The sequence below is a fragment of the Pseudomonas sp. GW821-FHT07F01 genome, from assembly GCF_059418825.1.
Genome location: NZ_JBWKQO010000007.1, coordinates 323,272 through 380,194, shown reverse-complemented (window position 1 = coordinate 380,194; position 56,923 = coordinate 323,272). Strand labels below are relative to the sequence as shown.

Annotated in this window: 54 protein-coding genes; 30 read left to right on the top strand and 24 right to left on the bottom strand. The window is 62.9% G+C overall.

From position 1 onward, the window contains the following. Positions 1-145 precede the first annotated feature (145 nt). Positions 146-1,171: a 23S rRNA (adenine(1618)-N(6))-methyltransferase RlmF gene (rlmF, locus tag AC07R1_RS26845; protein WP_495111117.1), complete on the top strand. Its 1,026-nt coding sequence runs from the start codon at positions 146-148 to the stop codon at positions 1,169-1,171. 94 nt (positions 1,172-1,265) lie between these two features. On the opposite strand, the gene AC07R1_RS26840 is transcribed toward rlmF, so the two are convergent. Further along, the gene (locus AC07R1_RS26840; RefSeq protein ID WP_003440137.1) at positions 1,266-1,547 is read right to left on the bottom strand and encodes an HU family DNA-binding protein; all 282 of its coding nucleotides are present in this window, start codon (positions 1,545-1,547) and stop codon (positions 1,266-1,268) included. A gap of 394 nt (positions 1,548-1,941) precedes the next feature. Between AC07R1_RS26840 and yejK the strand changes: the two genes are divergently transcribed. Both yejK and AC07R1_RS26830 read left to right on the top strand, forming a co-directional pair. After that, positions 1,942-2,946 (top strand): nucleoid-associated protein YejK, encoded by a 1,005-nt coding sequence (gene yejK, locus AC07R1_RS26835; RefSeq protein WP_015634258.1) that lies wholly within the window; start codon positions 1,942-1,944, stop codon positions 2,944-2,946. Then, complete coding sequence (locus AC07R1_RS26830) at positions 2,946-3,299, top strand: glutaredoxin family protein (RefSeq protein WP_011059410.1); 354 nt, start codon at positions 2,946-2,948, stop codon at positions 3,297-3,299. The genes yejK and AC07R1_RS26830 overlap by 1 nt, the downstream gene beginning before the upstream one ends. Before the next feature lie 79 nt (positions 3,300-3,378). On the opposite strand, the gene AC07R1_RS26825 is transcribed toward AC07R1_RS26830, so the two are convergent. The 6 genes from AC07R1_RS26825 to AC07R1_RS26800 all read right to left on the bottom strand — a co-directional run bounded on the left by AC07R1_RS26825 (position 3,379) and on the right by AC07R1_RS26800 (position 7,461). Beyond that, positions 3,379-4,314 (bottom strand): glutathione S-transferase family protein, encoded by a 936-nt coding sequence (locus AC07R1_RS26825; protein ID WP_495111116.1) that lies wholly within the window; start codon positions 4,312-4,314, stop codon positions 3,379-3,381. Between the two features lie 87 nt (positions 4,315-4,401). After that, positions 4,402-4,722 carry a GIY-YIG nuclease family protein gene (locus AC07R1_RS26820; protein WP_011059408.1) on the bottom strand — a complete coding sequence of 107 codons (321 nt, stop codon included), beginning with the start codon at positions 4,720-4,722 and terminating at the stop codon, positions 4,402-4,404. A gap of 54 nt (positions 4,723-4,776) precedes the next feature. Then, positions 4,777-5,247 carry a nuclear transport factor 2 family protein gene (locus AC07R1_RS26815; RefSeq protein WP_011059407.1) on the bottom strand — a complete coding sequence of 157 codons (471 nt, stop codon included), beginning with the start codon at positions 5,245-5,247 and terminating at the stop codon, positions 4,777-4,779. Between the two features lie 99 nt (positions 5,248-5,346). Continuing rightward, positions 5,347-6,639 (bottom strand): CynX/NimT family MFS transporter, encoded by a 1,293-nt coding sequence (locus AC07R1_RS26810; protein WP_019096059.1) that lies wholly within the window; start codon positions 6,637-6,639, stop codon positions 5,347-5,349. A gap of 13 nt (positions 6,640-6,652) precedes the next feature. Then, entirely contained in the window at positions 6,653-7,312 is a 660-nt protein-coding gene (locus AC07R1_RS26805) for a FadR/GntR family transcriptional regulator (RefSeq protein ID WP_495111115.1), read from the bottom strand. Positions 7,313-7,317: 5 nt separating this feature from the next. After that, complete coding sequence (locus AC07R1_RS26800; protein WP_350404221.1) at positions 7,318-7,461, bottom strand: hypothetical protein; 144 nt, start codon at positions 7,459-7,461, stop codon at positions 7,318-7,320. Positions 7,462-7,477: 16 nt separating this feature from the next. On the opposite strand from AC07R1_RS26800, the gene AC07R1_RS26795 reads away from it, so the two are divergent. After that, complete coding sequence (locus AC07R1_RS26795; protein ID WP_011059404.1) at positions 7,478-7,789, top strand: type II toxin-antitoxin system MqsR family toxin; 312 nt, start codon at positions 7,478-7,480, stop codon at positions 7,787-7,789. Next, positions 7,786-8,268, top strand: coding sequence for a type II toxin-antitoxin system MqsA family antitoxin (locus tag AC07R1_RS26790; RefSeq protein WP_401402626.1), 483 nt, complete (start codon positions 7,786-7,788; stop codon positions 8,266-8,268). The genes AC07R1_RS26795 and AC07R1_RS26790 overlap by 4 nt, the downstream gene beginning before the upstream one ends. Positions 8,269-8,333: 65 nt before the next feature. Here AC07R1_RS26790 and AC07R1_RS26785 read toward each other — a convergent pair whose 3' ends face one another. The 4 genes from AC07R1_RS26785 to AC07R1_RS26770 form a co-directional block, all read right to left on the bottom strand. Beyond that, positions 8,334-9,098, bottom strand: a complete 765-nt coding sequence (locus AC07R1_RS26785; RefSeq protein WP_011059402.1) for an amino acid ABC transporter ATP-binding protein — start codon at positions 9,096-9,098, stop codon at positions 8,334-8,336. Positions 9,099-9,108: 10 nt separating this feature from the next. Then, positions 9,109-10,206: an amino acid ABC transporter permease gene (locus AC07R1_RS26780; protein ID WP_410036457.1), complete on the bottom strand. Its 1,098-nt coding sequence runs from the start codon at positions 10,204-10,206 to the stop codon at positions 9,109-9,111. A gap of 10 nt (positions 10,207-10,216) precedes the next feature. After that, the gene (locus AC07R1_RS26775; RefSeq protein ID WP_011059400.1) at positions 10,217-11,398 is read right to left on the bottom strand and encodes an amino acid ABC transporter permease; all 1,182 of its coding nucleotides are present in this window, start codon (positions 11,396-11,398) and stop codon (positions 10,217-10,219) included. 65 nt (positions 11,399-11,463) lie between these two features. Further along, a complete protein-coding gene (locus AC07R1_RS26770; protein WP_495111114.1) occupies positions 11,464-12,492 on the bottom strand; it encodes an amino acid ABC transporter substrate-binding protein in 1,029 nt (342 codons plus the stop codon). Positions 12,493-12,968: 476 nt separating this feature from the next. Between AC07R1_RS26770 and AC07R1_RS26765 the strand changes: the two genes are divergently transcribed. From AC07R1_RS26765 to AC07R1_RS26745, 5 genes are all read left to right on the top strand, one after another. After that, complete coding sequence (locus tag AC07R1_RS26765; protein ID WP_011059398.1) at positions 12,969-13,625, top strand: alpha/beta hydrolase; 657 nt, start codon at positions 12,969-12,971, stop codon at positions 13,623-13,625. 97 nt (positions 13,626-13,722) lie between these two features. Next, positions 13,723-15,219 (top strand): ATP-dependent RNA helicase RhlB, encoded by a 1,497-nt coding sequence (rhlB, locus tag AC07R1_RS26760; protein ID WP_015634252.1) that lies wholly within the window; start codon positions 13,723-13,725, stop codon positions 15,217-15,219. A gap of 140 nt (positions 15,220-15,359) precedes the next feature. Next, positions 15,360-16,313 carry an ornithine cyclodeaminase family protein gene (locus tag AC07R1_RS26755; RefSeq protein ID WP_495111113.1) on the top strand — a complete coding sequence of 318 codons (954 nt, stop codon included), beginning with the start codon at positions 15,360-15,362 and terminating at the stop codon, positions 16,311-16,313. A gap of 33 nt (positions 16,314-16,346) precedes the next feature. Then, on the top strand, positions 16,347-17,486 hold the full coding sequence (locus AC07R1_RS26750; RefSeq protein WP_019094753.1) for an NAD(P)/FAD-dependent oxidoreductase: 1,140 nt from the start codon (positions 16,347-16,349) through the stop codon (positions 17,484-17,486). Positions 17,487-17,559: 73 nt separating this feature from the next. Next, a complete protein-coding gene (locus AC07R1_RS26745; protein WP_011059395.1) occupies positions 17,560-18,189 on the top strand; it encodes a helix-turn-helix transcriptional regulator in 630 nt (209 codons plus the stop codon). A gap of 94 nt (positions 18,190-18,283) precedes the next feature. On the opposite strand, the gene AC07R1_RS26740 is transcribed toward AC07R1_RS26745, so the two are convergent. The 4 genes from AC07R1_RS26740 to moaC all read right to left on the bottom strand — a co-directional run bounded on the left by AC07R1_RS26740 (position 18,284) and on the right by moaC (position 20,445). Then, positions 18,284-19,060 (bottom strand): ABC transporter substrate-binding protein, encoded by a 777-nt coding sequence (locus tag AC07R1_RS26740; RefSeq protein ID WP_019094752.1) that lies wholly within the window; start codon positions 19,058-19,060, stop codon positions 18,284-18,286. A gap of 218 nt (positions 19,061-19,278) precedes the next feature. Then, on the bottom strand, positions 19,279-19,731 hold the full coding sequence (gene moaE, locus AC07R1_RS26735) for a molybdopterin synthase catalytic subunit MoaE (protein WP_495111112.1): 453 nt from the start codon (positions 19,729-19,731) through the stop codon (positions 19,279-19,281). A 1-nt stretch (position 19,732) separates the two neighbouring features. Next, positions 19,733-19,975: a MoaD/ThiS family protein gene (locus tag AC07R1_RS26730; protein WP_011059392.1), complete on the bottom strand. Its 243-nt coding sequence runs from the start codon at positions 19,973-19,975 to the stop codon at positions 19,733-19,735. Next, positions 19,972-20,445 (bottom strand): cyclic pyranopterin monophosphate synthase MoaC, encoded by a 474-nt coding sequence (moaC, locus tag AC07R1_RS26725; protein ID WP_011059391.1) that lies wholly within the window; start codon positions 20,443-20,445, stop codon positions 19,972-19,974. The genes AC07R1_RS26730 and moaC overlap by 4 nt, the downstream gene beginning before the upstream one ends. 232 nt (positions 20,446-20,677) lie before the next feature. On the opposite strand from moaC, the gene AC07R1_RS26720 reads away from it, so the two are divergent. Further along, on the top strand, positions 20,678-21,124 hold the full coding sequence (locus AC07R1_RS26720) for a DMT family transporter (protein ID WP_220223733.1): 447 nt from the start codon (positions 20,678-20,680) through the stop codon (positions 21,122-21,124). Between the two features lie 249 nt (positions 21,125-21,373). Continuing rightward, positions 21,374-22,015, top strand: a complete 642-nt coding sequence (locus AC07R1_RS26715) for a serine O-acetyltransferase (protein ID WP_220223732.1) — start codon at positions 21,374-21,376, stop codon at positions 22,013-22,015. A gap of 73 nt (positions 22,016-22,088) precedes the next feature. Here AC07R1_RS26715 and AC07R1_RS26710 read toward each other — a convergent pair whose 3' ends face one another. The 3 genes from AC07R1_RS26710 to AC07R1_RS26700 form a co-directional block, all read right to left on the bottom strand. Next, positions 22,089-23,015: a LysR family transcriptional regulator gene (locus AC07R1_RS26710; RefSeq protein ID WP_220223731.1), complete on the bottom strand. Its 927-nt coding sequence runs from the start codon at positions 23,013-23,015 to the stop codon at positions 22,089-22,091. Positions 23,016-23,257: 242 nt separating this feature from the next. Next, positions 23,258-24,652: a PhoH family protein gene (locus AC07R1_RS26705; RefSeq protein ID WP_011059380.1), complete on the bottom strand. Its 1,395-nt coding sequence runs from the start codon at positions 24,650-24,652 to the stop codon at positions 23,258-23,260. Positions 24,653-24,998: 346 nt separating this feature from the next. Next, a complete protein-coding gene (locus AC07R1_RS26700) occupies positions 24,999-26,123 on the bottom strand; it encodes a polysaccharide deacetylase family protein (RefSeq protein ID WP_123430098.1) in 1,125 nt (374 codons plus the stop codon). 211 nt (positions 26,124-26,334) lie between these two features. Between AC07R1_RS26700 and yaaA the strand changes: the two genes are divergently transcribed. The 13 genes from yaaA (at position 26,335) to AC07R1_RS26635 (ending at position 44,727) form a co-directional block, all read left to right on the top strand. Continuing rightward, a complete protein-coding gene (gene yaaA / locus AC07R1_RS26695; RefSeq protein WP_011059378.1) occupies positions 26,335-27,114 on the top strand; it encodes a peroxide stress protein YaaA in 780 nt (259 codons plus the stop codon). A gap of 813 nt (positions 27,115-27,927) precedes the next feature. Continuing rightward, positions 27,928-29,244, top strand: coding sequence for a nucleotide sugar dehydrogenase (locus tag AC07R1_RS26690; protein WP_011059377.1), 1,317 nt, complete (start codon positions 27,928-27,930; stop codon positions 29,242-29,244). 142 nt (positions 29,245-29,386) lie between these two features. Continuing rightward, positions 29,387-30,868, top strand: coding sequence for a mannuronan synthase (alg8, locus tag AC07R1_RS26685; protein WP_072451220.1), 1,482 nt, complete (start codon positions 29,387-29,389; stop codon positions 30,866-30,868). 35 nt (positions 30,869-30,903) lie between these two features. Next, on the top strand, positions 30,904-32,073 hold the full coding sequence (locus tag AC07R1_RS26680) for an alginate biosynthesis protein Alg44 (RefSeq protein WP_011059375.1): 1,170 nt from the start codon (positions 30,904-30,906) through the stop codon (positions 32,071-32,073). 83 nt (positions 32,074-32,156) lie between these two features. Next, positions 32,157-33,596: an alginate biosynthesis TPR repeat lipoprotein AlgK gene (algK, locus tag AC07R1_RS26675; RefSeq protein WP_495111118.1), complete on the top strand. Its 1,440-nt coding sequence runs from the start codon at positions 32,157-32,159 to the stop codon at positions 33,594-33,596. A gap of 161 nt (positions 33,597-33,757) precedes the next feature. Next, positions 33,758-35,215 (top strand): alginate export family protein, encoded by a 1,458-nt coding sequence (locus AC07R1_RS26670; RefSeq protein WP_036996876.1) that lies wholly within the window; start codon positions 33,758-33,760, stop codon positions 35,213-35,215. A 26-nt stretch (positions 35,216-35,241) separates the two neighbouring features. Next, positions 35,242-36,831: a mannuronan 5-epimerase AlgG gene (gene algG, locus AC07R1_RS26665; RefSeq protein WP_123397678.1), complete on the top strand. Its 1,590-nt coding sequence runs from the start codon at positions 35,242-35,244 to the stop codon at positions 36,829-36,831. A gap of 11 nt (positions 36,832-36,842) precedes the next feature. After that, positions 36,843-38,303: an alginate O-acetyltransferase gene (locus tag AC07R1_RS26660; RefSeq protein ID WP_011059371.1), complete on the top strand. Its 1,461-nt coding sequence runs from the start codon at positions 36,843-36,845 to the stop codon at positions 38,301-38,303. An 8-nt stretch (positions 38,304-38,311) separates the two neighbouring features. Beyond that, entirely contained in the window at positions 38,312-39,436 is a 1,125-nt protein-coding gene (locus AC07R1_RS26655; RefSeq protein ID WP_492617710.1) for a mannuronate-specific alginate lyase, read from the top strand. A 210-nt stretch (positions 39,437-39,646) separates the two neighbouring features. Then, positions 39,647-41,212, top strand: coding sequence for an MBOAT family O-acyltransferase (locus AC07R1_RS26650; RefSeq protein WP_053149125.1), 1,566 nt, complete (start codon positions 39,647-39,649; stop codon positions 41,210-41,212). Between the two features lie 11 nt (positions 41,213-41,223). After that, positions 41,224-42,399: an alginate O-acetyltransferase gene (locus AC07R1_RS26645; RefSeq protein WP_220223729.1), complete on the top strand. Its 1,176-nt coding sequence runs from the start codon at positions 41,224-41,226 to the stop codon at positions 42,397-42,399. A gap of 15 nt (positions 42,400-42,414) precedes the next feature. Beyond that, positions 42,415-43,083: an alginate O-acetyltransferase AlgF gene (locus tag AC07R1_RS26640; protein ID WP_011059367.1), complete on the top strand. Its 669-nt coding sequence runs from the start codon at positions 42,415-42,417 to the stop codon at positions 43,081-43,083. A 192-nt stretch (positions 43,084-43,275) separates the two neighbouring features. After that, positions 43,276-44,727, top strand: coding sequence for a mannose-1-phosphate guanylyltransferase/mannose-6-phosphate isomerase (locus AC07R1_RS26635; RefSeq protein WP_015634232.1), 1,452 nt, complete (start codon positions 43,276-43,278; stop codon positions 44,725-44,727). A gap of 280 nt (positions 44,728-45,007) precedes the next feature. On the opposite strand, the gene AC07R1_RS26630 is transcribed toward AC07R1_RS26635, so the two are convergent. Further along, a complete protein-coding gene (locus AC07R1_RS26630) occupies positions 45,008-46,273 on the bottom strand; it encodes a type II toxin-antitoxin system HipA family toxin (protein ID WP_495111111.1) in 1,266 nt (421 codons plus the stop codon). After that, positions 46,270-46,566 (bottom strand): helix-turn-helix domain-containing protein, encoded by a 297-nt coding sequence (locus AC07R1_RS26625; RefSeq protein ID WP_169892765.1) that lies wholly within the window; start codon positions 46,564-46,566, stop codon positions 46,270-46,272. Before AC07R1_RS26625 ends, AC07R1_RS26630 begins: the two co-directional genes overlap by 4 nt. 215 nt (positions 46,567-46,781) lie before the next feature. Here AC07R1_RS26625 and AC07R1_RS26620 point away from each other — a divergent pair, with 215 nt between their 5' ends. From AC07R1_RS26620 to AC07R1_RS26605, 4 genes are all read left to right on the top strand, one after another. After that, positions 46,782-47,246: a hypothetical protein gene (locus tag AC07R1_RS26620; RefSeq protein WP_019094739.1), complete on the top strand. Its 465-nt coding sequence runs from the start codon at positions 46,782-46,784 to the stop codon at positions 47,244-47,246. A 36-nt stretch (positions 47,247-47,282) separates the two neighbouring features. After that, positions 47,283-48,107 carry an SDR family oxidoreductase gene (locus tag AC07R1_RS26615; protein WP_019094738.1) on the top strand — a complete coding sequence of 275 codons (825 nt, stop codon included), beginning with the start codon at positions 47,283-47,285 and terminating at the stop codon, positions 48,105-48,107. A gap of 176 nt (positions 48,108-48,283) precedes the next feature. Continuing rightward, positions 48,284-49,312, top strand: a complete 1,029-nt coding sequence (locus AC07R1_RS26610; protein WP_065364594.1) for an SEL1-like repeat protein — start codon at positions 48,284-48,286, stop codon at positions 49,310-49,312. Between the two features lie 231 nt (positions 49,313-49,543). Further along, positions 49,544-50,569 (top strand): SEL1-like repeat protein, encoded by a 1,026-nt coding sequence (locus tag AC07R1_RS26605; RefSeq protein WP_495111110.1) that lies wholly within the window; start codon positions 49,544-49,546, stop codon positions 50,567-50,569. Positions 50,570-50,782: 213 nt separating this feature from the next. Here the strand turns inward: AC07R1_RS26605 and AC07R1_RS26600 are convergent, their stop codons facing one another. The 4 genes from AC07R1_RS26600 to AC07R1_RS26585 are packed head-to-tail and all read right to left on the bottom strand — an operon-like array spanning position 50,783 to position 55,574. Then, positions 50,783-51,643, bottom strand: a complete 861-nt coding sequence (locus tag AC07R1_RS26600) for an efflux RND transporter periplasmic adaptor subunit (RefSeq protein WP_495111109.1) — start codon at positions 51,641-51,643, stop codon at positions 50,783-50,785. Positions 51,644-51,653: 10 nt separating this feature from the next. Then, positions 51,654-51,854 carry a DUF1656 domain-containing protein gene (locus tag AC07R1_RS26595; protein ID WP_007930063.1) on the bottom strand — a complete coding sequence of 67 codons (201 nt, stop codon included), beginning with the start codon at positions 51,852-51,854 and terminating at the stop codon, positions 51,654-51,656. After that, a complete protein-coding gene (locus AC07R1_RS26590; protein ID WP_495111108.1) occupies positions 51,844-54,051 on the bottom strand; it encodes an FUSC family protein in 2,208 nt (735 codons plus the stop codon). Before AC07R1_RS26590 ends, AC07R1_RS26595 begins: the two co-directional genes overlap by 11 nt. Positions 54,052-54,062: 11 nt before the next feature. Next, entirely contained in the window at positions 54,063-55,574 is a 1,512-nt protein-coding gene (locus AC07R1_RS26585; protein ID WP_077933375.1) for an efflux transporter outer membrane subunit, read from the bottom strand. Between the two features lie 275 nt (positions 55,575-55,849). Here AC07R1_RS26585 and AC07R1_RS26580 point away from each other — a divergent pair, with 275 nt between their 5' ends. Beyond that, positions 55,850-56,818 (top strand): LysR family transcriptional regulator, encoded by a 969-nt coding sequence (locus tag AC07R1_RS26580; RefSeq protein ID WP_011059356.1) that lies wholly within the window; start codon positions 55,850-55,852, stop codon positions 56,816-56,818. Positions 56,819-56,923 lie beyond the last annotated feature (105 nt).

Here is a 56,923-nt window from a genome sequence, read left to right as displayed (position 1 = left end):
GCAGATCGCTTTCGCTGGCAAGCCAGCGAAAGCGTTACGCGGTGGTTTGCCAGGAGCCGGCTTGCCGGCGGCGAAGCCTCCCGCCCCAACGCCGCAAGATATGGGACAATGCCCGCCACTTTGAACCACCCCGAATCGATCCCCCATGACCGCCCCCAGCACACCCAAGCCTGCGCGCAAAAAACCCAAGCCTGCCTCCCCAGCCAAAGCCGCCACGCCCCGGGAAAAGGCCAGCCTGCATCCGCGCAATCGTCACCAGGGGCGTTACGACTTCCCGCAACTGATCAAGAGCACACCGGAGTTGGGGCAGTTCGTGATCCTCAATCCCTATGGCAAGGAAAGCATCGACTTCGCCGACCCGGCCGCCGTGCGGGTATTCAACCGGGCCCTGCTCAAGGCCTTCTACGGCATCGCCCACTGGGATATTCCGGCGGACTTCCTCTGCCCGCCAGTGCCCGGTCGCGCTGACTATGTGCACTTCCTCGCCGATCTGCTGGCCAGCCACAACCAGGGTGAAATCCCTCGTGGCGCGGCCGTGCGGGTCCTGGATGTCGGGGTCGGCGCCAACTGCATCTACCCCCTGATCGGCTACAGCGACTACCGCTGGCAGTTCCTCGGCTCGGACATCGACAGCACCGCCCTGGCCGCGGCCAAGGCGATTGTCCAGGCCAACGGCTTGAACAAGGCCATCAGCCTGCGCCAGCAGGGCAATCCCAAGCAGATCCTCACCGGCCTGCTGGACAGCACCGAGCGTTTCGACCTGACGATGTGCAACCCGCCCTTCCATGCCTCCCTGGACGAAGCCACCCGCGGCAGCCAGCGTAAATGGCGGGCCCTGGGCAAGGCCGACCCCAAGCGCAAATTGCCGGTGCTGAATTTCGGCGGGCAGGCCCGGGAGCTCTGGTGCGAAGGCGGCGAGATCCGCTTTGTCAGCCAGTTGATCAGTGAAAGCGCCAGCGTCGGCCAACAGGTACTGTGGTTCAGCACCCTGGTGTCGAAGGCCTCTAACCTGCCGGCGATTGAAAGCGCGCTGAAAAAGGCCGGAGCCCTGGAAAGCCAGGTGGTGGAAATGTCCCAGGGGCAGAAACAGAGCCGCTTCGTCGCCTGGACCTTCAAGGACAAGGCACAGCAACAGGCCTGGGGTCAGGAACGCTGGGTTAGGAAGAACTAGAGAGGCGGGGAATTCAAAGACGATTCACCTTGCGTGAATCGGTGTCACACAAACCGTGCCCGGAAGACTTCTGAGCACGGTTTCACTGCAAGTATTACTTGTTAACAGCGTCGGTCAGGCCTTTAGCCACAACCAGCTTGATAACTTTCTTGGCAGCGATTTCGATGGCAGCGCCAGTCGATGGGTTACGGCCAGTACGGGCAGGACGCTCGGTCACTTTCAGTTTGCCGATACCTGGCAGAGTGATTTCGCCGCCATTTTCCAATTGATCAGCAACGATCTGAGCCAGTTGGTCCAGGGCGTTACGCGCGGTGGTTTTCGGCGCGTCGATAGCTTCAGCGATATCAGCGATCAGTTGGTCTTTAGTAATAGCCATTGTGGTGTTCCTTCCCTATCAAATTCATTTGGATTGCAGAGTGCAGTGTCAGCCATCGAGCCAGATCTTGTGAATCTGGCACCCCGGTTACAACCACGACAGATCGGGGTTATAGATACCGAAATCAGGGTTTGGTTCGACCCGACAAATGCTGAATGCACGCTTAACGCTGAGACATCGCGTAAGACGGGGCAAAACTAGCACACAGACGGGGAAATATCCGCCTCTACCTAGCCATTTGGTCAGCTTTATTGCTCTAAATCGGTAAAAAAATGCATAAGCCTTACCGAGGAGCCGTTCATCACCCGGCAAACCGCGCCAAAACCAGCGGGTGCGGTACACTGGGCACTTTTTCGGGGAGCCCGCCCTCCCCCTTCAATCAGCCGAGAAGCCCATGCCGATCCGTCATTGCATCGTCCACCTGATCGACAAAAAACCCGACGGCAGCCCAGCAGTCCTGCACGCCCGCGATTCCGAACTGGCAGAGTCCGCGGCCATCGAGAACATGCTCGCCGACCTCAATGAAAGCTATAACGCCAAACAGGGCAAAGCCTGGGGCCTGTTCCACCCCGAGTCCGGTGCGTTCCCCTTCAGCGGCTGGCTGAAGGAGTACCTGGAAGGCGGCCAGGACTTCACCGCGTTCAGCCGGGTGGCGGTGGAGCATCTGCAGAAGCTGATGGAAGAGTCCAACCTGTCGGTGGGCGGCCACGTACTGTTCGCCCACTACCAGCAAGGCATGACCGACTACCTGGCGATCGCCCTGCTGCACCACAGTGAGGGCGTGGCGGTGACCGACCAGCTGGACGTGACGCCGTCCCGTCACCTGGACCTGGGCCAGCTGCATCTGGCGGCGCGGATCAACATCTCCGAATGGCAGAACAACAAGCAGTCCAAGCAGTACATCTCCTTTATCAAGGGCAAGAACGGCAAGAAGGTCTCGGAGTATTTCCGCGACTTCATCGGCTGCCAGGAAGGCGTCGACGGCCCGGGCGAGACCCGCACCCTGCTCAAGGCCTTCAGCGACTTCGTGGAAAGCGAGGACCTGCCGGAAGACTCGGCCCGGGAGAAGACCAAGACCCTGGTGGACTACGCCAGCAGCCAGGCCAAGCTCGGCGAACCCATGGGCCTGGAAGAACTCTCGGAACTGATCGACGAGGATCGCCCCAAGGCCTTCTACGATCACATCCGCAACAAGGACTACGGGCTGTCACCGGAGATCCCCGCGGACAAGCGCACCCTGAACCAGTTCCGCCGCTTCACCGGTCGCGCCGAGGGCCTGTCCATCAGTTTCGAGGCCCATCTGCTGGGTTCGAAGATCGAGTACGACGAAGAAGCCGGGACCCTGATCATCAAGGGCCTGCCAACCCAGCTGACCGACCAGCTCAAGCGCCGTAACTGATGCTCCAGGGGGTATTGAAGAAGTTCCTGCTGATCCTGCTGGTGGTGGTGACCTACCAGCACTGGGGCAAGATCGAACGGCTGTTCAACCCTTCGGCAATGGTCAGCGAAGAGACTCGCGAGCATGCCCGGGTGGTGCTGTACGCCACCGACTGGTGCGGCTACTGCAAGGCCACCCGGCGCTTTCTCGATCAGAAGGGCATTCCCTTCCGGGAATTCGACATCGAGAAAGACGCCGCGGCACGCCAGGCCTACACCGCCCTGGGCGGTGCCGGGATTCCGATCCTGGACGTGAATGGCACCCTGATCCGCACCTACGACCCCGACGCAATCATGGCCGCGCTGAAGCCCTAGGAGCCGTTTCGCTTGGCGGCGAAGGGGGCGGCCGCTCTGGGAACGCCTTCGCAGGCAAGCCAGCTCCTGCAGATATGCATCACTGGGCCTGGATGCGAAAGCCCAGCCGTGGGAAGTGCACGTGGACCACACCGGCACGTGGATCTTCACGGCGCAGGATCAGCTCTTCAGTACCGGCGAACAGCAACTGGCCCGCCACCGGGTCGACACCGTAGTCAGTCGCGGCAATCACCACCTGCTGGCCCGCCTTGAAGCCGTTGGGGTCGATGAACTGTTCATCCGGCAGCGCCGCCGGGGTGGCACTGCGCGAGACCTCGAGGGCCTCTTCGGCGCTCATTTCGGTGAAGGAGCCATGCCCGAAACCCAGGACCCGCGCCAGCCAGCCAGCAACCGCCGGGTAGTCGTCCACCAGCGGCGCGGTCACCGGCGTGCCCTTGAGGAACCACAGCGGGTGAGCCAGGGCAATATCGGCAATCGACGGTTGGCCAAACAGGAAGTCCCCGGGCTCGCGCTGCAACTGCTGCTCCAGGCGCGCCATGAGAGTCGGCCACTGATGCTTGGCCACCTCCAGAGGCAGCCGGCTGGCGCTGCCGCCACTGAACAGCCCGGCACGGTCGGCCATGAAGGCCTTGACCGCTTCCGGCGGCAGCTTGCCGAAACGCACGGCCGCGGATTCAGGCTGGAATACCAGGGTCACCGCGTGCTGGAACACTACCGAATCGACCCAGGCGGCGAAGGCCGCACTGATCATTTCCTGGCCTTCGGGAAACAGCGCAGGCGAGGATTTTTCCTGCTCCAGGCGGCGCGCGATCAAGGCCGTGTCGCAATAGATATCCGCGCCGACCTGCAACACCGGGGTCTTGCGATAGCCACCGGTCAGGGCGGTCAGGTCGGGCTTGGGCATCACCGGGGAAATCTTCACCGAGCGCCAGGACAGACCCTTGAAACCCAGCAGCAAGCGGGCTTTTTCCGCAAAGGGAGAGGTCGGGTAATGGTGGAGAATCAACTCTGACATGCTGGGGTCCGCCGGAAGAGGGAGAGCGCTGAGCTTAGCGCGCAATCCGTGGACGGCCTACAGATCCGGCTGATGAGAACCTATCAGTCAGATTGATGCCGCGGCGGTGGCCGAAGCCACCAGGCATTCCTTGGCACTCTTCCTGAGCTTCTTGATCAGCCGCTCCTGGCGCAAGGCTTCGCCCTTGTCCCGGCAAGCCTCGGTATAGACCAGCGCCACCGCCGGGCTGGAGAGAAAGAAACGCGCGCCCTTGCCGCTCTGGTGCTTGGCGAAGCGCTTCACCGGGTCGTCGCTGATACCGCAGTACAGGGCACCGTTGGCCGCCCGCACCAGATACACGAACCAGGGCTTGGCGTCAGTGGCAGGCTGCGCCGTTTCGGCACTGGAGGATGAAAGAGGGCTGGTCACAAAAGGTATCGAGGCCTGTGGATAACAAGCCGCGATCTTAGCAGAGGATGGCTTTCAGCGACCGCTCTGGAAGGCCTTGAGCCCCTTGCGCGCCTGGGCTCGAACAGCATTCTTGAGCAGCGGCGTCCAGCCCAGCAGCAGGCCCTTGGTGCCCAGGGCCTGGCGCGCCCAACGCCACATGTCGAACTGATCGTGATGCTCGCAGATCTTGCCGTCGCGAAACACGAACCGGGCCTGGATATCGTTGATCACCGTATTGCCGGTCTGGCTGAACAGGTAGGTGGCAACCCAGTGCGCGCCGCCGGAATTCGAGTCGGCACGCACCTGATCGAAAGTCAGGGAAAAGTCCTTGGCACGGGAGGTGAGCATGCGCCACATATCGCCGGCATCACGCCCGCGCAACTCGCCGAACGCCGGGTCACTGAACAGCACATCCTCGGTGTAGCAGGCGCTCATGGCCTCGGCATCCAGGCGCTGGAAAGCCTGATAGAACTCGGTGATCAGGGCGCGATGGGCATCACTCATGAACGGACTCCGAAAGGGCAAGGGGGATGCAGCACAATAATCCGCAACCCCGGCGAACACTATCGGCATTTACCGGGCAAATAGCGCAAGCAAGGCCCGTCAGATTCTCTCGCTCTGCACCTGCACATGCAGCGAACGACCGGCGCCCAGCCCGGCAATGATCGCACCGCAGCCCAACACCGCGAAAATCCAGCCCACAGCGTTCCAGCCCCCGGTCCAGTCGTGCACCAGGCCCACCGCAAACGGCCCCATGGAAGCCAGGGTGTAGCCGATGCCCTGGGCCATGCTCGACAGGTTGGCCGCCACATGGGGGTCCCGGGAGCGCAGCACGATCAGGGTCAGGGCCAGGCTGAAGGTGCCGCCCTGCCCCAGGCCCAGCAGGACCGCCCAGCCCCACAGGCCCTCGATGGGCGCGTACAGGCAACCGAACAGGCCGCCCAGGGTCATCAGCATGACAATCACGATGGCCAGGCGCTGGTCCTTGCCCCGGGTCGCCAGCCAGGGCGCCGCCAGAGAACTGGCCAATTGCACGATCACCGAACCGGACAGCACCAGCCCGGCCTGGGTCGGGGTCAGCCCACGGCCGATCAGGATCGACGGCAACCAGCCAAACACGATGTATGCCAGGGAGGATTGCAGGCCCATGTACAGGGTTACCTGCCAGGCCAGGCGGTCCCGCAACAGGCCGCGCACGCGAAAGGCCACATGGTGAGCACCGTGCTTGTGCCCGACCTGAGGCAACCAGAACAGGGCCGCCACCAGCGCCGGCACCACCCAGAAGCCCAGCCCCATGGCCCAACTGCCCCCGAAATGCTGGCTCAGAGGTACCGTGGCCCCCGCCGCCATCGCCGCGCCCAGGCACAGGGCCATGGTGTAGACCCCGGTCATGGTGCCCGCGTGCCGGGCGAAGTCACGCTTGACGATACCCGGCAGCAGCACCCCGATCACGCCGATGCTGGCGCCGGCCAGGATGCTCCCGGCAAACACTCCGACCTCACCGAAGGAACTGCGCAGCACAATGCCCAGGGCCAGGGTCATGAGGATGCCCAGCACCACCCGCTCGGCGCCGAAGCGCCGGGCCAGCAGCGGCGCCAAAGGCGCGAACAGCCCCAGGCACAGCACCGGCAAGGTAGTCAGCAGCCCGGCCTTGGCGGCCGATAGCCCCAGGTGCTGCGACACATCACTGAGCAGTGGCGCCATGCTCGACAGCGCCGGACGCAGGTTCAGCGCCACCAGGATCAGCCCCAGCAGCAACAGCCAGGGGCGCTGCAGAGGCGGTGGAGCCTGCTGCACCTCCTCATCATCAGCCTCGGCGTCGATCAGCAGCTCTTCGAGCTCGGCGGAACGCCGAGGCGAGGACGGGGTATTCGCAGGTACCGTTTGATTGGACATGGAGGTCTCGGACTCAGGATTCGTTGATCAGCTGGCGGGAAATGTTCTTGGCTCGTTCGGGGTCGCGTTGCTCGATGGCATCCAGCAGGTGCTGGTGCCGATCGAAGACTTCCTGACGCCTGGGGGTCACGGTCAGGGTCTGGCGCAACTGGGCGCCGACCACGCTGGAGAAATAGCGATACAGCTGGCTGAGGGTCGGGTTGTGGGCGGCGTCCACCAGGCGCTGGTGAAACACCAGGTCGCAGGCGATGTAGCTTTCCAGGTCGCCATGAAAGTGCCCGCCGCTGACGGCCAGCGCATCGCTCAGGGCGTGCAGGTCCTCGTCGGTGCGGCGCAGGGCGGCCAGGCCGACGGCCTCAACTTCCAGAATGTGGCGGGTTTCCCGGGCCTGCTCCAGGGAGCACTGGGACAGTGCCTGGAGCATGTCCAAGGGATCGGCCACCGCCCGCAGGTAACTGCCGTCACCCTGGCGGATCTCGATCAGCCCGGAAAACGCCAGTACCCGCAGGGCCTCGCGCACCGTGTTGCGGCTGATGCCCAGCTCACTGGCCAGTTCCGGTTCGGTGGGCAGGCGCTGGTCCACGACCCAGGCGCCATTGGTGATGCGCAGGCGCAGTTGCTCCAGGGCCTGGTCGACCAGGGAACGTTTGATCAGGGGGGATATTTCGCTCATTGAACTCACTCTTTCATCCAATCATCGGACGAATTGCCTGGCATGGTATTCAGACCTTTCCCAGAGTTCAACGTTTTAGGCTGGAGCAGGCACTTTCGCCATTTCAGCCAGGCCTTGACAAAAAACCCTATAAGGGTAATTTCAATCAAGCCTCAAGGGTGTCTCATGGAAAAGAAAACACCTCATTACGACCTGTCGCTGATCAAGGCACAGGTCGTTCGGCAAGGGGCACAAGCCTTCACTCGAAGCGCGTTGCTCTGCGGCAAGGAACTCGGATTGTCCTTGGCGGCCATGCAACGAGTGATAGCCGGACTCCAGGGCAGCATGTTCTACAAATCGATGACCACCTATCACGATCACCGGGTGTGGCAGGACGTGTATTACACCGGCATCGATAACCGGACGCTCTACATCAAGATCACCCAGCGCCCCGGCATAGGGCCTCCAGTGATCTCCTTCAAGGAGGCACAAGCATGAAACGACAACAGTGCTACAGCTGCGGCGCTCCCACCGGCATGCTGGCGTTCGAGCAGCGCAGCGAGCTCATCGACTACCGGCATCTGCAGCGTCACCTCCATGGCCTGGCGGGTTGGGAATGCCAGGAATGCGGTGAAATCGAATTCGACGCACCGAGCGCAGAACGTTACGCCGCCGAGGGCGACCAATTGCTGGAGGATTACCGGCAGAGCGTCGCCGCCGACATGAAGCGCATCCGCCGCAAGCTGCACCTCTCGCAGAAGGAAGCGGTCAAACTGCTGTCCGGCGGCGGGCACAATGCCTTTTCCCGTTACGAGCGCGGCGAAGTCGGTGCCCCTCAACCGCTGTACATGCTGATGCGCCTGCTGGATCGCCACCCGCAGTTGATGAAGGACGTACTGGAGCTCAGCGAACCGCAACTGGCGCCCTCAGCCTTGAGCGACCAACCCGAACCACAGCTCGGCGCTGTCGGCAGTTGAACGCCGGGCAAAAATAAACCCGGAGCCAGTCCGGGTTTATCGTCAGCGCAGGCCCCGCTGCAGCATCAATGCAGGATCTGGCTCAGGAACAGCTTGGTACGGTCGTTCTGCGGGTTGTCGAAGAAATCGTTGGGCGCCGCCTGCTCGACGATCTCGCCCTTGTCCATGAAGATCACCCGGTTGGCCACGGTGCGGGCAAAGCCCATTTCGTGGGTCACGCAGAGCATGGTCATGCCGTCTTCGGCCAGGCCGATCATGGTGTCCAGCACCTCCTTGACCATCTCCGGGTCGAGGGCCGAGGTGGGCTCGTCAAAGAGCATGATCTTGGGCTTCATGCACAACGCCCGGGCAATCGCCACCCGTTGCTGCTGGCCACCGGAAAGCTGGCCCGGGTACTTGTTGGCCTGCTCCGGAATGCGCACTCGCTCCAGGTAATGCATGGCGATTTCCTCGGCCTTGCGCTTGGGCATCTTGCGTACCCACATCGGCGCCAACGTGCAGTTCTGCAAAATGGTCAGGTGCGGGAACAGGTTGAAGTGCTGGAACACCATGCCCACTTCCCGGCGAATGGCCTCGATCTGCTTGAGGTCGTTGGTCAGTTCCACGCCGTCCACCACGATGCGCCCCTGCTGGTGTTCTTCCAGGCGGTTGAGGCAGCGGATGGTGGTGGATTTGCCCGACCCCGAAGGCCCGCACAGGACAATGCGCTCGCCTTGGCGGACGTTGAGGTTGATGTCCTTCAACACGTGGAACTGGCCGTACCACTTGTTCACACCCTGCATCTGAATAATGCCTTCAGGGCCCACAGGCTTTTTGCTCGCTTGACTCATGGAGATACTCCTAACGCTTGTGGCCTGTGTCCAACTTACGCTCCAGGTGCATGGAGTAGCGGGACATACCAAAACAGAAAATCCAGAACACCAGGGCCGCGAAGACATAGCCTTCGGTGGCCATGCCCAGCCATTTGGGGTCGGCGGCGGCTTGCTTGACGCTGTTGAGCAGGTCGAACAGGCCGATGATGATCACCAGGCTCGTGTCCTTGAACAGGGCGATGAAGGTGTTGACGATGCCGGGAATCACCAGCTTCAGGGCCTGCGGCAGAATCACCAGCCCCATGGCGCGCCAGTAGCCCAGGCCCATGGCCGCAGCCGCTTCGTACTGGCCCTTGGGAATGGCCTGCAAGCCACCCCGCACCACCTCGGCCACATAGGCCGACTGGAACAGGATCACCCCGATCAGCGCACGCAACAGCTTGTCGAAGTTCATGCCTTCGGGCAGGAACAGCGGCAGCATCACCGAGGACATGAACAGCACGGTGATCAGCGGCACGCCGCGCCAGAACTCGATGAAGGTCACGCAGACCACGCGGATCGCCGGCAGGTTGGAGCGCCTTCCCAATGCCAGCAGGATTCCCAGCGGCAGTGCCCCGGCGATGCCCACGGTGGCAATCACCAGGGTCAGCATCAGACCACCCCACTGGCTGGTGGCCACCGTGCTCAGGCCCAGGTAACCGCCGTGCAACAGGCTGTAGGCAATGATCGGGTAACCCACCAGGAAGCACAGCCCGTAGATCGCCTTGCGCGGGAAGCGCGAGATGAACAACGGTGCGGCACCGATCACCGCCAGCCACACGCTCAGGTCCACTCGCCAGCGCAGTTCCACCGGGTAGTAGCCGTACATGAACTGGCCGAAGCGCTGCTGGATGAACACCCAGCAGGCGCCACCCCTGGTGCAGTCGGCGCGAGAGGTACCGACCCAGTTGGCGTCGAGAATCGCCCAATGCAGCAGCGGCGGCACCACCAGGTAGATCAGGTAGAAGGCAAACAGGGTCAACAGGGTATTGAGCCAGTTGGAGAACATGTTGGCGCGCATCCACGCCAGCACGCCGATACTGCGGCGGGGCGGCGGCATATCGGGCTTGAAGGTATGAGTCGTCATGGGCGCTTCCTCACCGCTCGATCAGCGCAATGCGCTTGTTGTACCAGTTCATCAGCAGGGAAATGCTGATGCTGATCGCCAGGTACACGCTCATGGTGATGGCAATGACTTCAATGGCCTGGCCGGTCTGGTTGAGCACCGTGCCGGCGAACAGCGAAACCATTTCCGGGTAGCCGATACCCGCGGCCAGGGAAGAGTTCTTCGCCAGGTTCAGGTATTGGCTGGTCAGCGGCGGAATGATCACCCGCAGGGCCTGGGGAATGATCACCTTGCGCAGGGTCGGGCCGTTGCGCAGCCCCAGGGAGCGGGCCGCCTCGGTCTGGCCGTGGCTCACCGACTTGATCCCGGACCGCACGATCTCGGCGATGAACGCCGCGGTGTAGACAGTCAGGGCCAGGGTCAGGGCCAGCAGCTCGGGAATCAGTACCCAGCCGCCGACGAAATTGAACCCCGCCAGCTTCGGCATCTCCCAGTGCACCGGCGAGCCGAAGATCAGCGTGCACAACGCGGGAATCACCAACAGCAGGCCCAGGCCGCTCCAGAACTTGTGAAAAGGCACGCCGGTGGCCTCAAAGCGCCGGTTGGCCCAGCGGCACATCAGCGCGATGGCGCCGATGGCCAGGACCAGGCTTGCGACAAACGCCCAGAAACCGGGGGCCATCTGCGCCGCCGGCATGTTCAGGCCGCGGCTGCTGACAAAGAACATATCGCCAAAGTTGTGGCTGTTGCGCGGCCCCGGCATGGTCAGGAATACCGCGAAGTACCAGAACAGGATCTGCAGCAGCGGCGGAATGTTGCGGAACACTTCCACATACACCGTCGCCAGCTTGCTGATGATCCAGTTCGGCGACAGCCGCGCCACACCGATGATGAACCCCAGCAGGGTTGCGAGGATCACCCCGATAAAGGTCACCAGCAGGGTGTTGAGCAGGCCGATGACGAACACCCGGGCATAACTGTCCGCTTCGGTGTAGGCAATCAGGTGTTGCGCGATGCCGAACCCGGCGCTGCGCTCGAGAAAGTCGAAACCCGAGGTGATCCCTCGGTGCTGGAGGTTGGTTTGCGTGTTGTCGAACAGAAACCAGCCCAGCGAAACCACCGCCACCAGGGTGATGATCTGGAACAGCCAGGCGCGCACACGGGGATCGCTGAGGCTGAGCCTCTGCTTGGGTGCGCCGATTGTATTTTGCATGAAGTGCCCCAGGAATAATGGAACAGAACATCACCCGGCGGTTGGCCCGCCGGGTGATAGAACCATCAGCGCACAGGTGGTGCGTATTGGATGCCGCCGTTGTTCCACAGCGCGTTCAGGCCGCGGTCGATGGCCAGTGGCGTGCTCTTGCCGAGGTTTTTCTCGAACACTTCACCGTAGTTACCTACTTGCTTGACGATCTGCACCACCCAGTCCTTCGGCAGTTTCAGGTCTTTGCCGTATTCACCGTCCGCGCCCAGCAGACGTGCAACATCAGGGTTCTTGGTGGATTTGGCTTCAGCCTCGACGTTCTTCGAGGTGACGCCCGCCTCTTCGGCGTTGAGCATGGCGAACAGGGTCCACTTGACGATGCTGAACCACTCTTCGTCGCCCTTGCGCACCACCGGGCCCAGGGGCTCCTTGGAGATGGTTTCCGGCAGAACGACATAGTCGGTAGGGGTTGCCAGCTTGCTGCGCTGTGCGTAGAGCTGGGATTTGTCGGAGGTCAGTACGTCGCAACGCCCGGACTCCAGGGACTTGGCGCTTTCGTCAGAGGTATCGAAAGTGATCGGGGTGTATTTCAGACCATTGCCGCGGAAGTAGTCCGACACGTTCAGTTCGGTAGTAGTACCGGCTTGAATACAGATAGTCGCACCGTCCAGCTCTTTGGCGCTTTTTACGCCCAGCTTGTTGTTCACCAGGAAACCGATGCCGTCGTAATAGGTGACGCCGGCGAACACCAGGCCCATGCCCGCATCGCGGGAACTGGTCCAGGTGGTGTTGCGCGACAGCACGTCGATCTCGCCGGACTGCAGCGCAGTGAAGCGCTCCTTGGCGTTCAACTGGCTGAACTTGACCTTGGTCGCATCGCCGAACACCGCAGCCGCCACCGCGCGGCAGACGTCGGCATCGATGCCGAGGATCTTGCCGGTGGCATTCGGTACCGAGAAGCCCGGCAAACCGTCACTGACGCCGCATTGCACGAATCCTTTCTTCTGTACTGCATCGAGGGTCGCACCCGCCTGTGCGAAACCGCTCATACCCAGCACCGTTGCTGCCGTGACGGCAGCCAGGGTGGATTTCAACATCTTCATTCAAACCTCCAATTTTGCTCTTGTTGTGTCGGAGCTTGAGTCCTGCCGCACCCTCATGAGGCGCTGTTGACCCGTGTCGGCTTTTTTATGGGGTCAAGCGGCGTAAGACCTTAGCTATGAGTCTAGTAGGAGAAATCCACGTAATAGGGGGCCTACATCTCACCAATCGGCCGAACGGGCTGTAGCCCTTCGCAGTTCGCAAAGCCCGTAGCGGCCAGTGGCGAACCTTCATCAGAGGAGGCTGGCTATCCCATCGCCTGCGGTAGCCTGTTAGTGTTACCGCCGGCGGACAGGGCTTTCACCTGGACTCCTCTTTCTGAGCCATAGCAAAGCCCGTACCACAGTCCCGGCTAAAGCGTTTCAGCCAGTGGTCAACAGTAAAACGTTCAACCGTGCGACATCTTCTTCACCGATCAACCGGGCGCGCCCTTCACTCACGCACTCAATCAGCGCGCACGCACACAAATGGAGCAGCCATGACCGAGCCCTTGATTCTTCAGCCCAGCAAGCCCGCAGATGCCTGTGTGATCTGGCTTCACGGCCTGGGAGCGGACCGTTACGACTTCCTGCCGGTAGCCGAGATGCTGCAGGAAACCCTGCTGAGCACGCGCTTCGTATTGCCCCAGGCGCCGACCCGGGCAGTGACCATCAATGGCGGATATGCCATGCCCAGCTGGTACGACATTCTGGCCATGAACCCGGCCCGCGCCATCAGCCGTGAACAGCTCGAGGAATCGTCTGACGAGGTCATCAGACTGATCGAAGAACAACGCACCAGCGGAATAGACGCATCGCGAATTTTCCTCGCCGGTTTCTCCCAGGGTGGCGCCGTTGTACTGCACACCGCCTTCCTCAAATGGCAGGGTCCATTGGGTGGCGTACTTGCCCTGTCCACCTATGCCCCGACCTTCAGCGATGAACTGCAACTATCGGCCAGCCAACAGCGGATTCCGGTGCTTTGCCTGCACGGCCAGTACGACGAAGTGGTGCAGAACGCCATGGGCCGTACCGCTTATGAGTACCTGAAGCAGCATGGTGTCACCGTGACATGGCAGGAATACCCAATGGAACACGAGGTGTTACCAGAGGAAATCCGCGACATCGGCACCTGGCTGAGCGAGCGTTTGCGCTAGAAAATCCGCGCGCCGTGCCCCCGGCGAGCAACAGACTACGCCGCGCCCGCTTCTTGCATTACACTGGCCGGCGTACATTCCTTAACCAATTGATGAGATGACCGTGCTCAAAGCACTCAAGAAAATCTTCGGTAAAAGCGAGGCTGAGCCGCTCGCGCCAAGCCCCAGTGCCCCCTCCCCCAGTTCCAGCAGCCGTCATGACGGCCGTCAGCCGGAACGGAGCGCACCCGCTACCGCAGCTAAAAAAGAACCGGTGAACACACCGGCTACCCCTTCCGCTCCCAAAGCCCCACGCCAAGAGAAGCCCAAGGCCGAGCAACCCAAAGCTGAGCAGCCGCGTCGCCCGCGCGCGCCGAAACCGCCGGTCAGCACCTGGAAACTCGAAGACTTCGTGGTCGAACCCCAGGAAGGCAAGACCCGCTTCCACGACTTCAAGCTCGCTCCGGAACTGATGCACGCCATCCAGGACCTGGGCTTTCCCTATTGCACGCCAATCCAGGCCCAGGTGCTGGGCTATACCCTGGCGGGCAAGGACGCCATCGGCCGGGCCCAGACCGGTACCGGCAAGACCGCCGCATTCCTGGTGTCGATCATCACCCAGCTGCTGCAGACCCCGCCGCCCAAGGAGCGCTACATGGGCGAACCACGGGCGCTGATCATCGCTCCGACCCGGGAGCTGGTGGTACAGATCGCCAAGGACGCCGCGGCGCTGACCAAGTACACCGGCCTCAACGTCATGACCTTCGTTGGCGGCATGGATTTCGACAAGCAGCTCAAGCACCTGGAAGCGCGCCACTGCGACATCCTGGTCGCCACCCCGGGCCGCCTGCTGGACTTCAACCAGCGCGGCGACGTGCACCTGGACATGGTCGAAGTGATGGTGCTGGACGAAGCCGACCGCATGCTCGACATGGGCTTCATCCCGCAGGTACGGCAGATCATTCGCCAGACGCCCCCCAAGAGCGAGCGCCAGACCCTGCTGTTCTCCGCCACCTTCACCGAAGACGTGATGAACCTGGCCAAGCAATGGACCACCGACCCGGCCATCGTCGAGATCGAAGCCGAGAACGTCGCCAACGCCAACGTCGAACAGCACATCTATGCCGTGGCCGGCGCCGACAAGTACAAGCTGCTGTACAACCTGGTCACCGACAACGGCTGGGAACGGGTGATGGTCTTCGCCAACCGCAAGGATGAAGTGCGACGCATCGAGGAACGCCTGGTACGCGATGGGGTGAACGCCGCCCAGCTGTCCGGCGACGTGCCGCAGCACAAGCGGATCAAGACCCTGGAAGGCTTCCGCGAAGGCAAGATCCGGGTCCTGGTGGCCACCGACGTGGCCGGCCGCGGCATCCACATCGACGGCATCAGCCACGTGATCAACTTCACCCTGCCGGAAGTGCCGGACGACTACGTGCACCGCATCGGCCGGACCGGTCGCGCCGGTGCCGACGGCGTATCCATCAGCTTCGCCGGCGAAGACGACTCCTACCAGCTGCCATCGATCGAAGCCCTGCTGGGCCGCAAGATCAGCTGCGAGATGCCGCCCGCCGAACTGCTGCGCCCGGTGGAGCGCAAGCGCCCGCAAGCCTGACGGCCGGCGCACCCGCAGCGCCCCGGCAACCTGAAGAAACGCAGCCCGACCACAGGCTGCGTTTTTTTTCGCCTGGATATTGCCCACCAAAACTAAAAGTCCATAATAGACAAATTAGTTTAAATCCTGGGAGCCCTTGCATGTCCAGCACGCCTTACGTGATTGCCCGCCCCGAGGCCCGTCAATTGCTCGAACGCATCGACGTGCCGCAGATCCTGCGCAAACTGTTCCGCGACCTGGCTGCCGGGCTCGCTGTGCAACCGGCGCAACAACTGGTGGAGTTTCCCCAGGGGGCCGGCGACTTCATCAATTACCTGGGGGTGCTGGCCGAAGACCGGGTGTACGGGGTCAAGACCTCGCCCTACATCGTCCGTACCCAAGGTGCGCTGGTCACCGCCTGGACGTTGCTGATGTCCATGGACAGCGGCCAGCCGTTGCTGCTGTGCGACGCCGCCGAACTGACCACCGCCCGTACCGCGGCCACCACAGCGGTCGCGGTCGACGCCCTGGCGCCCCCCACAACCCGGCACCTGGCGATCATCGGTAGCGGCGCGGTGGCCCAGGCGCACTTGCGCTATGTGCAGCACCTGCGCCCCTGGCAGAGCATCCGCCTCTACTCCCCGAGCCTGGCGAGCAAGCCCGCCGCGGAGCTTGCCCGCCTGCAAGCCCTCGACCCGCGCTTGCAACTGGTGGCCCGGCTTGAGGACGCCACCGAGGGCGCCGACGTGATCATGCTCTGCACCTCGTCCGCCGGACCCGTGCTGGATCCGAGCAGCCTCGGCAAGCCGGCGCTGATCACCTCCATCAGCACCAATGCGCCACGGGCCCACGAAGTGCCGCCCGCGGCCCTGGCACAGATGCAGGTCTACTGCGACTACCGGCGCACCACACCGGGCTGCGCCGGTGAAATGCTGATCGCCGGCGAACAGCACGGCTGGGACAGTGCGGCGATTCTCGGCGACCTGCCGGAGCTGCTCAGCGAACAGGCCCCGCTCCCGGATGCCGAACGCCCGGTGTTCTTCCGTTCCATCGGCCTGGGCCTGGAAGACATCGCCCTGGCCAATGCCCTGTACCACCTGCGGCGCCCGCAGTAACCACTGCTGCTCGCCCCTATTGCGGAGCTTCGAATGATCCAGGCAGATTTCATCATCATTGGCGGCGGTATCGCCGGCGCGTCCACCGGCTACTGGCTGTCGCCCCATGGCCGAGTGGTTGTGCTGGAACGTGAATCCCATCCCGCCTATCACTCCACCGGCCGCTCCGCGGCGCTCTATACCGCCGCCTACGGCACCGCCCAGGTGCGCGCCCTGACCCTGGCCAGCCGGGCCTTCTTCGACCACCCGCCGCAGGGTTTCTGCGAGCACCCGCTGCTGACTCCGCGGGGTGAAATGACCGTGGACTTCAACGGTGATCCGGCCGAACTGAACAACCAGTACCTGAGCGCCAGGGCCACGGTGCCGGAGATGCAACTGCTGAGCGCCGACGAAGCCTGCGCGCGCCTGCCGATCCTGCGCCGGGAAAAGGTCCATGGCGCGCTCTACGACCCCAGCGCCAGCGATATCGACACCGACGCCCTGCACCAGGGCTACCTGCGGGGCATCCGCCGCAACCAGGGCCAGGTCTGCACCGACCATGAGGTGCTGGGAATCGAGCGCGACAGCCAAGGGCAGTGGCAGGTGCGAACGGCCGCTCAGGCGTTCAGTGCGCCGGTGTTGATCAATGCCGCCGGGGCCTGGGCCGACCACATCGGCACAATGGCCGGAGCCCGCGCCCTGGGCCTGCAGCCCAAGCGCCGCGCGGCTTTCATCTTCGCCGCCGCCGAAGGCCTGGACTTTCACCACTGGCCAATGCTGGTGAGCCTGGATGAATCCTTCTACATGAAGCCCGACGCCGGCATGTTCCTCGGCTCACCGGCCAATGCCGATCCGGTTGAACCCCACGATGTGCAACCCGAAGAACTGGACATTGCCCTGGGTATCCACCAGATCGAAGAAGCCACCACCCTGAGCATCCGTCGTCCGACCCGGACCTGGGCCGGGCTGCGCAGCTTTGTCAGCGACGGCGATCTGCTGGCCGGTTTCGACCTGCAGGTTCCGGGGCTGTTCTGGGTTGCAGGCCAGGGCGGCTACGGTATCCAGACCTCGCCGGCCATGGGCCAGGCCAGCGCCGCCCTGGTGCGAGGTGCCCCCTTGCCGGAACACCTGACCCGCTTCGGCCTCACGCCTGCCATGCTCTCCCCGGCCCGCCTCGACCGAACCACCGGTTGAGGCGCCCCCAACGATTGCGGCACACTCCCAGCGCCCGCTGCCGGCGGGCGCTGAAGCTGCCTGGAGTACGACCATGACCTCACCTGCAAAGGACCCTGCCCTGGACAATTTCCGGGCGATTGCCGATGCCATTGCCACCCTGTTCTTCCCCCATGCCGAGGTGGTGCTCCACGACCTGCGTACACAGAAGATCGACTACATCGCCAACAACCTGTCCAAACGCGAAGTGGGCGACGACGCAGCCCTGGAAGACCTGCTCAGCGGCGACCGCGACGAACGCAACATCGGCCCCTATGAAAAGCTCAACTGGGACGGACAGAAGATCCGCAGCCTCAGCAGCGTGCTGCGCGACAGCCAGGGCCAGCCCCAGGCGGTGCTGTGCATCAACCTGAACATCTCGCTGTTCGAAAACGCCAAGGCGGCGCTGGACCTGTTTCTGTCGCCGAGCAAACTGATTCCCCAGCCCGACTCGCTGTTTCGCGATGACTGGCAGGAGCGGATCAACACCTTCCTGCACAACTGGCTGCGCGAGCGCCAGCTGGGGCTGAACCTGCTGACCCGCGATCACAAGCGCGAACTGGTGCTGGCGCTGCACGCCGAGGGCGCCTTCAAGGGCAAGAGCGCCTCCAACTACGTGGCCAACGTGCTGAACATGGGCCGGGCGACGGTATACAAGCACCTGAAGGAATTGAAGGGACAATAAAGGTTCACGAGCAAGCTCGCTCCTACGCGGAGTTGCACAACACCTGTAGGAGCGAGCTCGCTCGCGAAGGCGTCCTCAAGAACGCCACAATGTCTCAATCCCCATAGATATCCGACTTGAAGTACTTGGCCTGGATCTTCTGATATTCACCATTGGCCCGAATATCATCGATGGCCTTGTTCAACTCGCCCACCAGTTCACTGTTGCCCTTGCGCACGGCAATCCCGGCGCCCTCGCCGACGTACTTCGGATCTTTGAGCTCAGGCCCGACAAAGGCGTAGTCGGCCCCCCGGGGCATCGACAGAAAGTCGGCCAGCGGAATGCTGTCGGCAAAGATCGCGTCCAGGCGCCCGGCCGCCAGGTCCATGTAGATCTCTTCGTTGTTGCTGTAGCGCACCACCTTGATGCCCTTGGGCTCGAACACCTCCGTGGCATAGCGGTCGGTGGTGGTGGAGCGCTGCACGCCCACGGTCTTGCCCTTGAGGCTGGCGTACTGGTCGTCCACCTCGGCGCCCTTCTTCATCACCAGGCGCGACGACGTGAAGTAGTACTTGTGGGTGAAATCCACGGATTTGCGGCGCTCGGCGGTAATGGTCATGGAGGACAGCGCAGCGTCGATCTTCTTCACCTTCAGCGAAGGAATCAGGCCGTCGAACTCGCCCTCGATCCACTCGCACTTGACCTGCATCTGCGCGCACAGGGCATTGCCGATGTCGTAGTCGAAACCACCGATCTTGCCCTCGGCGGTCTTGAAGGCAAATGGCGGGTACGCCGCCTCGATGCCCAGGCGCAGGGTCTTTTCGGCCGCGAACAGGCTGCTGCACGCCAACAGGCTCAAGGCCAGGCCACTGATCAGGGGGAGTTTTTTCATGTTCGTTCTCTCGCGGGTTGTTGTTGGTTTGGCAAGACAGAAAGAAGAGGAGAAACAGGCGACGCTTTATTTGTACTTGTTAATCCATACTGGACTTTTACGTACACATCGTCAACGGCGCGCGCAACGACTTATCCCCAGCGGTCGGCGGGAACAGTCGCAGTCGATTGCAGGTTGGATTGCGGCGGGCTCAGGTGCCGCCGGCAAGTATCAGGGGATCAGTCTTTCCAGCGCGCGGCCGCCGCATGGTCGCTGTCGCGACCTTCGACCCAGCGCGGGCCGTCGGCGGTGTTTTCCTTCTTCCAGAAAGGCGCCCGGGTCTTCAGGTAATCCATGACAAAGGCACAGGCATCGAACGCAGCCTGGCGATGGGCACTGGCCGCACCGACAAACACAATGGGCTCGCCCGGCTCCAGGGCGCCGATGCGGTGCAGCACTTCCAGTTGCAACAGCGGCCAGCGCTGCTCGGCTTCGGCGGCGATCTTGCCCAGGGCCTTTTCGGTCATGCCCGGGTAGTGCTCAAGAAACATGCCGTGGACCTCCTGCCCATCATTGAAATCGCGCACGTAGCCGACAAAGCTGACCACCGCACCCACCCCGGTATCCGCGGCGTGCATGGCGTTGACTTCAGCCCCGGGATCGAACGCTGCTGACTGCACTCGAATCGCCATCTCAACCTCCGGTCACCGTGGGGAAAAACGCCACTTCGTCGCCGTCTTCCAGGGGTTCGTCCAGCTGGCACAGCTCTTCATTGCGAGCGCACATCAGGTTCTGCTCGGCCAATACCTCGGCCCCGTCCCGGGACAGCAACGCCTGGCGCACATCCTCGACCTGCTGGAACACGCCTTCGATCTCCAGCCCGTCAATGCCCAGGGCCTCGCGGTAGCGAGCGAAAAACTTCACCGAGATCTTCATGCCTGATCCGCCTGGTAATGGCCGCTCTTGCCGCCGAGCTTCTCCAGCACCCGAACGCTGTCGATGGTCATGCCCCGGTCCACCGCCTTGCACATGTCATAGATGGTCAGCGCGGCGACGCTGGCGGCGGTCAGCGCCTCCATTTCCACCCCGGTCTGCCCCGATAGCTTGCAACGCGCAACGATGTGCACGCAGTCCTCGCCTTCGGCACTGAGCTCGACCTTGACACTGGTGAGCATCAACGGATGGCACAGGGGAATCAGGTCACTGGTTTTCTTTGCCGCCTGGATCCCGGCGATGCGCGCCACGGCGAATACATCGCCCTTGGGATGACCGCCGCTGACGATCATCTGCAGGGTTTGCGGGAGCATGCGTACCCGCGCTTCGGCCACCGCCTCGCGAAAGGTCACGGCCTTGTCGGTGACGTCGACCATATTGGCGCGCCCCTGGGAATCGAGATGAGTCAGCACGGCGTTACTCCTGATCTGGTGGCGGCGATTGTAAACCCGCGGGTCAGTTTTCCGCACCCTGCACCAACGCCACCCGCTGACAGAAAGAACCCTGCCCGGATCCTGCCATAAAACCCTCTGGCACCAGGTGCGGACAAGGTAATCACTGTGGCGAATACTCTGCATAAGAATAAAGAATTGGCGAACTTATATTAATAAAAGTACAAAGCCAAAAAAATCTGAGCATAAATACATGGCACTCCTTATATCAATCCTCTTGAGTCTTTTGGCCGGCTTCGCAGTTCCACTTCAGGCAGGAAGCAACTCAAAACTTGGCAACTTGTTGGGCCATCCATTATGGGCCACGGGCGTCTCACTAGTTGTCAGCCTGCTGGCACTTGCCATCGTAATCATCTTCATCAAGGTTCCTCGCCCCAACTTCGTCGCGGCCCAAGGTGGTCCTTGGTGGATCTGGCTGGGCGGCATCGCCGGGGTTTTCTACATCACCGTCGCCCTGCTGATGGCACCGCGCCTTGGCGCTGTCAATTTCATCATGGCGGTGATCGTCGGCCAGTTGATCATATCCCTGCTTATCGACCACTTCGGTCTGGTCGGCCTGCCTCGCCAGGAAATAAGCCTACAAAAGATAATAGGAGCACTGGTTGTCGCTGGCGGATTCGTAATTACCGTTCGTGGATAACCAAAACCAACTTCCAGCAGCGCATATAAATATATTTCCTCACCCCCCCTTTGCAAAGCCATACATAAACAACAGGCCTGGCAAGAGCAGGACGAGTTGTCGAGTATCGTTTGTAAATTCATCGAAGATTTCAGCCGCAGCCAATTGAGCTCTTGGTTAAACCAAAGGAAAGAGTGAAGGAAGCTGCATAGAGCCTGGTTACATAACCGAAAACTGCCAATGGAGGGCCTCGATCGAGGCTTGATTGACATGCAAGGATTGCAAGATGAGTTGCTCATCCATATCTCCAACGCCCTGGTCGCCGAAGACTTTTTGGCACTCGAACCGAAACTGCCGGCCTTGATCGAGGCAACGACTCAGAAAATCATCGAAGATCTGGCAGCATTCGCCAGCCGTGATCCTGCTACCCAGGGGCGACTTGAACTGATCCTGCAGAACCGCTGCTCGTTCAAAGCCGTGATGTATTACCGGCTAGCGCACTGGATCTGGCAATTGCCACCGGAAGCAGGTCACGACTATCGGCTGATTGCCGAGAGAGTGAGCCACCAGGGCAAACTCATCAGCGGAGCGCATATCCATCCGGCGGCACAGATTGGCCAACGCTTTGTCCTCGAACATGGCTACGGCACAATCATCGGTCCAACCTGCAGAATCGGCGACGATTGCCACCTTCTGTGTGCAGTCATCCTAGACACTCAACTGGCGGCCCATGATCCTGAAGGCCACCGCCACCCGAGGCTGGGCAACAATGTCGAGATCGGCGCCGGCGCCAGGCTGATTGGCTACGTGACAGTCGATGACAACGTGCTGGTCAGTCCGGCCTGCGTCATTACCCACACTCTGCCCACTGGCACGTGGCTCAAAGTCGTCAGCTCGACCGAAGCGCAATGAGCCATCGCGCACCAACTGCCGGCTGCCGGAGTTCGCCCCGCTCGAAGTCCGGGGGAAATGGGCCTGATCGCTCTCAGGCGGTGGTCGGCGCCTGATCGACTACCTGCCTGATTTGTTCACGCAGCCAGGCATGCGCAGGCTCATCCTTGAATCGCCGATGCCAGATCTGCACAAAAGGAAAGGCTGGAATCGGCAACGGCGGCTTCACCCGCGCCAGGTTCTGATCGAGCCGGGCATCGTCCAGGGTACGGGTGGCCACGGTAAGGATCAGGTCGGTGTTGTGAATCATGCTGGGAGCGGTCCCCCAGTGGGGCACGTTGACGGCAATTCGCCGTTGCAGGCCATGATCGCGCAACAGGCTGTCGACCTCGCCATTGGCCGAGCCATCCACAGACACCAGAAGATGCGGCCGTGCCAGGTAGCTGTGCAAATCGAGCACGCCATTGGCCGGCAGAGTACGACGATCGAGCAGGCAGGAGAAGGTTTCCTCGAACAGCACCTCGGTGGCGAGATCTTCCGTGAATTTGGGAAACACCCCCAGCGCCAGGTCGATCTTGCCCTGGGCCACCTGCTCGAACATCCCGTGCCGGCTGTCCTGGGTCACCAGCAGGGTGGTGTTCGGTGCATCCCGACGCAGGCGCACCAACAGTCCAGGCAGGATGATCGCCGCCCCGTAGTCGGACATCGCCAGGGTGAAGACACGCTGGGAGCTGGCCGGATCAAAATCGATCGACTTGCCGAACAACGTCTCGATCTGCCCGAGGATTTCCCGCAGCGGCTCCTGAAGATTCTGTGCCAGGGAACTGAGCACCAACTCACCGCCACGACGAATCAGGATCGGGTCGTCGAGCAATCCACGCAACTTGTTCAATGAATGACTGATCGCCGGCTGGCTCAGATGCAGACGCAGGGCCGTACGGGTGACATGCTTCTCCGTCAGCAAGGCATCCAGCACCACCAGCAGGTTCAAATCGATATTACGCAGTAAAGCAGTGACCATCCTGTTATTTCCAACCTGGGGGACCAGCCTCGCAAAAGCCCCGCGACCTGTATCGACACCAAGGGACCCTTGTTGGCTGAACACTCTCGAAATCGCCGGGAAATTCTATTCGACCGTGAAGCGCCGGTCGAATCCACGACGCTCCTGGCACTCGCTGGGCCCAGCCGGCACAGTCCCGGTGAGACGTACCACGCAAACACAACGGGCGGCCCAAGGGCCGCCCGTTGTGTTCCAGGGTGAGGTTACAAGTGGCTTTCGGCGTATTCCGCCAGGATCGAGCGCGGCACCCCTTGCAGGGTGATGTGCACGCCGTTGGGGAAGTCCTTGAAACGTTCGGTGAGGTAGGTCAGGCCAGAACTGGTGGCCGACAGGTAGGGGGTATCGATCTGTGCCAGGTTGCCCAGGCACACCACTTTGGAACCGGCGCCGGCACGGGTGATGATGGTCTTCATCTGGTGCGGGGTGAGGTTCTGGCATTCGTCGATCAGGATCAGGCTCTGCTGGAAGCTGCGGCCGCGGATGTAGTTCAGGGATTTGAACTGCAACGGCACCTTGCTGAGGATGTAGTCGACGCTGCCGTGGGTGTTCTCGTCATCCATGTGCAGGGCTTCGAGGTTGTCGGTGATGGCGCCCAGCCAGGGTTCCATCTTCTCCGCCTCGGTGCCGGGCAGGAAGCCGATCTCCTGGTCCAGCCCCTGCACGCTGCGGGTGGCGATGATGCGCCGGTAGCGCTTGCTGACCATGGTCTGCTCGATAGCGGCGGCCAGGGCCAGGATGGTCTTGCCCGAGCCCGCGGCGCCGGACAGGTTGACCAGGTGGATATCCGGATCGAGCAGCGCGTACAGCGCCAGGCCCTGGTAGATGTCCCGCGGTTTCAGGCCCCAGGCCTCCTGGTGCAACAGGGGCTCCTGATGCAGGTCGAGGATCAGCAGCACATCGGCGCGGATTTCCTTGATCCAGCCGACAAAGCCCTGTTCGTCGATGATGAATTCATTGATGTGCACCGCCGGCAGGTTGTCGATCAACTGCACCTGGTGCCAGGTACGGCCATGGTCCTGGCGGGTTTCCACCTTGCTTACGCGGTCCCAGAACGAGCCGCTCATGTTGTGGAAACCATTGGGCAGCAGGGAAACATCGTCCACCAGCTGGTCGGTGCTGTAGTCCTCGGCGGCGATCCCGCAGGCCCGCGCCTTGAGGCGCATGTTGATGTCTTTGGTCACCAGCACCACGGGCAGGTCCTTGTTGCGCGCGTGCAGGTCGATCAGCTGGTTGATGATGATGTTGTCGTTGAGGTTGTCCGGCAACAGGCTGGTGGGCTCGTTGCGCTTGCTCATGAGGATCGACAGCAAGCCCTTGGGCCCGCTCTTGCCACGCTGGATCGGTACGCCCAGCTCGACGTCCTCGGGTGAGGCTTCACCCAGGGTCTTGTCGATCAGGCGGATGGCCTGGCGGCATTCGGCGGCCACGCTGTGATGCCCGCTCTTGAGCTTGTCCAGCTCTTCGAGGACGGTCATGGGGATGGCGACGTGGTGTTCTTCGAAATTCAGTAAGGCGTTTGGATCGTGAATCAATACATTGGTATCGAGTACATAAAGGATTGGCTGGTTGGAAGAAGAGCTACGTCCGTGGTCATCCATACTCGGTCACCTTATGTGGGAGCCAGTCGACGCAATACCATGGGGTATCGCGCCTCGAAGGGCCACCGAATTCACCCGCGGGGGTTCAGGTGACCTGCACACACAAGGAGTCTTGGGAGACGCCACCTGTGTCGCAGGTTTCGGCGGTCTGAGTTCGTAATACTCCAAAAACCGTGACAGGAAAAAGCACTTTGACGCTTTTTTGATGTTTATTTTGCAGAGTGACGAATAGCCCTTGGCGAGTGGCCCGGGCACCGTTAAAGTCGGAAGTCCGCCTGCCTCGAAATCCCGCTATTTTTCCCCTCTTCAGCCGCCATTTCTCCCTGTTTGCGCAGGCTGTTTCGTTTCAGCGAAATGCATCCTGGCAGTCTTCCCAACCGATGCCGCTCTGCGCGGTCTGGGCCAGCAACCAGGGCAGGCTGCTCTTGACCCCATCCTGCTTGGCATTGAAGGCGATCACCCCGCGTCGCCACAGCAGCATCAAGGTCAACACTCTTTGCCCGCTGTCCTCGGCCTTGAGCTTGCCGGCGCCGTCCTGGGCGTCGATGTCCCATAGCGCCACCTGCATGCCCTGGGCATTGAAGAAGCCCTGGGCGTCGGCGCGACGCTGGCCATAGGGCGGGCGGAACAGCGGCACGTAGTTTTCCGGCAGCTTGCTTTTCACCAGGTCGGCGCTGCGCTGGATCGAGTACTGCCAGTCCTGCCAATGGCTGTGGGAACGGAATTCCCACCCCTGGACCCCAACGCACTGCCGGGAATACAGGGATTGCAGGCTGGCCACCGACGCCTTGTCGAGACGGTTCTGGATATCGTTGCCAAGAACGAAGAAGGTGCCGCTGAGGTTGGCCTTGCGCAGGTAGTTGGTGAGCCAGGGCGTGTTGTCCGGCGCCAGGTTGGCGGCGCTGTCGAAGGTCAGCAGAAACAGCCGGTCATTGAGCTCGTCGCCATTGCGCTCGTAGTCGCCAAAGCGCAGCACTTCGCTGCTGGTCTGCGGTGACAGCGCGGCCTTGCGCAGCAATTCGTCCAGGTACTGCTCGTGGAAGGTCCGGCTCGGCTCGCCCCAGCGCGCGTAGTAGGAGTCCTGCGCCAGATGGAACTTGCCGGCCTGCTTGCGCAACTGCTGCATGTTTTCCACCAGGTAACAGAAGGACGCGTCCTGGTCGCAGCTCTGCTGGGCGAAGTTGTAGTTATCCAGCAGGCGCTGCCACAGATGCTCGCGCAGCTCAGAGATCGCCTCCATGTTGATCATCCGCAGGCCCAGGCGCTGCTTCATCGAGGCCTCGTCCCAGGCTTCGCTGATCAGCAAGGCGCGAGCGAAGGAGAGGATCTCGGCCCGCGAGGCGACGTCGAACAGGGTCGGATTGTCGAGCTTTTCCGGCCAGGTGCTGCGGTCCAGGGTCGCCACATCATTGGGCGCTGCCAGCACGCTGAAACTCAGAAGCCAGGCCGAGAAGAGAAACGCGATACGCAAAAGGGATGCCTCCAGAACAAAACCCGCGCCGCACTATAGCCGATCTGTGCCAGGAATCAGGGCCCCTTCGCCGGCAAGCCGGCTCCTACAGGCTCGTGCGGGAGCCGGCTTGCCGGCGAACCGCGATCAGCGGTCATGACTATCGCCATCATAGGTGGAGTCCGGGCGCCCGAGCCCCTAGAATCCCCCGACGCCAAAAGGAGACGACCCCATGCTGATGGTGATTTCACCCGCCAAGACCCTCGATTACGAAACACCGCCGGTTACCCAGCGCTTCACCCAGCCGCAATACCTCGACCACTCCCAGGAACTGATCCAGCAACTGCGGGAACTGACCCCGGCGCAGATCAGCGAGCTGATGCACGTATCCGACAAGATCGGCGGGCTCAACGCCGCGCGCTTCGGTAGCTGGACCCCGGCCTTCACTCCAGACAACGCCAAGCAGGCGCTGCTGGCGTTCAAGGGCGACGTCTATACCGGGCTCAACGCCGAAACCCTCAGCGAGGCGGATTTCGACTACGCCCAGCAGCACCTGCGCATGCTTTCCGGCCTGTACGGCCTGCTGCGCCCCCTGGACCTGATGCAGCCCTATCGCCTGGAAATGGGCACCAAGCTGGCCAACGCCCGGGGCAAGGACCTGTACGCCTTCTGGGGCACCCGCATCAGCGAATGGCTCAACGAGGCTCTGGCCGAGCAAGGTGACGACCTGCTGCTGAACCTGGCTTCCAACGAGTACTTCTCGGCGGTCAAGCGCACGGCCCTGAACGCGCGGATCATCAATACCGAGTTCAAGGACCTGAAGAACGGCCAGTACAAGATCATCAGTTTCTATGCCAAGAAAGCCCGTGGCCTGATGAGCCGCTTCGTCATCCAGGAGCGCATCAACGACCCCGCTCAGCTCAAGCAATTCGACGTCCAGGGCTACCGCTTCAGCGCGGAGCAGTCCAAAGCCGACAACCTGGTATTCCTGCGCGACCACGCACCGGAATAAAGCGTTCCCCTGCCGCGCTCGCTTCCAACCGGCGAGCGCGCCAGAATGTGATCATCCGCACATTCCCCGCCTTTAATAAGCCAATTTTCTGGCGCCATAGAACTTTCAGCGTTTTGCCTAACTTTTATTTCACTCGACAGCCCTGATTTTTTTCAGTAGTGGCACCACTTTTTTTATTCGGTAGTGGCACAAAAATATCCCCTCGCTTCAACTCCCCATAACTAAAGGCTCAAACCGTTAGTGCTATCAGTTTGAGAGCAGTGCCATCTTTCTCAATATTTCAAGAAATTTCGAAAAACAGGATGAGCGGGCAGGAACTATGCCTTCAGACACCGCTCATACCACCGGTAACGATTCTCAACGAGGTTGTAGGAGATGACTTACACGGACTCACGAGGAACTAATCAAGTTGCAACATTGATTTGACCAACGAGTCACAAACTTGAACTAAAGGGTAAACAAACGGAGATAAGGCACCTCAACTATCCCCTAACGAGCCAAGGAACAGCTGGCCTTCAAGGCCCCCGAAAACAACTGGAGAGCCCGTACTACGTGGCATCCAGCCATCCACAGGAACGCGGATGGTTTTTCTCGAGGGACCTGCAGCAGGAGCCGCCGGCAACATTCAAGGGCAAGTCAAAACAACATGGATCGGTTGCGCACAACTTGAGTGCATTTATTTAGTCACTCGGAACTTAGTCTGCCTGCACACGGTACTACAGCGTACTTCGCTGGACTTCCGAGTGCGCAACAACAGCTGGCAAACATTAACTCCGGCCATCTAATGGCGTGAATAACACAGAGGTAAATGCGATGCGCATCAGCATATTTGGTTTGGGTTACGTCGGTGCAGTATGTGCCGGTTGCCTGTCCGCACGGGGCCATGAAGTGGTTGGCGTAGATATCTCCAAAGACAAGATCGACCTGATCAACGCCGGCAAGTCGCCGATCGTCGAACCGGGCCTGGGCGAACTTCTGGCGCAAGGAATCCAGACCGCTCGTCTGCGTGGCACCACCAACTTCGCCGAGGCCATTCGCGATACCGACCTGTCGATGATCTGCGTCGGTACCCCGAGCAAGAAGAACGGCGACCTGGAACTGGACTACATCGAATCGGTGTGCCGCGAGATCGGTTTCGTCCTGCGCGACAAGGCCACCCGCCACACCATCGTGGTGCGCAGCACCGTGCTGCCGGGCACCGTGAAGAACGTGGTGATCCCGATCCTCGAAGACTGCTCGGGCAAGAAGGCCGGGGTGGATTTCGGCGTCGCGGTGAACCCCGAGTTCCTGCGTGAAAGCACCGCGATCAAGGACTACGACTTCCCGCCCATGACCGTGATCGGCCAGTTCGACCAGGCCTCCGGTGATGTGCTGCAAGCGCTGTACGAAGAGCTCGATGCACCGATCATCCGCAAGGACATCGAAGTCGCCGAGATGATCAAGTACACCTGCAACGTCTGGCACGCCACCAAGGTCACCTTCGCCAACGAGATCGGCAACATCGCCAAGGCGGTGGGCGTGGACGGCCGTGAAGTGATGGACGTGGTCTGCCAGGACAAGACCCTCAACCTGTCCCAGTACTACATGCGCCCGGGCTTCGCCTTCGGCGGATCGTGCCTGCCCAAGGACGTGCGCGCCCTGACCTACCGCGCCGGCTCCCTGGACATTGAGGCGCCCCTGCTCAACTCGCTGATGCGCAGCAATGAATCCCAGGTGCAGAACGCCTTCGACATCGTTTCCAGCCATGACAAGCGCAAGGTCGCCCTGCTGGGCCTGAGCTTCAAGGCCGGCACCGACGACCTGCGCGAGAGCCCGCTGGTGGAACTGGCGGAAATGCTCATCGGCAAGGGCTTCGACCTGAGCATCTACGACAGCAACGTCGAGTACGCCCGGGTTCACGGCGCCAACAAGGACTACATCGAGTCGAAGATCCCCCACGTTTCGTCCCTGCTCAACTCGGACTTCGACGCGGTAATCGGCAACTCCGACGTGATCATTCTCGGCAACCGCGACGAGAAGTTCCGCGCCCTGGCCGAAGACGTGCCCCACGGCAAGCAGGTCATCGACCTGGTGGGCTTCATGTCCAAGGCTACCTGCAGCAAAGGCCGTACCGAAGGGATCTGCTGGTAAGGGTTCGCCAGCCAGCCGGCTCCTACCCCATCCCCGTAGGAGCTGGCTGGCCAGCGATCTGGCCCTCCCAGATCTCCATGCCTGCCTTAACCCCCCTCGGGCCACCCCACAGGCTCGCCCGAGACCTTGATGGACGCAGATTATGCACAGGCTAAAGCACGGCCTGCTTCAGGCCGCCGGTTGGCTGTTCTACTTGAGTTTGCTGATGGGCATGGCCTTGTTGCTGCCCGCCTCGACCTTCGACTCACAGTCCAAGGACTTCATTTTCCTGATTGGCGCCGTGGGCATCTGGCGCTACTCGATGGGTGCCACGCACTTCGTGCGCGGCATGCTGTTTCTCTACGTGGTCTACCCGCACCTGCGGCGCAAGGTGCGCAAGCTCGGCAGCGCGGCGGACCCGTCCCATGTGTACCTGATGGTCACCAGCTTCCGGATCGACGCGCTGACCACCGCCCAGGTCTACGGCTCGGTCATCCGTGAAGCCATCGACTGCGGCTTCCCCACCACCGTGGTCTGCTCGATCGTGGAAATGTCCGACGAGCTGTTGGTGAAAAGCCTGTGGGCGCGGATGAACCCGCCGGAGCGGGTCAAGCTGGACTTCGTGCGCATCCCCGGCACCGGCAAGCGTGATGGCCTGGCCTTCGGCTTTCGTGCCATCTCCCGCCACCTGCCGGACAGCCGCGCCGTGGTAGCGGTGATCGACGGTGACACCGTGCTCGGCGAAGGCGTGGTACGCAAGACCGTGCCCTGGTTCCAGCTGTTCGGCAATGTCGGCGGCCTGACCACCAACGAATTCTGCGAAGTGCGCGGCGGCTACATCATGAGCGAATGGCACAAGCTGCGCTTCGCCCAGCGCCACATCAACATGTGCTCCATGGCCCTGTCCAAGCGCGTGCTGACCATGACCGGGCGCATGTCGGTGTTTCGCGCCACCGTGGTCACCGACCCGGACTTCATCGCCGACGTGGAAAGCGACTCCCTGCAGCACTGGCGCCTGGGCCGCTTCAAGTTCCTTACCGGCGACGACAAGTCCAGCTGGTTCAGCCTGATGCGCCTGGGCTACGACACCTTCTACGTGCCTGACGCGGCAATCAACACCGTGGAGCACCCGCCGGAGAAGAGCTTCATCAAGGCCAGCCGCAAGCTGATGTTCCGCTGGTACGGCAACAACCTGCGGCAGAACTCCCGGGCCCTCGGCCTGGGCATGAAACGCCTGGGGCTGTTCACCAGCGTGGTGCTGTTCGACCAGCGCGTATCGATGTGGACCTCGCTGCTGGGCCTGACCGTGGCGATCATCGCCAGCTTCAAGTACGGCACTGCCTTCATCCTGGCCTACCTGCTGTGGATCGGCATTACCCGCCTGATCCTGACCCTGCTGCTGTCCTGCTCGGGGCACCGCATCGGCCCGGCCTACCCCTTGATTCTCTATTACAACCAGATCGTCGGCGCGCTGGTGAAGATCTACGTGTTCTTCCGCCTCGACCAGCAATCCTGGACCCGCCAGGACACCAAGCTGACCCGCGACCTGGCCAGTTTTCAACGTTGGTTCAACACCTGGTCGTCTCGGACCATGACCTTCTCGGCCGGCAGCGTGTTCGTCGCTGTCCTGCTGCTGATGGTCTGAACCGCCTTGCCTGAATTAACTAGGAAATCGACTCTATGAACACCGCCGTGAACGTCAATGTAGTGCATGAATCCGAAGCCCAACGCCAGCACGCCCGGGTCAAGATCCCGGCCAAGCTGCGCTTCTTCGGAACCGAGGCCAAGCCTCTTGAAGTGCGGGTCCACGACCTCTCCGCCGGCGGCCTGAGCTTCAACGCCGGGCAGCAGATGCTGACCGTGGGCGAAGTGCACAAGGGCCGCCTGCAATTTGTCATCGACAACCTCGGCCTGGCCATGGACGTCGAGCTGCAGGTCCGCTCCTTCGATCGCCAGAGCGGCCGCGTCGGTTGCCAGTTCCAGAACCTCGAACCCCAGGACATCTCCACCCTGCGCCACCTGATCACCTCGCACCTGGCCGGCGACATCGTCAGCATGGGCGACGTGCTCGCCACCCTGCAGCGGGACAACTTCACCAAGGCGCGCAAGAACAAGGACAGCGGCAGCGGCATGACTCCGCTGGGGCGCCTGCGGGCGGTGACCTTCAGCGCCGGGATCTTCATCGTCGGCCTTGCCGCCTTCGGTTTCATCCTCAAGTCGGTGTACGGCATGTACTTCGTCAGCCACGCCGAGGCCGGCCTGGTCAACGTTCCGGGGATGAACGTCACCATGCCGCGCGACGGCACCGTGCAGAGCCTGGTGCAGACCGATGGCAGCGTTGCCAAAGGCGCGCCCCTGGCCAGCTTCAGCACCAGCATGCTGGACGTGCTCAAGGGCCACCTGGACGAGAACCAGCTGCAACCGGCCAAGGTCGAGGAACTGTTCGGCAAGCAGATGACCGGCACCCTGACCTCCCCCTGCGACTGCACCGTGGCCCAGCAACTGGTGGCCGACGGGCAGTACGCCAGCAAGGGCGACGTGATCTTCCAGCTGGTGCCGCGCAATAGCCTGGCCAATGTCGAGGCGCGGTTCTCCTACCGCCAGTTCGGCGACGTGCGCCCGGGCACCAAGGTCAACTTCCAGATCGCCGGCGAGGATGAAGTGCGCACCGGCACCATCGTCAGCAGCGCCAGCCTCAACAGCAACGACCTGTCCTCCGACATCCGCGTACAGATCAAGCCCGACGCGCCCCTGAGCAGCGCCTTCGCCGGCCGCCCGGTGGAAGTCAGCAGCGACCGTGGCCCGTCGATGAACTGGCTGATCGACAAAGCCATGGCTGCGGGTCTGTAACCATGAGAGTGCCTACCCAGCTCCCTGTAGCCGCTGCCGCAGGCTGCGCCCGGCCGCGCAGCGGACGCCATCCGGCCGACTCGATGCTCCCCGACAACCAGCACGAGCGCTTCGCGCTCGATCGCAGCCTGCGGCAGCGGCTACAGGGTTCGGTATTGCCTTTGGTCGCGGCGCTGGCCCTGGCCGGTTGCGCCGGCCTGCCGGACCAGCGCCTGGCCAACGAGGCCCTGAAGCGCGGCGACACCGCCCTGGCCCAGCAGAACTACCGCCAACTGGCAGACCTGGGCTACAGCGAAGCGCAAGTGGGCCTGGCCGACATTCAGGTGGAAAGCCGCGACCCGGCGCAGATCAAGCAGGCCGAGGCCACCTACCGCGCCGCGGCCGACACCTCGCCCCGTGCCCAGGCGCGCCTGGGGCGCCTGCTGGTGGCCAAGCCCGGCTCCAGCGAGGCCGAGCAGCACGAAGCCGAAGGCCTGCTGAAGAAAGCCTTCGCCAATGGCGAAGGCAACACCCTGATCCCCCTGGCGATGCTGTACCTGCAATACCCCCACAGCTTCCCCAACGTCGACGCCCAGCAGCAGATCAGCCAATGGCGCGCCGCCGGCTATCCGGAAGCCGGTCTGGCCCAGGTCCTGCTGTACCGCACCCAGGGCACCTACGACCAGCACCTGGACCAGGTGGAAAGCATCTGCAAGGCCGCCCTCGACAGCACCGACATCTGCTACGTCGAGCTGGCCACCGTCTACCAGAAACGCGGCCAGCCAGAACAGCAGGCCGAGCTGATCAAGCGACTGCAGGCCGGCTACAGCCGTGGCACGGTCAGTGCCCAGCGAGTCGACAGCGTGGCCCGCGTGCTGGGCGATGCCAGTCTTGGCAAGCCGGACGAAAAGACCGCCCAGGCCTTGCTGGAGCAGGTCGCCCCCGGCTACCCGGCCTCCTGGGTCAGCCTGGCGCAACTGCTCTACGACTTCCCCGAGCTGGGTGACGTCGACAAGATGATGGAATACCTGGAGAACGGCCGCGCCGCCGACCAGCCCCGGGCCGAACTGCTGCTGGGCAAGCTCTACTACGAAGGCAAGTGGGTGCCGGCGGACGCCAAGGTGGCCGAGGCGCACTTCCAGAAAGCCGTGGGCCGCGAAGTCGCCGCCGACTACTACCTGGGGCAGATCTACCGCCGTGGCTATCTGGGCCAGGTGTACCCGCAAAAAGCCCTGGACCACCTACTGACGGCTGCCCGCAACGGCCAGAACAGCGCCGACTTCGCCATTGCCCAGCTGTTTTCCCAGGGCCGCGGCACCGCGCCCAACCCGGTCAACGCCTACGTCTTCAGCCAGCTGGCCAAGGCCCAGGACACCCCACAGGCCAACGAACTGGCCCAGCAGCTGGATCAACAACTGCCCCCCGGCCAGCGCGCCGAAGCCCAGCGCCTGCTGCAACAGGAGCAGGCGGCGCGCGGTGCCCTGACCCAGAACACGCTGCAACTGCACGCGCTGCAGGAAGAAGACGGCGAGGAATCCCTATGAAGTCCATCCCATTCAACACCGCCCCTGTAGCCGCTGCCGCAGGCTGCGACCAAGCGCGAAGCGCTCGCCACACCGGCCCTCGCGAATCGCGGCCGCTGCGCGAACGGGCACACCCCGCCTTCACCACCACAGGCAAGCGCTTGTGCCTGTCGAAACTGGGCATGGCCCTGGGTTTTGCCATGATCTGGTCCAACCCGACCCTGGCGGCCATCACCGACACCAAGAACTTCGGCCTGGAAGTGAAGATCACCGGCCAGTCCGAGGACGATCGCGACCTGGGCACCCAGGGCGGTGGCGACGTCAACGGCATCGGCCTCGACCTGCGGCCCTGGGTCTATGGCGAAAGCGGCAACTGGAGCGCCTACGCCATGGGCCAGGCAGTGACCGCAAGCGACGTGATCGAAACCGACACCCTGCAACAGTCCGGCGACGACGCCAGCCAGCAGTCCAGCAACGATGACCGCAAGACCAAGAAGAACTACCTGGCCATGCGCGAGTTCTGGGTCGGCTACAGCGGCTTCACCGCCTACCCCGGCGAGCAGTTGAAGTTCGGCCGCCAGCGCCTGCGCAACGATGACGGGCAATGGCGCGACACCAACATCGAGGCGCTGAACTGGACCTTCGACACCACCCTGCTGCGGGCCAACCTGGGGGCCGCCGAGCGCTTCAGCGAATACCGCACCGACCTCAAGGAGCTGGCGCCCAAGGACAAGGACCGCCTGCACCTGTACGCCGACGCCGCCTACCAGTGGACGCCCGGCCAGTGGGTGGGCATCCGCGCCCACCATACCCACGACGACGGCAAGCTCGACTATGCCCAGCCCGGCGTGGCCAGCGACCCGCTGGACAAGAAGGAAAACGGCGACCTGACCTGGCTCGGCCTGGAAGCCAACAGCGACGCCTTTAACTGGCGCAACACCAATACCGTCAACTACTGGGCCAGCCTCACCGGCATGCGCGGCGACCGCGATACGGTCAACCCGCTGAACGCCGATGGCAGCCGCCCGACCCAAGCCAAGCGCGGGGACAACCTCAACGGCTGGGCCACCGACCTGGGCGTGCGCCTGCGCCTTGACCCGAACTGGCAAGTGGGCGCGGCCTATGCCCGGGCCAGCGCCGAGTACGAACAGAACGGCCTGCAAAGCAACCGCTCCAACTACACCGGTACTCGCTCCCGGGTGCACCGCTTCGGCGAAGCCTTCCGGGGCGAAATGAACAACACCCAGAGCGCCACCCTGTTCGGTTCCTGGCAACTGCGCGAGGACTACGACGCCAGCCTGGTCTACCACAAGTTCTGGCGTGTGGACGGCAACAAACCGGTGGGCAGCAACGGCATCAACGCAGTGGACAACAACTACGACGACACCACCGGCGCCCTGCTCAGCAGCACCTCGCTGCCGCTCATGGATGGCAAGAAGGACCTCGGCCAGGAGATGGACCTAGTGGTCACCAAGTACTTCAAGCAAGGCCTGTTGCCCGCGGCCCTGAGCCAGTCGATCGATGAACCTTCGGCCCTGGTGCGTTTGCGCGGTGGCGTGTTCAAGCCCGGCGACGCCTACGGCAAAGAGGTCGACTCCTACATGCACCGCGCCTTTATCGACGTGATCTGGCGCTTCTGATGCAAGCCGCTAAAGGAGTGCCCGACATGCCTACTCAAACTCTCCAGAGCCCGTTGTCCAGAGGCTCCCTGAGCCTCCTGGCCGGCGCCCTGCTGCTGGCCAGCAGCAGCGCCTTCGCCACTGCCGAGACGGCCAAGGCGCCGATCATCGCCAAGGAGCTGCAACAGGCCAAGACCTACACCGTCAGCAGTGCTCCCACCGAGCCCCTGGCCCTGGCCAAGCCGACCCTGCCCGACCTCTCCGGCTACACCGCCGAGGCGGCCGCGGCGAAGATCGTGCGCAGCAAGCCGGGCAAGATCAGCGTGCGCCGGATGATGCAGGAAAACGCCCTGAAGGACTTTATCGGCGGTGACAACAAGATGGCCGAATGGGTGGTGCGCCAGCACGGCATACCCCAGGCGATCTTCATCGACGACGGCTACGTCAACCTCAAGGAACTGGTGGGCAAGCTGCCCAAGCAGTACATCAGCGAAACCGCGCCCGGGGTCTACCTGGCCCGCCTGCCCATCGTCGTCGGCCGCCACGGCATCCTGGAAATCGACAAACAGACCCAGGAGCTGCGCCTGTCCCAGGAAGGCGGCTCGTTCCTGGTCAACGATGGCCAGCTGTTCGTGCGTGACACCAAGGTCACGGGCTGGCGCGAGAAGGACAACGGCCCGGCGACCTTCCGGTCGCCCAAGGAATTCCGCCCGTTCCTGCTGGCCTGGGGCGGCACCGAGACTTACATCGTCAACAGCACGATGGCCAGCTTCGGCTACGCCAACTCCAAGTCCTACGGGGTGAGTATTTCCCAGTACACGCCGAACATGGCCAAGGTCCTCAAGCGCCCCGAGCCCACCGGCTGGATCGTCGGCTCGACGTTCTCGGACATGTGGTACGGCTTCTACTGCTACGAGACCCGGGACTTCGTGCTCAAGGGCAACACCTACAAGGACAACATCGTCTACGGCATCGACCCCCACGACCGTTCCCATGGCCTGATCATTGCCGACAACACCGTCCACGGCACCAAGAAGAAGCACGGCATCATCATTTCCCGGGAAGTGAACGACAGCTTCATCTTCAACAACCGCAGCTACGACAACCACCTCTCCGGGCTGGTGATCGACCGTAACAGCGTCAACAACCTGATCGCCTACAACGAGATCTACCGCAACCACACCGACGGCATCACCCTCTACGAGAGTGCCGACAACCTGATCTACGGCAACAAGGTGATCAGCAACCGCCGCCACGGCATCCGCATTCGCAACAGCGTGAACATCCGCCTGTACGAAAACATCGCCATGGCCAACGGCCTGACCGGGGTCTACGGCCACATCAAGGACCTTTCCGACACCGACCGCGACATCAAGCTCGACCCGTTCGACGCCCAGGTCTCGCTGATCGTGGTCGGCGGCGAGCTGGCCGCCAACGGCAGCGGGCCGATGTCCATCGACTCCCCCTTGAGCGTGGAGCTGTACCGGGTCTCCATGCTGGCGCCGACCAAAAGCAGCGGCATCAGCTTCTCCGGGGTCCTGGGCGACCGCCAGGATGAAATTCTCGACCTGCTGGTGCGCCAGCAGAAAGCCGTGTTGATCGACCCCGTCGAACGCCAGACCGAATTGCGGGATTGAGGATGACTTTCATGCACCCACACTGGATCAAACTCCTGGGCCTGTCGGCCCTGACCGCGGGGATTCTCGCCGCCAGCGCCGGCGCCCGTGCCGACGAAACCAGCGCCACGAGCGCCGCGCCGAACTTCAAGGCCGAGCCGTGCTGCAACCTGTGCCCGGCCGCCCACGACGCAAAGAACTACGTGACCCGCTACCAGCAGAACTTCACCACCCTGGTGCAAGCCCAGGGCGACTGGTTGTTCCGTACCCAGGAAGATTTGCGCACCGAGTTCAACACCACTCCCGAAGGCTACCGCCGCCTCAAGCAGTTGCACGAAGCCTTCAAGAGCAAGGGCGTGGAACTGGTGGTGGTCTATCAGCCGACCCGCGGCCTGGTGAACCGCAACAAGCTCAACCCGGCGGAGAAAGCCCGTTTCGACTATGACAAGGCGCTGAGCAACTACAAGGCCATGCTCGGACGCTTCGCGCAGATGGGCTACGTGGTGCCGGACCTCTCGCCGCTGACCAACGAACAACTGCCCGATACCCTGCCGGCCCACGACTTCTACTTCCGCGGCGACCAGCACTGGACCCCTTATGGCGCCCAGCGCACGGCGAAGATCGTCGCCGACAAGGTCAAGCAGTTGCCGGCCTTTGCCGACATTCCACGGCGTGAATTCGAAACCCACAAGTCCGGGCGCATGGGCAAGACCGGCACCCTGCACAACATGGCCGGCCAGTTGTGCGGCACCAGCTACGCCATCCAGTACATGGACCAGTTCACCACCGAGCCCAAGGGCGAGGCTGGCGACGGCGACCTGTTCGGCGACTCCGGCAACCCGCAGATCACCCTCGTGGGCACCAGCCACAGTGGCAAGAACTACAACTTCGCCGGCTTCCTGGAAGAGGCCATCGGTGCCGACATCCTCAACGTCGCCTTCCCCGGCGGCGGCCTGGAAGGCTCGATGCTGCAGTACCTGGGCAGCGACGAGTTCCAGAAGAGCCCGCCGAAGATCCTCATCTGGGAATTCTCGCCGTTGTACCGCCTGGACCAGGAAACCATCTACCGGCAGATGATGGCCCTGTTGGACAACGGCTGCGAGGGCAAGGACGCGCAGATGACCGGCAGCACCACCCTCAAGCCCGGCAAGAACGAATTGCTGGTCAACAGCAAGAACATGGACCTGCGCAACAGCGGTCATCAGGTCGACATCCGCTTCGCCGACACCTCGGTGAAAACCCTGCAAGCCACCCTCTGGTACATGAACGGGCGCCACGAGGACATCAAGATCGAAAAACCGGAAACGTCCGACACCGACGGGCGCTTCGCCTTCGAACTGCGCACCGACGAAGACTGGGCCTCGCAGAACCTGCTGGCGGTCGAGATCCAGGGCCCGGAAGCGGGCACTGCGGGGCAGAAGGTCGAAGCGAAAATTTGCAAACGCAACGTATTCCCGAGCGCCGAGCAACGCACCGCGCAGATCGGGCAATGAGGTTACCTATGCAAAGCACAGACTTGAAACGCTTGTTGATACCCAGCCTGCTGGGGCTGGCCATCGTCACCGGCAGCGCCCAGGCCGCCGCGCCGCTGCGCCCGCCCCAGGGCTATTACGCCCCGGTGGACAAGTTCAAGAGCGGCGACAACAGCGAGGGCTGCGACGCCATGCCGGCGCCCTACACCGGCGCCCTGCAGTTTCGCAGCAAGTACGAAGGCTCGGACAAGGCCCGGGCGACCCTCAACGTGCAGTCCGAACAGGCCTTTCGCGACACCACCGCGGACATCACCAAGATCGAGCGCGGTACCAGCAAGCGGGTCATGCAGTTCATGCGCGACGGCCGCCCTGAACAGCTGGACTGCACCCTCGCCTGGCTCAGCGCCTGGGCCCAGGCCGATGCGCTGATGTCCAAGGACTTCAACCACACCGGCAAGTCCATGCGCAAATGGGCCCTGGGCAGCATGGCCTCGGCCTACCTGCGGCTGAAGTTCTCCGACTCCCACCCCCTGGCCACCCACCAGGAACAGGCACAGAAGATCGAGGCCTGGTTCAGCAAGATGGCCGACCAGGTGGTCAGCGACTGGGACAACCTGCCCCTGGACAAGACCAACAACCACTCCTACTGGGCCGCCTGGTCGGTGATGGCCACCGCCGTGGCCACCAACCGCCGCGACCTGTTCGACTGGGCGGTCAAGGAATACAAGGTCGGCGCCAACCAGGTCGATGCCGACGGCTTCTTGCCCAACGAACTCAAGCGCCAGCAGCGGGCCCTGGCCTACCACAACTACGCCCTGCCGCCGCTGGCAATGATCGCCAGCTTCGCCCAGGTCAACGGCGTCGACCTGCGCCAGGAGAACAACAGCGCCCTCAAGCGCCTGGGCGAGCGGGTGCTGGCCGGGGTCAAGAACCCGGACACCTTCGAGAAGAAAAACGGCAAGCAGCAGGACATGACCGACCTCAAGGTCGACTCGAAATTCGCCTGGCTGGAACCCTACTGCAGCCTCTACACCTGCGCCCCGGAGACATTGGAGCGCAAGCACAAGATGCAGCCGTTCAAGACTTTCCGCCTGGGTGGCGACCTGACCAAGGTCTACGACCCGGCCCATGAAAAGGGCAGCACAAACCCGTAGCACCTGAACCTGTAGCCGCTGCCGAGGTACGAGGCTGCGACGCGGTCCGCAGGACCGCCCCCAGGGGCCGCTTCGCAGCCCATCGCAGCCTCGTGCCTCGGCAGCGGCTACAGAGAGCGTCATGAATGCAGTACGCCTCCCACGTTTTTTCAGTGGGGGGTTTGGGGGGGCTCCGGCCTCTGACTATTGGTTAAACATGGAGAGATCGGGATGGTTTTCTCATCCAATGTGTTCCTGTTCCTGTTCCTGCCGATCTTTCTCGGCTTGTACTACTTGAGCGGGCAACGCTATCGCAACTTGCTGCTGCTGATCGCCAGCTATGTGTTCTATGCCTGGTGGCGCGTGGACTTCCTGGCGCTGTTCGCCGGGGTCACCCTGTGGAACTACTGGATCGGCCTGAAAGTCGGCGCCGCCGGTGTCAGGACCAAACCCGCCCAGCGCTGGCTGCTGCTGGGGGTGGCGGTGGACCTGTGCATCCTCGGCTACTTCAAGTACGCCAACTTCGGCGTCGACAGCATCAACGCCATCATGACCTCCATGGGGCTTGAGCCGTTCATCCTGACCCACGTGCTGCTGCCGATCGGCATCTCGTTCTACATCTTCGAGTCCATCAGCTACATCATCGACGTCTACCGCGGCGACACCCCGGCCACCCGCAACCTGATCGACTTCGCGGCGTTCGTGGCGATCTTCCCGCACCTGATCGCCGGCCCCGTGCTGCGCTTTCGTGACCTGGCGGACCAGTTCAACAACCGCACCCACACCCTGGACAAGTTCTCCGAAGGCTGCACGCGGTTCATGCAGGGCTTCATCAAGAAAGTGTTCATCGCCGACACCCTGGCGGTGGTCGCCGACCACTGCTTCGCCCTGCACAACCCCACCACGGGCGATGCCTGGCTCGGCGCCCTGGCCTACACCGCGCAGCTGTACTTCGACTTCTCCGGCTACAGCGACATGGCCATCGGCCTGGGCTTGATGATGGGTTTTCGCTTCATGGAAAACTTCAAGCAGCCCTACATCAGCCAGTCGATCACCGAGTTCTGGCGGCGCTGGCACATCAGCCTCTCTACCTGGCTGCGCGACTACCTGTACATCACCCTGGGCGGCAACCGCAAAGGCACCCTGATCACCTACCGCAACCTGTTCCTGACCATGCTCCTGGGCGGCCTGTGGCACGGCGCCAACTTCACCTACATCGTCTGGGGCGCCTGGCACGGCATGTGGCTGGCCATCGAAAAGGCCCTGGGCATCAATACCACGCCGCGCAGCCTGAACCCGGTGCGCTGGGCCCTGACCTTCCTGCTGGTGGTGATGGGCTGGGTGATCTTCCGCGCCGAGAACCTGCACGTAGCAGGCCGCATGTACGGCGCGATGTTCAGCTTTGGCGACTGGTCGCTGTCGGAACTCAACCGCGCCAGCCTCACCGGCCTGCAAGTGGCGACCCTGATCCTGGCCTACGCCACCCTGGCGTTCTTCGGCCTGCGTGACCTGTACCGCAACCCGGCGCCGGTCAAGGCCAAGCCCGAGGTCACTACCGCCGCCGACGGCCCGGCCAGCGCCCAGCCCGGCCTGATCAAGGCGGTGCCCGGGGACAACCCCGGCAGCATTCACCAGCCGGGCTACATCGTCGGCACCGAGGCCCAGGTACAGCCGGCCTACTGGACTGCCGACTGGTCGCGCTACGCCATGCGCGCCCTGGTGCTGCTGCTGTTCATTGCCTCGATTCTCAAACTCTCGGCGCAAAGCTTCTCGCCGTTCCTTTACTTCCAGTTCTGAGGGATCTGCCCATGACCCGCTCATTACGTGTGTTCTACATCGCCCTGTTCCTGCTGACCCTGCTGGTGCTGGGGGTGTGGTCGGCGCGCAGCTTCTTCGGTTTCAGTACCAACAACGACGCCACCGTGCTCAACGGGCGCTGGGCCAAGGCGGTGGAAACCCACTACGACGACCAGTTCCCGATCAAGCGCCTGGGCACCAACCTCTGGGCCGCCCTGGACTTCAAGCTGTTCAACGAAGGGCGCCCGGGGGTGGTGCTGGGCCGTGACCAGTGGCTGTACAGCGATGAAGAGTTCAACCCCGTGGTCAACGAGGAGCTCAATCTGCAGGGCAACTACGCCCTGGTGGAAGGCGTGCGCCAGACCCTCAAGGAGCACGGGGTGAAACTGGTGATGGCGATCGTTCCGGCCAAGGTGCGCCTGTACCCGGAACACATGGACGAAGTGCGCCCGGCGCGCATCCACGCCAACCTCTACCAGGACTTCCACGCCCGGGTCGCTGCCGACAAGATCCTTGCCCCCGACCTGCTTGGCCCCCTGCAACAGGCCAAGCAACAGGGCCAGCAAGTGTTCCTGCGCACCGACACCCACTGGACCCCCGCCGGCGCCGAGATCGTCGCCCGGCAACTGGCCCTGACCATCGCCGCCAAGACCCCGCTCAGCGGTCAGCCACAGCGCTTCGTCACCGAGACCGAAGAGACCGTGGAACACAAGGGCGACCTGCGCCGCTTCCTGCCCCTGGACCCGCTGTTCGAAAACCTGATGCCGGCCGAAGAGCCCCTGCAAAAGCGCGTGACCCGGGCCAGCGATGAACAGCCGGCCGCCGACGACGCGCTGTTCGCCGACCGCGAAGTGCCGGTGACCCTGGTGGGCACCAGCTACAGCGCCAACCCCAGCTGGAACTTCGTCGGCGCCCTGAAACAGGCCCTGCACAGCGACGTGCTGAGCTACGCCGAAGACGGCCACGGCCCGATCCTGCCGATGCTCAGCTACCTGAAAAGCGACGACTTCAAGAACAACCCGCCCCAGGTGCTGATCTGGGAATTCCCTGAACGCTATCTGCCTGTGAACAACGAAATCGGCGACGCCGACCCGCAGTGGGTCGCAGAGCTCAAGCAAGCCGGTGCTCGCCAACAGAACGTAGCTGCACTCAACAAATCCGAGACGCCCGACCGGGCGCAAAACTGAAAAGAGGTAACACTCATGACTTTCACTACTACTCCTCGTCGTCTCGCTGCCAAATCCCTGAAAGCTGCCGTATTGGCCGCGGGCCTGGGCCTGCTATCAGCTCCGGTATTCGCCGGTGGCGATGCCGCCCTGTACGGCCCCACCGCGCCCAAGGGCTCGACCTTCGTGCGCCTGTACAACGCCAGCAACAGCGAAGTCAGCGCCACGGTGGGCAGCACCAACGTCAATGACGTCGCGCCCCTGGCCAGCAGCGACTTCAGCTTCATGCCCGGCGGCGACTACACCGCCAAGGTGGGCAGCCAGAGCGTACCGGTAAAACTGGCCGCCGATCACTATTACACCCTGGTCAACAACGCCAGCGGCCAGCCGCAACTGATCGAAGAACCGCCGTTCAAGAACAAGCAGAAATCCCTGGTGCGGGTGCAGAACCTCAGCGACCAGGCCCTGACCCTGAAGACCGCCGACGGCAAGACCGATGTGGTCAAGGCCGTGGCCGCCAAGGGCCGCGGCGAGCGCGAAATCAACCCGGTGAAGGTCAGCTTCGCCCTGTATGACGGCGAGAAAAAGGTCAGCGACCTCAAGCCCGTGGCCCTGGAGCGCGGCGAAGCAGCGGTGCTCTACGTCACCGGCAACGGCAGCAACCTGTCGCCGGTCTGGGTCAAGCGCCCGGTTTCCACCCGCTAATGAATTTCCGGAAGGCTGCTCCCCGTCTCTCGTAGGAGCTGGCTTGCCAGCGAAGGCGTCCTCACGGGCCCCTTCGCCGGCAAGCCGGCTCCTACAGAAGGTGGGCAGCGCATCCGGTCACGCAACAAAAACAAGAGTGAAACGACAGAACGCAGTAGCTCTAACCCATACGATGTTTGAAGGAGTAACAACATGATTCCGGTGATCTTGTCAGGTGGTAGCGGCTCACGTCTTTGGCCGCTTTCGCGCAAGCAATTCCCCAAGCAGTTCCTCGCCCTGACCGGCGAACACACTTTGTTCCAGCAGACCCTGGAGCGCCTGGTGTTCGAAGGCATGGATACCCCCATCGTGGTCTGCAACAAGGACCACCGCTTTATCGTCAACGAGCAACTGGCGGCCCGTAAGCTCGAATCCCAACGCATCCTCATGGAGCCCTTCGGCCGCAACACCGCCCCGGCCGTGGCCCTGACCGCGATGATGCTGGTCAACGAAGGCCGTGACGAGCTGATGCTGGTACTGCCCGCCGACCACGTCCTGGACGACCAGAAAGCCCTGCAACGGGCCCTGGCCCTGGCCACCGTGGCCGCCGAGCGTGGCGAAATGGTGCTGTTCGGGGTCCCGGCAACCAAGCCGGAAACCGGCTACGGCTACATCAAGTCCACCAACGATGCGCTGCTCCCGGAGGGGGTCAGCCGGGTCTCGCACTTCGTCGAAAAGCCCGACGAAAAACGCGCCACCGAGTTTGTCCAGGCTGGCGGCTATTTCTGGAACAGCGGCATGTTCCTGTTCCGCGCCAGCCGCTTCCTCGAAGAGCTGAAGAAACACGACCCGGACATCTACGACACCTGCCTCTTGACCCTGGAGCGCAGCCAGCAGGACCCGGACACCGTGACCATCGACGAAGCCACCTTCGCCTGCTGCCCGGACAACTCCATCGACTACGCGGTGATGGAGAAGACCCAGCGCGCCTGCGTGGTGCCCCTGACCGCTGGCTGGAGCGATGTCGGCTGCTGGTCGTCGCTGTGGGACGTGCATGAAAAAGACGCCAACGGCAACGTCAGCAAGGGCGATGTGGTGATCCAGGACAGCCGCAACTGCATGATCCACGGCAACGGCAAGCTGGTGTCGGTGATCGGCCTTGAAAACATCGTCGTGGTGGAAACCAAGGACGCCATGATGATCGCCCACAAGGACAAGGTCCAAGGGGTGAAACAGATGGTCAATACCCTCAACGAACAGGGCCGCAGCGAGACCCAGAACCACTGCGAGGTCTACCGTCCGTGGGGCTCCTACGACTCGGTGGACATGGGCGGGCGTTTCCAGGTCAAGCACATCTCGGTCAAGCCGGGGGCCTGCCTGTCGCTACAGATGCACCACCACCGCGCCGAACACTGGATCGTGGTCAGCGGCACCGCCGAAGTCACCTGTGACGAGAACGTGTTCCTGCTCACCGAGAACCAGTCCACCTACATCCCGATTGCCTCGGTGCACCGCCTGCGCAACCCGGGCAAGATCCCGCTGGAGATCATCGAAGTGCAATCGGGCAGCTACCTGGGCGAAGACGATATCGAGCGGTTTGAAGATATCTACGGCCGCTCCACCCCGGTGGAACGTGGCGTCTCGGTGAAGACCATCGCCCAGTAACAGCGACAGGCTTCAAGCGGCAAGCTGCGAGCAAAGGCAGAGCGCCGTTATCAGCGAGTCCTTTCAACCCCCTTCCAGGCGCCTGCGTCCCCTATCCGCAGGCGCCTGGACAGGGGGATTTTTTTGTAGCCGCTGCCGCAGGCTGCGAAAAGGGCCGAAGGACCTTCAGCGGTCTTGAGCCCCCTGCGTCCGCTGCGCGGGCGTTCGCAGCCTGCGGCAGCGGCTACAAGGAGCTGACCTGTGTATCGTTGCTAGATCCATTTCAGCCCTGGTCGCGGCGCTAAAGATTGGCATGAACATCTTCAAGCGTTTCAAAGATCTCCTGCCCATCGGCCTGCAGAATACCCAGTTCGGCAAACAGCGTTTTCCAACTGCCCAGCGTCTCCAGCGTCTGGTCGATGTAGTCATCCGGCTTGAGAAACTTGTAGTCCGCGCACAAGCGCCTGATTGCCTTGCGGGACGGACGCCCCTGGCCGTCGAACGCGGTGGTGTGCTCGCCCATGCCGGTGGAGAAGGTCAGGTCATAGGCGGGTGCGAGAACCCACTGCCCCTCCAGGCCGCCCTGCCCCTCTTCGTAGAGAAAAGCGAAGTTCTTCGCGTGATCGTCGTAGTTGTGCGCCAGGCCGTTGAACACCATGAGCCGGGCCATTTTCTCCACTTCCTTGGCGCTCTTGGTCAGCGCAAAGGTCAGGCGCAGCAAGTCCTTGTAGTCCAGGCCTGGAACTCTGAAGTCCGCATGCAGAATCCCGGCAGCGGTCATCATGTGGACTTTCTCGTTGTGCTGGCGATCAAAGCGCCGGGAGGCAAAGAAGCGCTCGTTCCATCCCTGCTCCGAGGGCACGGTGATCAGCTCGCAATGGGCCATATCGACCCCGGCGGCACGGGCCATGCGGGCGTAGGCATATTCAATCGCGCCCATGGACCAGGGTTCCTGCAGGGCCCTGAATTTCACGATCCAGTGCGCGTAGCCCTCCGGCAAGGGTTCAAAGGCCGAAACCACATGGGACAGGTCCGGCGAAAGGGCAACGGCTGCCTTGGGCCTGGCGCCACCTGGCGAGCCACCGGCAATCCGCAGTGCCTTCAGGACTTCAACCGTTTCCCCCACCTGGACCTGGACCGAAGCCTGGTACAGCAGTGAAAGGCTGATGGGTTCGCGCTGCACTTTTTCCGCCATGGGGTAGTACTCCAAGGCGCCCATCCCACGGTTGCCAATGTAGGCAAGCCGATCGAGTTGAGTCAGGCCATTGGCGACCCGCGCCCCATACTCCGCCGTGAAAAAACGCTTCATCAGCAGCAAGCCCCAACCATCGGGAAGGGAATCGGCGAAGGCTCCATGAATGCCCAGGAACACTTGGCTATCGGGTTGCTGCGGCTTCTCGTCGAAGGTCAGTTGCGGCGACAGATTGAAGCCCCGGCTCAACCAGTCCCTGGCGTAGGTGAAGTAGCAGCCCTGGCGATTCCAGCTCAGCACCCCCACCTGCCGCCCATGCATGAAGACGCCCAATTCCTCGATCGGCTGGTATTTCCTCGTGCCTCGTCCAGTCATCGGGTGCCCCTCTGGCGTTTTGAGTTTTGCAGCTCAAACAGCGTGTTTGGCGCAGGTGGCTTGAACAACTTGAGCAACGGATCGAGTTCATCCAAAGCCGCCGCAATCAGCACCATCGACTCAAGGGAGATGGCCCCCTGCAGCTCGAAACGCTTGATGGTCGAGGCAGGCACCCCGGATTTTTCGGCCAGGGTTTTGCGCGACAGGTTTTTTGACAACCTGAGGGCCTGTGCGTTTTTTCCGATCTCGGCCGTGATCTCGGACGGGGTGTACATGAAACGAGTAAGGGACATGACGCTGCGTCTGCCTCCGGCCTGTTGATTACTTCGTAAAACTATGGACAACATAGGGTCCATTATAGTTAAAAAATGCCAATAACAGACCTTATATTGCCCACAATAATTTTACGTCCAGAACGTTGGGCTAAAACACACCCTGGCCACCCTCCATCGCCAACCCCACCTACGCTTAGGTAGGATGTCCCCTCCTTTTCCCCGAGGCTCGCGTCATGTTCATCGGCGTTCTGCTGGTCATTACCTGGCTGATCCTGCTTCTGCGCTACCCCGCCAAAGCCCTTCCCGTGTCCCTGGCTGCAGCTTTCGGCCTGGCCCTGGTGGCCTGCTGGGTGGTCTGGCTGGACAACCGCGAAGCCCAGCAACTGGCGCGCCTGGAGTTGCGCCTGACCTACGCGCCGGAGCACTGCCCCGCCGACCGTCCATTGCAGGTCAAGCTGAACAACGGCAACAAGGTGCCCCTGGTGGAATTGCGCTGGCGGGTCGCCGCCTATGCCCCGGGGGATACGGTCAACCTCGCCGACAACCAGTACAGTGCCCCGCGCTACCGTGGCCCCGGCGAGTTGCAGGCCGGCGCCAACTGGCAGGACTGCTTGCCCCTGCCGCCGCTGCGCCCCGGCTATCGCCCGCAAACCCTGGAGTTTCGCGCCGAGCGTTTACAGGGTAGTTTCTCCGACTGATTCACCCCCTCCCTCACCCAGCACAAGGACCGCGCCATGCCCGTAGCGTTGATCACCGGTTGTTCCAGCGGCATCGGCCGCGCCCTGGCGGACACCTTCAAGGGCGCCGGTTTCACCGTGCTCGCCACCGCCCGCAAGGCCGAGGACGTCTCTGCCCTGCAAGCGGCCGGTTTCAAGGCCGTGCAACTGGACGTCAATGACGGCCCGGCCCTGGGCGCCCTGGGCGAGGAGATCAACCAGCAGTACGGCGGCCTCGATGTGCTGATCAACAACGCCGGCTACGGCGCCATGGGCCCGTTGCTGGACGGCGGCGTGCAAGCCATGCAGCGCCAGTTCGAAACCAATGTGTTCTCGGTGGTCGGGGTGACCCGGGCGATGTTCCCGGTGCTGCGCCGCTGCCGCGGCCTGGTGGTGAACATCGGCAGTGTGTCCGGGGTGCTGGTGACGCCTTTTGCCGGTGCCTACTGCGCCTCGAAAGCCGCAGTGCACGCCTTGAGCGATGCCCTGCGCATGGAGCTGGCGCCGTTCGGCATCCGCGTCATGGAAGTGCAGCCCGGGGCCATTGCTTCAAGCTTCGCCAAGAATGCCGGGCATGAAGCCGAACAGCTGCTCAACGAGCAATCGCCCTGGTGGCCGCTGCGCGAGGGCATCCGCTCCCGGGCCAAGGCCTCCCAGGACAAGCCGACCCCGGCCAGCGAATTCGCCGCCGGCTTGCTCAAGGCGGTGCAGCAGGACAATCCGCCACGCCTGGTACGGCTGGGCAATGGCAGCCGCGCCCTGCCGCTGCTGGCCAACCTGCTGCCCAAGGGTCTGCTGGAGAAGGGACTGATGAAGCGCTTCGGCCTGAGCGCCAGGCTCTGACCCCTACGCACGCAAGCCATCCAGGGTGTACCGCGTGCCTCCCGTAGGAGCCGGCTTGCCGGCGAAGAGGCCCGCGAGCCAAGTGCAAATCTTGCGACCACCTTCGCTGGCAAGCCAGCTCCTACCGCGGTGGCGCAGTGCGCCTTTGTTCATTCGCCAATCAAGGATCTGCCCCATTGAAATATCGTAGTGCGCTGACGTTGACCCTGTTCGCCTTGCTGCTGGGCTGCCATGCCTCGTCACCGGACGAAAAACTCAATGCCACCCTGCCGGAGCTGAGCCTGGAACAGATCCTGCCCAAGGTCGAGGCCAACCCGTACTGCTCGCCGGAGATGGACAGCGAACGGCTGGTCGGCCTCGGCATCCGCCTGATGAATGAGGACGAGGTGCTGCATGGCGCAAGCCGTACCTTGCTGGCGAGCAAGGCCATACAAATGGCCCGCGGCTGCCTGATCATGGCCGCCCCCCGCGATACCATGAGCCTGTGCATCCTGGGCGGGATTGTCGGCTCCAGGCAGAAGGACTATGACAAAAGCGAAGCCTTCAACTACATCGCTTACGCCGCCCAGCACAATGAATCCTGCGCGGAAGCGGGCCTGTACGACATCTACAACCTTGGCAAGTTGGACCAGCCGGCGAACAAGGCATTGGCCATGGCCTGGCTGGAACGCGCCGCTCGGCACGGCGACGAGGACTCGCAACAAGAGATGCTGCGCAGCAGCGAACAGGACAATTTGCCACTGGCCTACGCCTGGGCCCGAACCCTCGATGACGCCCAAAGGCTCGAAGCGCTGAAACGCAAGATGAGCCCTCAGCAAACAGCTGAAGGCGAACAGCACTACACCCGGCTACTCAGCCAGCTCCCCTCCAAACAGGATCTTGAGCAGGCGCTGCGCCAGAACGTCATCCTCCTGGGCACAGGGGATATCTACTACGACTACCCGGAAGTGTTCGCGGGCATGTCCGCTGAGCAACAGCATGCTTTCGTCGCCCAGTTGGTGGACATGCAGGACCGCTACCCGAAGTTCCACACCCGCGGCCAACTGGTGGCCTACGCCTTGATTTCCCGCCTGGTGCAAAGCACCGGGCCGGCCGTGGACCTGTGGCAAGACCCGGCGCTGCAGGCCGTGCTGGAGGACGATGACCTGAGCGTGGAAGACAGCGTGGCCAAGGCCAAAATCCTCCTGGCCAAGCGCACGCCATAACTGGAGCGGCAGGCGCAACTGCTTTTGCAGCCGCAGCCAGACAGCTGCTGCGGTTTCGGTTGTGCGTCCTCTCAAACCCAGTAGAATCCGCGGTCTTGAGCGCCCGCGCTCAAGCAGCATGGAATCGCTGGCGCCGACACCCAAGCACGGAACTGCTCACGCTCCCCTCCTTTGCCGTCCCTGCCTGATTTCATGCGCGTCTTTTTTCATTCGCCGATCAGGGAATATCCATTGAAATTGTTCAACGCGCTGCCACTGGCATTGGCTGTCTTGCTGGCGGCTTGCGCCTCCACGCCTGCGCAAAACACCGAACCGAAACGCCCCGAACTCAATGACACCCTGCCCAAGCTGACGCTGGACAGCGTCTTGCCCAAGGTCAGCGCCAACGAGTACTGCAACCCGTCCATGGACGCGGATGTGCTGTACGGCGCCGGTTACAAGCTGAACGAGATCGAGGACTACGCGAACGCCAAGGGCTGCTTCGCCATGGCCGCGCCGCACTACACCCGGGCCTTCTGCTACCTGTCCACCACCACCGACCAGGAAACGGACAAGCCCAAGGCCGAGCGCGACCGCGAGTCCTTCAACTACATCGCCTACTCGGCGTCACAGAACGACTGGTGCGCCGAGTACGGCATGTACGCCACCTACTGGTTCGGCGACAAGGACATTCCCAAGGACCGGGACCTGGCCCTGCGCTGGCTGGAACGCTCGGCACTGCACGGCAACCCGGAACCGCAGCAGAGCCTGGCCGACGCCGCCGAAGAATCCGGCGATCAGGTGAAGGCCTATGCCTGGCTGAAGATCATCGACAACACCGAGGACACCAGCCAGCTGGATGCCCTTAAAGGCAAGATGAGCCCCGAGCAGCTGGCCGAAGGCGAACAGCGCTTTGCCGACCTCAAGAAGCGCGTAACCAGCAAGCAGGTGATGTACGACGAAGCGCGGGATGAGGAGGTGGCGATTTTCTCGGCCGAGATCCATTTCGATCTCCCCGACCTGTTCCAGGGCATGACCACGGCCGAGCGCCAGGCCTTTGTCAAGGCGGCCATCGCCAAGGCCCGGGACAGCGGCCAGTTCAAGCTGCATTACGCGGTGACCCAGTACATCATCGTCTCGCGCCTGGCCCAGCAGCGTTACCCCGGTGTCGACGTGCTGCAGAACCCGAAGCTGGTAGCGGTCATCAACCACGTCGACGACGGCCTGGAAGCTGCGGCGAAGAAGTCCCAGGCGATCATGGACAAAAGCTACAAATAACCGCCCCCTGTAGGAGCCGGCTTGCCGGCGAAGAGGCCCGCAAGCCTTGCATCGCCCTTGCCGGCGCCTTCGCTGGCAAGCCAGCTCCTACAGCAGTCAGATAGACCGTGCAGTTCCCTGTAGGAGCCGGCTTGCCGGCGAAGAGGCCCGCGAGCCTTGCATCGCCCATGCCGGCGCCTTCGCTGGCAAGCCAGCTCCTACAGAGGGTGGCGCCTACAAAGGCTCTGGGTTGACGATGACGGTGCAGGTGATGCCCGCCGCCAGCAGCACGCCTTCCGGCACTTCATCGATGTGGATGCGCACCGGTACGCGCTGGGCCAGGCGCACCCAGTTGAAGGTCGGATTGACGTCGGCGATCAGTTCGCGGCTTTCCGGGTTGTCGCGGTCGTAGATGCCCCGGGAAATGCTTTCCACATGGCCCTTGAGCACTTCGCCGCTCATCAGTTGCATGTCGGCCTTATCCCCGACGCGCACGTGGGGCAGCTTGGTTTCCTCGAAGAAGCCGTAGACCCAGAACGAGTTCATGTCGACCACCGCCATTTTCGGCTCGCCGATGCGCGCGTAGTCGCCACGGTGCACGTTGAGGTTGGTGACATAGCCGTCCACCGCCGCCCGCACCTGGGTGCGCGCAAGGTTGAGTTGCGCCGCTTCCAGCTGGGCCTGGGCGTGCTGGTAGTCGGCCAGGGCCGAGTCGGCGATGTTGCCGGCGTCGTCGCGGTTTTCCTTGGAGATCACCAGGTTGTCCAGGTCGGCGCGGCGCCGGGCATTGACCTTGCGCATCTCCCAGGTGGCCTTCTTCGACGCCACCAGCGCTTGCGCCTGCTTGACCGCGATCTGGTAGTGCTCGGGGTCGATCTGCATCAGCAGGTCGCCCTTGTGCACCAGTTGGTTGTCCTTGACCGGCACGTCCACCACTTCGCCGGTGACGTCGGCGGCGACGTTGATGATGTCCGCGCGCACCCGGCCGTCACGGGTCCAGGGGGTGTACATGTAGTGCTCCCACAGGGTTCGGCCGATCCACAGGGCCAGGGCCAGCACGAGCAGGGTGGCGAGCAGGCTGAAAAACTTTTTCATTGCGGGGGTCTCAACGGTAGACAGTGAGCGCCATGGCGCCGAACAGACAGCAGAACAGGCTCAGGCGCAGCAGCGCCGGGTGCCAGAAGAAGCGATACAGGTCATAGCCGGAGATGAACCGGTCCAGGGCCCAGGCCAGGGCCGCGGCGATGAAGAACATCAGGGTCATGGTGGGCATGTAAACGCCGTGGAAGGCGATTTCACGAGGCATGGTCAAGTCCTTGGGGTGCAGGCGCCGTTGGTTTGGCCACGGCATAGGCCGCCAGCGGCGATTGCGGGTCGAGCAATGAAGTACGGATGAAGTGCAGGTAGCTCTTGACCCGGCGCAGGGCCGAGGTGTCGAAGTGCGGGGCAAAGGGCTCGTCGGTGGCCTGGACCCGGCTGATGGCGTGGTCCACGGCGATCAGGCCGCGCTCCAGGTTGCTCTGGCTGGGCTGCAGGAACAGCCGCACCAGGGAGCGGCCCATGACCCGGATCGCCTGGCGCCAGGGCTGGGATTCGGCATAGGCCGGGTGCACCGGGAGGATGGCCTGTTCCTTGCGCAGCTCGATGATGGCGTGGCCGACTTCCAGCACCACGAACATCCAGCGCAGCAGTTCGCTCTGCACCTTGGGCTGGCCCACCGCCAGGCCGTAAGCCTGGTGCAGCAGGTCACGGGTGCGGCTTTCGAAGCTCGATGCCAGGCCCTTGAGCTTGCCGCTGATGGCGTACACCACCTGGCCGCGCAGGTCCTGCTCCAGGCGCCGCCACAGCCAGCGGCTGTTGGGCGGCAGGATGATAGCCCCCGCCGCGGCGCAGACCAGCATGCCCATGACCATGGCGATGTAGTCGTTGATGAAGGCGTAGGGGTTGTAGACGGTCAGGTTGTCCGGCACCGAACCGGTGCTGAAGAAGATCAGCAAGCCCAGGCCGACCCCGGCGTACTTGGGCCTGGACGCGAGGAACGAACCGAGCACGATCACCGGCGCCAGCATCAGGCACAGCAGCGGGAAGCCGTCGATCCAGGGGAACACGAAGAACATTTCGACGAAGCCCACCAGGGCGCCAATGAAAGTCCCGCAGGCCATCTGGAAGGCCATGCGCTTGGGGTTCGGCGTAGCCGCCGAAAGGCCGATGGTGGCGGCGGCGATCAGGGTCATGGTGGCGCCGCTGGGCCAGGCCGTGGCCACCCAGTAGCTGCCCAGCACCACCAGCACGAAGGCCGCGCGGATGCCCGAGGCGGCGCAGGCCAGCCAGTTGGTCTGCGGCGTGTAGGGCTCGTCCCAGCGCTCGCGCTCGTGGCGGTGGTCGGCCAGGGACGCGTGGGTCTGGGCGTAGCTGTGCATCTCGTCGACAAAGCGGTAGAGCAGCTCATAGGCCGTGTGGAAATCCAACTGCTCGGCGTCGCTCGGGCCACTCTCCTGGAAGGCCGCGCGCAGGCTGCGCACCCGCGCCGGCAGCTCGGCCTTGTAGGCCGCCAGGGCCGTGGCCAGGCGTGCCGCATCGGGGCTGGTCAGGGCCCGGCCAGAGAAACCGTCCAGCAGTTCCGCCAGGTCATAAAGCCCTGGTTTGATCGCCGCCACCACGTGATCGGCGCCGCTGCCGCGCAGGCGTTCGAGCAACTGGTGCAAGGCGTTGAAGCGCGTGGTGATGCCCATGAACTCGCTGTTCAGGCGGCTCAGGCGACCGTTGCGCCGACGCATGTGCGGGTCTTCGAACACGGTGACGCTGCGCAACCCTTCCAGGCCCACGGCCTCGGCGATGAAGCGCACGTTGCTGCTTTCGAAGCTGTCGCGCTGGCTGCGCCCGCGCAGGCCGTCGGTAACGAACAGGGCGAACACCCCGAAGCGCTGGTACAGGGCGTTGCGCATGGCGGCGCTGGCGGTCTGCGGCAGGATCGCGGCGCTGACCAGGGTCGAGCAGAGAATCCCCAGGGAGATCTCCAATACCCGCCACACCGCCGCCATGAAGGCCCCTTCGGGGTGAGCCAGGGCCGGCAGGCCAACCATGGCCGCGGTGTAGCCGGCGAGGACGAAACCGTAGGCGCGAAAGTTGCGGTAGCGCGCGGCACCGGCCGAGCAGATGCCAACCCAGATCGCCAGCGAGCCGAGGAACAGCTCGGTGTTCTGGGCGAACAGGGCGATCAGCGCCACCATCACCGCCGAGCCGGCCAGGGTGCCGAGAAAGCGGTAGAAGCTCTTGGCGAACACCTGGCCGCTCTGCGGCTGCATGACGATGAACACGGTGATCATCGCCGTGCGCGGTTGCGGCAACTCCAGGCGCATGGCCAGCCACAGGGTGAGGAACGCGGCGGCCAGGACCTTGAAGATATAGACCCAGGTCACGCCGTCGCTGCGCGCCCAGTCGAAGAAACCCCGGCGCCATTCAAGGGAGTACAGCCAGCGCAAAGGGGCGGGCAAGGAAGTCATGGGGGCCTGCTTCAATGGTCGAACACGGCCAGGGCCGCGGGGGTCTTGGGTGCCTCAAGGCGGTCTTGCGCGGGAACGTCGCGGCCGGCTTCCAGCCCGCCGCCCAGGGCCGTGACCAGGTCCGCCTGGACCGTCAGGCGTGCGGCCTGCACCTGCTGCTGCACCTGTTGCTGATGGAACAGCAGGCTCTGGGCGTTGAGCACATTCAGGTAGTCGGTCAGGCCGCGCTGGAAGGCCACGGTGGCGATGTCGTAGGTCTTCTGCGCCGCGGCCACCGACTCGGCGGCGAAGGCTTGCTGCTTGTCCATGGACTCGCGGCGGATCAACTGGTCGGAGATGCTTTTCAGTGCATCCACCAGGGTCTGGTTGTACCTGGCCACGGCCATGTCGTAGCCGGCCGAGGCTTCACCCAGCTCCGAGCGCAGGCGCCCGCCGTCGAAGATCGGCAGGCTGATGGCCGGGCCGACGTTGTAGTTGAGCTTCTTGCCGGTGAGGAACTCCAGGGCCCCACCGCCGGTGGCCATGAAGCCGATGCTGCCCACCAGGTCGACGTTGGGGTAGAAGCCGGCGTGAGCCACATCGATACCGCGAGCCTGGGCCGCCACTTGCCAGCGGCTGGCGACCACGTCCGGACGCTGGCCCAGCAGTTCGGCGGGCAGGGCCGAAGGCAGTTTCAGCGCGGCGCCCAGGGACAGGCTTGGCCGCTGCAATTGCGCACCCTCCCCCGGGCCCTTGCCGGCCAGGGCCGCCAGCTGGTTGCGGGTCAGGGCGATTTCTTCGTCCAGGGCGTCCAGCTGGCGATGGGTTTCCGGCAGCGGCGCCTCGGCCTGGCTGACTTCGAAATGGGTGCCGATGCCGCCGTCCAGGCGCCGTTGCGCCAGTTCGAGGATCTGTTGCTGCTGCTTGAGGGTGGCCGCGACGATATCGCGCTGGGCGAAGTGCAGGGACAGCTGGATATAGCTGCGCACCACATTGTTCACCAGTTCCAGCTGGGCCTGACGGGCTTCGGCCACGCTCATGTGGGCCAGGTCCACGGCACGCTCGGTGCTGTTGCTTTCCCGGCCCCAGAGGTCCAGGGCATAACTGAAACCCAGGGCGGCGTTGTTGTCCCAGGTGGTGCTGTTGGACAGGGCGCCGGGGCCGTAGAACTGATCGGTGGGCCAGTTGTGGCGCTTGAGGGTGGCGTCACCCTTGATCTGCAGCGACTCGGCCGACTCGGCGATGCCGGCCAGGGCCTTGGCCTGGCGGACCCGGGCGGCGGCCATGGCCAGGCTCGGGCTGCCTTGCACCGCAAGGCTGATCCAGCGGTCCAGTTGCGGGTCGCCATAGGCCTGCCACCACTGGGCGCTGGGCCAGTGGGCGTCCTGCGCGGCGCTCTTTATCGCCTCATCCGTGGCCAATGTATTAGCGGGAAGTGTCTTGCCCTGTGGGGCAATGCCTCCGGTTCCGATGCAGCCGCTGATTGCTAACGATAAAGCCCAAACACTGAGGGTCTTGAACCCTCTGCTGATGCGACGCGGCACTGCTGCGAATTCCTGAAGATCGGGGGGGAGTATTTCTCTCGTAGGAGCTGGCTTGCCGGCGCAGCGATACGCCTGCTACACCGCGTTGCGCGGATCGCCGGCCTGCCGGCTCCTAGGGATCGGCGCAATTCTAGGGGGCGGTCGTTGCGGCGATAAGCTGGGATTCCTGTGAATCTTTGTTACCGTAAACGCGATAATCCCTTGGTCGTATCCCTGTACGCCTGTAAAAACAGAAACTTCGTGTCACAATTTGCAATCTCCCTTGAGAGCACCCCATGGACACCTTGCAAAACATGCGCGCCTTCAGTTGTGTTGCCGAAGCCGGTAGTTTCACGGCCGCCGCGGTGCAGCTGGACACCACCACCGCCAACGTCTCGCGCGCCGTCTCCAATCTAGAGGCGCACCTGCAAACCCGCCTGCTCAACCGCACGACTCGCCGCATCGCCCTGACCGAGGCCGGCAAGCGCTACCTGCTGCGCTGCGAGCAGATCCTGGCCTATGTCGAAGAAGCCGAGGCCGAGGCCAGCGACGCCCACGCCCGCCCCGCCGGGCAGTTGAAAGTGCACACCATGACCGGCATCGGCCAGCACTTCGTGATCGACGCCATCGCCCGCTACCGCAAGACCCACCCGGACGTGACCTTCGACCTGACCATGGCCAACCGTGTGCCGGACCTCCTGGACGAGGGCTACGACGTGTCCATCGTCCTGGCCCGAGAGCTGCCGGATTCGGGGTTCGTCTCCCAGCGCCTGGGGATGACCTACAGCATCGTCTGCGCCTCGCCGGCCTATGTGAAAGCCAACGGCTGCCCGCAAAAGCCCAGCGATCTGCTGAACCATGCCTGCCTGCGCCTGGTGAGCCCGGTGATTCCCCTGGAGAAGTGGACCTTCGACGGCCCGGAAGGCCAGGAAATGGTCACCATCAACAGCTCGCCGTTCCTGGTGAACTCCGCCGATGCCATGAAGACTGCGATCATCAGCGGCATGGGGGTCGGGGTGTTGCCGGTATACGCGGCTATAGAGGGTTTGCGCACCGGCACCCTGGTGCGGGTGATGCCCAAGTACCGCTCCCAGGAGCTGAACCTGTACGCCATCTACCCGTCGCGCCAGTACCTGGACGCCAAGATCAAGACCTGGGTCGAATACCTGCGCGGCTCTCTGCCGGAGATCCTCACCGCGCACCAGACGGAACTGGCGGCCTATGAACTGAGCGGCAGCCTGACCGGCGCACGCCTGGCCACCTGACCACGGGGCTCCCCGCCCAGACCACCGTCCCACCTGTAGGAGCCGGCTTGCCGGCGAAGAGGCCCGCACGTCCTGTGCAAACCTGGATGCAGCCTTCGCTGGCAA

Bases quoted from the DNA above. Each gene is read 5' to 3' on its own strand.
- AC07R1_RS26730 (WP_011059392.1), bottom strand. From the start codon at position 19,975: ATGAAGATCTCGGTGAAGTTTTTCGCTCGCTACCGCGAGGCCCTGGGC.
- AC07R1_RS26830 (WP_011059410.1), top strand. From the start codon at position 2,946: ATGCTCCAGGGGGTATTGAAGAAGTTCCTGCTGATCCTGCTGGTGGTG.
- AC07R1_RS26670 (WP_036996876.1), top strand. From the start codon at position 33,758: ATGGCCCTGGGTTTTGCCATGATCTGGTCCAACCCGACCCTGGCGGCC.
- AC07R1_RS26595 (WP_007930063.1), bottom strand. From the start codon at position 51,854: ATGCCTCGTGAAATCGCCTTCCACGGCGTTTACATGCCCACCATGACC.
- AC07R1_RS26710 (WP_220223731.1), bottom strand. From the start codon at position 23,015: ATGGTCACTGCTTTACTGCGTAATATCGATTTGAACCTGCTGGTGGTG.
- AC07R1_RS26655 (WP_492617710.1), top strand. From the start codon at position 38,312: ATGCAAAGCACAGACTTGAAACGCTTGTTGATACCCAGCCTGCTGGGG.
- AC07R1_RS26840 (WP_003440137.1), bottom strand. From the start codon at position 1,547: ATGGCTATTACTAAAGACCAACTGATCGCTGATATCGCTGAAGCTATC.
- alg8 (WP_072451220.1), top strand. From the start codon at position 29,387: ATGCACAGGCTAAAGCACGGCCTGCTTCAGGCCGCCGGTTGGCTGTTC.
- AC07R1_RS26780 (WP_410036457.1), bottom strand. From the start codon at position 10,206: ATGACGACTCATACCTTCAAGCCCGATATGCCGCCGCCCCGCCGCAGT.
- rlmF (WP_495111117.1), top strand. From the start codon at position 146: ATGACCGCCCCCAGCACACCCAAGCCTGCGCGCAAAAAACCCAAGCCT.
- algK (WP_495111118.1), top strand. From the start codon at position 32,157: ATGCTCCCCGACAACCAGCACGAGCGCTTCGCGCTCGATCGCAGCCTG.
- AC07R1_RS26720 (WP_220223733.1), top strand. From the start codon at position 20,678: ATGGCACTCCTTATATCAATCCTCTTGAGTCTTTTGGCCGGCTTCGCA.
- AC07R1_RS26805 (WP_495111115.1), bottom strand. From the start codon at position 7,312: ATGAGCGAAATATCCCCCCTGATCAAACGTTCCCTGGTCGACCAGGCC.
- AC07R1_RS26750 (WP_019094753.1), top strand. From the start codon at position 16,347: ATGATCCAGGCAGATTTCATCATCATTGGCGGCGGTATCGCCGGCGCG.
- AC07R1_RS26620 (WP_019094739.1), top strand. From the start codon at position 46,782: ATGTTCATCGGCGTTCTGCTGGTCATTACCTGGCTGATCCTGCTTCTG.
- AC07R1_RS26740 (WP_019094752.1), bottom strand. From the start codon at position 19,060: ATGAAAAAACTCCCCCTGATCAGTGGCCTGGCCTTGAGCCTGTTGGCG.
- AC07R1_RS26635 (WP_015634232.1), top strand. From the start codon at position 43,276: ATGATTCCGGTGATCTTGTCAGGTGGTAGCGGCTCACGTCTTTGGCCG.
- AC07R1_RS26785 (WP_011059402.1), bottom strand. From the start codon at position 9,098: ATGAGTCAAGCGAGCAAAAAGCCTGTGGGCCCTGAAGGCATTATTCAG.
- AC07R1_RS26790 (WP_401402626.1), top strand. From the start codon at position 7,786: ATGAAACGACAACAGTGCTACAGCTGCGGCGCTCCCACCGGCATGCTG.
- AC07R1_RS26755 (WP_495111113.1), top strand. From the start codon at position 15,360: ATGTCCAGCACGCCTTACGTGATTGCCCGCCCCGAGGCCCGTCAATTG.
- AC07R1_RS26745 (WP_011059395.1), top strand. From the start codon at position 17,560: ATGACCTCACCTGCAAAGGACCCTGCCCTGGACAATTTCCGGGCGATT.
- yejK (WP_015634258.1), top strand. From the start codon at position 1,942: ATGCCGATCCGTCATTGCATCGTCCACCTGATCGACAAAAAACCCGAC.
- AC07R1_RS26590 (WP_495111108.1), bottom strand. From the start codon at position 54,051: ATGACTTCCTTGCCCGCCCCTTTGCGCTGGCTGTACTCCCTTGAATGG.
- AC07R1_RS26615 (WP_019094738.1), top strand. From the start codon at position 47,283: ATGCCCGTAGCGTTGATCACCGGTTGTTCCAGCGGCATCGGCCGCGCC.
- AC07R1_RS26680 (WP_011059375.1), top strand. From the start codon at position 30,904: ATGAACACCGCCGTGAACGTCAATGTAGTGCATGAATCCGAAGCCCAA.
- AC07R1_RS26775 (WP_011059400.1), bottom strand. From the start codon at position 11,398: ATGCAAAATACAATCGGCGCACCCAAGCAGAGGCTCAGCCTCAGCGAT.
- AC07R1_RS26645 (WP_220223729.1), top strand. From the start codon at position 41,224: ATGACCCGCTCATTACGTGTGTTCTACATCGCCCTGTTCCTGCTGACC.
- AC07R1_RS26765 (WP_011059398.1), top strand. From the start codon at position 12,969: ATGACCGAGCCCTTGATTCTTCAGCCCAGCAAGCCCGCAGATGCCTGT.
- AC07R1_RS26825 (WP_495111116.1), bottom strand. From the start codon at position 4,314: ATGTCAGAGTTGATTCTCCACCATTACCCGACCTCTCCCTTTGCGGAA.
- AC07R1_RS26705 (WP_011059380.1), bottom strand. From the start codon at position 24,652: ATGGATGACCACGGACGTAGCTCTTCTTCCAACCAGCCAATCCTTTAT.
- AC07R1_RS26625 (WP_169892765.1), bottom strand. From the start codon at position 46,566: ATGTCCCTTACTCGTTTCATGTACACCCCGTCCGAGATCACGGCCGAG.
- AC07R1_RS26600 (WP_495111109.1), bottom strand. From the start codon at position 51,643: ATGAAAAAGTTTTTCAGCCTGCTCGCCACCCTGCTCGTGCTGGCCCTG.
- algG (WP_123397678.1), top strand. From the start codon at position 35,242: ATGCCTACTCAAACTCTCCAGAGCCCGTTGTCCAGAGGCTCCCTGAGC.
- moaE (WP_495111112.1), bottom strand. From the start codon at position 19,731: ATGGCGATTCGAGTGCAGTCAGCAGCGTTCGATCCCGGGGCTGAAGTC.
- rhlB (WP_015634252.1), top strand. From the start codon at position 13,723: ATGACCGTGCTCAAAGCACTCAAGAAAATCTTCGGTAAAAGCGAGGCT.
- AC07R1_RS26715 (WP_220223732.1), top strand. From the start codon at position 21,374: ATGCAAGGATTGCAAGATGAGTTGCTCATCCATATCTCCAACGCCCTG.
- AC07R1_RS26640 (WP_011059367.1), top strand. From the start codon at position 42,415: ATGACTTTCACTACTACTCCTCGTCGTCTCGCTGCCAAATCCCTGAAA.
- AC07R1_RS26810 (WP_019096059.1), bottom strand. From the start codon at position 6,639: ATGTCCAATCAAACGGTACCTGCGAATACCCCGTCCTCGCCTCGGCGT.
- AC07R1_RS26580 (WP_011059356.1), top strand. From the start codon at position 55,850: ATGGACACCTTGCAAAACATGCGCGCCTTCAGTTGTGTTGCCGAAGCC.
- AC07R1_RS26650 (WP_053149125.1), top strand. From the start codon at position 39,647: ATGGTTTTCTCATCCAATGTGTTCCTGTTCCTGTTCCTGCCGATCTTT.
- AC07R1_RS26690 (WP_011059377.1), top strand. From the start codon at position 27,928: ATGCGCATCAGCATATTTGGTTTGGGTTACGTCGGTGCAGTATGTGCC.
- yaaA (WP_011059378.1), top strand. From the start codon at position 26,335: ATGCTGATGGTGATTTCACCCGCCAAGACCCTCGATTACGAAACACCG.
- AC07R1_RS26660 (WP_011059371.1), top strand. From the start codon at position 36,843: ATGCACCCACACTGGATCAAACTCCTGGGCCTGTCGGCCCTGACCGCG.
- AC07R1_RS26815 (WP_011059407.1), bottom strand. From the start codon at position 5,247: ATGAGTGATGCCCATCGCGCCCTGATCACCGAGTTCTATCAGGCTTTC.
- AC07R1_RS26630 (WP_495111111.1), bottom strand. From the start codon at position 46,273: ATGACTGGACGAGGCACGAGGAAATACCAGCCGATCGAGGAATTGGGC.
- AC07R1_RS26795 (WP_011059404.1), top strand. From the start codon at position 7,478: ATGGAAAAGAAAACACCTCATTACGACCTGTCGCTGATCAAGGCACAG.
- AC07R1_RS26770 (WP_495111114.1), bottom strand. From the start codon at position 12,492: ATGAAGATGTTGAAATCCACCCTGGCTGCCGTCACGGCAGCAACGGTG.